Consider the following 57,026-nt stretch of genomic DNA (forward strand, 5'->3'; position numbering starts at 1 on the left):
CGATCTTTCAGCGACAGAGCGTCAGCCGGCTGACCGTCGACCCAGCTGTCCATCAGCCGGCGAACCGACGGAACGCCAACGTGCCGTTGGTGCCACCAAACCCGAAGGAGTTGGACAGTACGACATCGATGTCCATGTTGCGCGCCGTGTGCGGCACGAAATCGAGATCGCAGCCCTCGTCCGGCTCGTCGAGGTTGATGGTTGGCGGGGCCACCTGGCTGTTGATTGCCAGCACACTGAAGATCGCCTCGACCGCGCCCGCCGCACCCAGCAGGTGACCGGTCATGGACTTGGTGGAGCTGACCGCCAGGTTGTAGGCGTGCTCGCCGAACACGGTCTTGATCGCATTGGCTTCGGCAAGGTCGCCGGCCGGGGTCGAGGTACCGTGGGCGTTGATGTACTGCACCTGGTCGATGTTGATTTTCGCATCGCGCAGGGCATTGGTGATGCAGCGCGCTGCACCAGCGCCATCAGCGGGTGGCGAAGTCATGTGGAACGCATCGCCACTGGTGCCGAAGCCGATCAGCTCGGCATAAATGGTCGCGCCGCGAGCCTTGGCGTGCTCGAGCTCTTCGAGCACCAGCGCACCGGCACCGTCGGACAGCACGAAGCCATCACGGCCCTTGTCCCATGGACGACTGGCGCGGGTCGGCTCGTCGTTGCGGGTCGACAGCGCACGGGACGCGCCGAAGCCGCCCATGCCCAGACCGCACGCGGCCATCTCGGCACCGCCGGCGATCATCACGTCGGCTTCGTCGTACATGATGTTGCGCGCCGCCATGCCAATGCAGTGCGTTCCGGTGGTACAGGCAGTGGAAATGGCGTAGTTCGGTCCCTGCGCACCCAGGTGGATGGACAGAAAACCGGAAATCATATTGATGATCGAGCCTGGCACGAAGAATGGCGAGATTCGACGCGGGCCCGTCTCATGCAGGGTACGACTGGTTTCTTCGATGTTGGTCAGACCGCCGATGCCCGAGCCCATGGCCACGCCAATGCGCTCACGATTGGCGTCGGTGACTTCCAGACCAGCATTGCGAACAGCCTGAAAACCCGCGGCCAGACCGTACTGAATGAACAGGTCGAGCTTGCGTGCTTCTTTGACCGACAGGTATTCCTCGACATTGAAGCCCTTTACCGAGCCGCCAAAACGGGTGGAATAGGCAGAAAGGTCGGTGTGTTCGATCAGACCAATGCCACTGCGGCCAGCCAGAATGCCCTGCCAACTGCTCGGCACATCCGTGCCCAGTGGCGACAACATACCCATACCGGTGACTACGACGCGTCTACGCGACACAGCACTCTCCTTTTTCAAATGACGACTTTGCATCAGGCCTAAAGAAAAAACCGCACGCCATGATGGCAGTGCGGTTTTTCCATGACAGCAGACAACGATTACAAACTATTACGCCTGGTGGCTAGTAACGTAGTCGATTGCAGCTTGTACAGTAGTGATCTTCTCAGCTTCTTCGTCAGGGATTTCGGTCTCGAATTCCTCTTCCAGAGCCATCACCAGCTCAACGGTGTCAAGGGAGTCGGCACCCAGGTCTTCAACGAAGGAAGCAGTGTTGACCACTTCTTCTTCTTTAACACCCAGTTGCTCGGCAACGATTTTCTTGACGCGCTCTTCGATGGTGCTCATACCTTGTTTTCACTCCTAATGGACAAATTCAGGCAGCTGGCCAGTGGGTAAGTGTATAGAAAGGCTTTTCAGCTTTTCAACTGAAAGCTTCACTCCTCAAACCCTGCGGCCCTCTGCCTATAAATAGATTGCAGCTTTATAACGGATTTTAGACAGCTCGTATGACATTTTTTTGAAGCAATCCGTCACATTTTACTTACATGTACATCCCACCGTTCACCGGGATTGTAGCCCCAGTGACGTATGCCGCACCGTCGGATGCAAGAAAAGCGACCACCGAAGCGATCTCTTGAGCTTGTCCCAGACGACCCAGCGGAATCTGCGTCTGCAAGGCTTCACGCTGTGCTTCCGGCAGTTCGCGGGTCATATCGGTGTCGATGAACCCTGGGGTTACCGAGTTGACCGTAATCGAACGCGAACCGACTTCACGCGCCATCGCACGGCTGAAACCTTCCAGACCGGCCTTGGCGGCTGCATAGTTTACTTGGCCTGCGTTGCCCATGGCACCCACCACCGAGCCAATACTGATAATTCGGCCCCAGCGCGCTTTGGTCATGCCACGCAAAACGCCCTTGGACAGGCGATACAGACTGTTCAGGTTGGTATCGATCACGTCGTACCATTCATCGTCTTTCATGCGCATCATCAGATTATCGCGGGTGATGCCAGCATTATTGACCAGAATTGCCGGCGCACCGAACTGCTCCTGAATGCTCGCCAGCACCGCGCTGACCGATTCGTCGCTGGTGACGTTCAGTTCCAGACCCGTGCCCTGGATACCATGCTCTTTCAGGGTGGCAGCAATGGCCTCGGCGCCTTTGGCGGAGGTCGCAGTGCCAACAACGATGGCGCCCTGACGACCCAGTTCCAGTGCGATGGCCTGGCCGATACCGCGGCTTGCACCGGTGACCAGTGCAACTTTACCTTGCAGACTCATGCAAGTTTCTCCTGATTCAGGCCAGCGCTGCACGGGCGGCAGCGAAAGCGTCTGGGGTATTGAGGTTGGAAGTCGAAACGCCTTCGGCGCAACGTTTGTTCAGACCGGCCAGGACTTTGCCCGGACCGCATTCGACCAGACTGGTGGCGCCTTTGGCGGCCAGGGTCTGGACCGATTCAACCCAGCGAACGGGCTTGTACAATTGCTCGAGCAGATCACGCTTGAGGGTTTCCAGATCGGCCGGCACTTGCGCGCTGACGTTCTGTACGACCGGGATCTGCGGTGCCTGCCAGTCGATGGCAGCGATGGATTCGGCAAAGCGCTCGGCCGCCGGACGCATCAGCTCGCAGTGCGACGGCACGCTCACCGGCAACGGCATGGCACGCTTGGCACCACGGGCCTTGCAACCTTCAATGGCACGCTCGACGGCAGCCTTGGCACCGGCAATCACCACCTGGCCCGGCGAGTTGAAGTTCACCGCGCTGACCACTTCACCTTGCGCCGCTTCGGCACAGGCGGCCAGCACATCAGCGTCTTCCAGACCGAGAATGGCGGCCATGCCACCCTGCCCGGCCGGAACGGCTTCCTGCATCAGCTGGCCACGGCGCTCAACGAGTTTCACCGCATCAGCCAGGCTCAGGCTGCCGGCAGCAACCAGCGCGCTGTATTCACCCAGGCTGTGACCGGCAACGAATGCCGGACGCGCGCCACCTTCAGCCAGCCACAGACGCCACAGGGCGATCGAGGCGGTCAGAATGGCCGGTTGGGTTTTATCGGTTTGATTGAGCAGCTCTTCCGGGCCTTGCTGGGTCAATGCCCACAGGTCATAGCCCAAAGCCTCAGAGGCTTCTTTGAAAGTTTCGAGGATCAGCGGATGTTCCGCGCCCAGCTCGGCCAGCATGCCGAGGGACTGCGAACCCTGTCCTGGAAAGACGAATGCGAGGGAAGCAGACATGTAACAAGCCCCTAATGATCTTGTCGTCGGAAAGTGACGCCCCACCGGGGGACGCAAGAAACTGACAGTTGGATGGCCCTTTGAACCGGGCGGTCACATTTAAGCATTGTCCGACGAAAACGCCTAAGACAACAAATCCTCCAGACGACCGTGGAGGCGCTCGGGCAGGTTCTCCTGAATCTCGATCAGCGCGCGCTGAATCGCGCTCTGAAAGCCCTGAACCCCGGCCGAACCGTGACTTTTCACCACGATGCCCTGCAAGCCGAGAAAACTTGCGCCGTTATGTCGCGCAGGCGCCAGATCCGCCTGCAGACGCTTCATCAATGGCAGGGCCAGAGCACCTACTACGCGGGAAGCGAAGCTTTGCTTGAACAAGGCCTCGATACGCGCAGCGATCATCGTCGCCAGGCCTTCGCTGGACTTGAGCAGGATATTGCCGACAAAACCGTCACAGACCACCACATCCGCCTCGCCGCGATACAGGCCATCGCCCTCGACAAAACCGATGTAGTTAATGCCGCGCGCCGCCTGCAACAAGGTCGCCGCCAGCTTGACCTGCTGATTGCCCTTGATGTCCTCGGTGCCGATATTCAGCAACGCGACACGCGGCCGGGCGATGCCCAGCGTCTGCGCCGCCACCGAGCCCATCACCGCGAACTGCAACAGATGCTCGGCGCTGCAATCGACGTTGGCGCCCAGATCGAGCAACTGGCAATAGCCCTTTTGCGTCGGAATCGCCGCCACCATCGCCGGCCGATCAATCCCCGGCAAGGTCTTGAGCACGAAACGCGACAGCGCCATCAACGCCCCGGTATTGCCCGCGCTGACACAGGCCTGGGCCTTGCCGTCACGCACCAGTTCAAGGGCGACACGCATCGACGAATCCGGCTTGCCACGTAAGGCCTGGGTCGGCTTTTCGTCCATGGTGATGACTTCAGACGCCGGGACAATCGTCAGGCGCGCGCGATCGGCAGCCGATTGGCCGTTGATCAGTTCTTCAAGAAGGGAGGGTTGACCGACGAGGGTCAGGTGCAGCGAGGGCGTAGCAGAAAGGCAAGCAAGGCTGGCCTGAACAATGCTGCGGGGACCGAAGTCCCCGCCCATTGCGTCAATCGCGATGACTTGAGCGGACAAGTGATTACTCGTCAGCGCCCTTGTCGATCACTTTACGGCCACGGTATACGCCTTCTGGCGATACGTGGTGACGCAGGTGAACTTCACCAGTGGTTTTTTCTACAGACAGGGTGCTAGCCTCGAGAGCGTCGTGCGAACGGCGCATGTCACGGGCAGAGCGGGATTTTTTGTTCTGCTGAACAGCCATAATTGATTAACTCCTAAACGTTTGGGTCACGCTTTAACTGCGCCAATACACTGAACGGGTTGGACCGCGTTACCTCGTCCTCGCTCGGTTCGGGCTCATCTGCTCCCGCCGGCTGCTGGCATTCTTCCGGATGATGAGCAGGCACAATGGGCAAGGCGAGCAGAAGCTCCTCCTCGATCAGTGACTGCAGATCCAATGGATCTTCGCCCAGTTCCAGCACGTCATAACCTTTCGGTAACGACTGGGTATTCGCACCCTCCTTCACAACAGCGTAACTGCATTCGCTGTGGATCGGCAGGGTGACCAGCTCAAGACAACGCTGGCAAACCATTTTGACTTCGGTGTCGATAAAGCTGTGGATCACCACAGATTTACGTTCATCTCGCTCAAAAACGAATTTGGCCTGCACCGTACCGACATCGTCGGAAAGCGGGTCGCAGAGTCTCTTCAAATCGGCCAGCAGCAGTTCACCTTGAAGGGTGGTGCCACGGTCAGCCAATTTGCGCGGGTCAACGTGAGGTGGAATCGGGTCATTCAACATAGGCGCAGCATTATAGGGATGCACCCACCCATGTCAAAGGAAATTGTGCCCTGTCCGTCACTTGCGTGCCTCCGCTAGAATTCGCACCTGCCTCAGGAGACGCCCATGCTGCCTTTATTACTTGCTTCGAGCTCGACTTATCGCCGTGAATTGCTCGCCCGTCTGCACCTGCCGTTCGTCTGCAGCTCGCCGGATATCGACGAAAGCCACCAGCCGGGCGAATCCGCCATCGAACTGGTCAAGCGCCTCGCCGAACAGAAAGCCCGGGCACTGGCCGCCAGCCACCCCGCTCATCTGATTATCGGCTCAGACCAGGTTGCAGTGCTCGACGAACGGATCATCGGCAAGCCGCACACCTTCGACAAGGCTCGCGAGCAACTGCTGGCGGCCAGCGGCGCCAGCGTAACCTTCCTCACCGGCCTGGCCCTGCTCAACAGCCAGACCGGTCACTGCCAGGTCGACTGCGTGCCATTTACCGTACACATGCGCCAGCTCGACGAAGGACGCATCGAGCGCTACCTGCGCCTTGAGCAGCCCTACGACTGCGCCGGCAGCTTCAAAGCCGAAGGGTTGGGGGTGAGCCTGTTTCAGTCCACCGAGGGGCCTGACGCCACCAGCCTGATCGGCCTGCCACTGATTCGCCTGATCGACATGTTGCTGGCCGAAGGCGTGCAAGTCCCTTAAAGCAAAAGATCGCAGCCCGCGACAGCTCCTACATTGATCTCTGTAGGGGCTGCCGCAGGCTGCGATCTTTTGATCGTTACAACGAATCAGCGTAACGAAGGCCCGTGGAACCCCATCCACATCGCCAACTGCTCAGCCACACTGGCACCGAGCTTTTTCGAGAAGCGGTCGAACGGCGATTCCTGAACCGTGAAGTCCACCAGCTCTTTCTCGCCAATCACGTCCCGCGCCACCGAACTGGCATTCCCCAAACCATCGATCAGGCCCAGCGGCAGCGCCTGCTCGCCAGACCAGACCAGCCCGGAGAACAGCTCCGGATGCTCTTTATCCTTCAGGCGATCGCCACGCCCCTGTTTGACGCTATTGATGAACTGCTTGTGCGTGGTGTCGAGCACGGTCTGCCAGAAAGCAGTCTCATCAGGCTTCTGCGGCTGGAACGGATCCAGAAACGACTTGTGCTCGCCCGACGTATAAGTGCGACGCTCAACGCCCAGCTTGTCCATGGTGCCGACAAAACCGTAACCGGCCGCCGTTACACCGATGGAGCCGACCAGACTGGCTTTGTCGGCATAGATCTGATCCGCCGCACTGGCGATGTAATAGGCACCGGACGCACCGAGATCGGAAATCACCGCATACACCTTGGTATCCGGATGCAGGCCGCGCAGACGCTTGATCTCGTCATACACATAACCCGATTGCACCGGACTGCCGCCAGGGCTGTTGATCCGCAGGATCACGCCTTTGACCTTCTTGTCCTCAAAGGCTGCACGCAGACTGCCGACGATGTTGTCGGCACTGGCAGGCTCCTTGTCGGCAATCATGCCGGTGACGTCGATCAGCGCAGTGTAGTTCGGGCCACGGGTGGCGCTCTTCTCCATGTCCATCAGCGGCGTGAACAGGATCAGCGCAACAAACAGGTAAACAAATGTCAGCAGCTTGAAGAAAATCCCCCAACGCCGCGAGCGACGCTGCTCCTGCACACTGGCCAGCAAAGTCTTTTCCAGCAGCTTCCAGCTTTTCTCGTCACCGTCGTCGGCACTTGCCTTGGCCGGTGCTTTCCATTCGTCGGTCATGCGCTGTACCCCAGCAAAAACGTATTAAGCCTGCTGCCCCAGCCAGGCGTGCAATTCACTAAAACGGTCGATCGACAGGCGCGGCTCGAACTGCTGCAGCGACTCGATCGACTGCGCGCCGTAGCTGACCGCCACCGACGCCATGCCCGCGTTGCGCGCCATCAGCAGATCGAAGGACGAATCCCCGACCATCAGCGCCTGCTCGGGCCGCACGTCGCAATGCGCGAGAATTTGCTCAAGCATCAACGGATGCGGCTTGCTCGCGGTCTCGTCGGCGGCGCGGGTGATATCGAAATAATCTTCCCAGCCATTGGCCTTGAGCACCCGGTCCAGTCCACGACGATTCTTGCCGGTCGCGACCGCCAGGTGATAGCCCTGCTCGCGAAACGACGCCATCGACTCGACCACACCCTCGAACAGCGGCGAAGGCACGGCTTCTGCCGCGATGTAGTGGTCGGCGTAATACTCGCGAAACAGGGTCATTTCGGCATCGCTGATGTCCGGGTACAAGGTGCGGATCGCCTCGGGCAAGCCCAGACCGATGATGCCCTTGACGGCAAAATCATCGCGCAACTCGAAACCGGAGCGCGTGGACGCCGAATGCATCGCCTCGACAATCCGACCAATGGAATCGGCGAGGGTGCCGTCCCAATCAAAAATCAGCAGCTTGTAATCAGATGGGCGCACTCAATCGCTCCACGGTCTTGGCCCACATTTCATCGACTGGGGCTTGCAGCTTGAGTTCACCGCCATCGGGCAGCGGCACGGTCAACATGTAGGCGTGCAGGAACAGGCGCTTGCCGCCCAGATCACGGATTTCCTTGCTGAAACCGTCATCGCCGTACTTGGTGTCGCCGGCAATGCAATGCCCGGCGTGCAAGGTGTGGACGCGGATCTGGTGGGTGCGCCCGGTGATCGGCTTGGCTTCGACCAGGGTGGCAAAGTCGCCAAAGCGGCGCAGGACCTTGAACACGGTCACCGACTCCTTGCCCTCCTCCTCGTCGACCTCGACCATCCGTTCGCCGGAGCGCAGGTTGCTCTTGCCCAGCGCCGCACGGACTTGCTTGATCGAGGTCGCCCAGTTGCCGCGAACCAGAGCCATGTAACGCTTGTCGACACCGTCACCGCGCAATGCCGCGTGCAAGTGACGCAACATGCTGCGCTTCTTGGCGATCATCAGCAGGCCGGAAGTGTCACGGTCGAGACGGTGAACCAGCTCCAGCTCCTTGGCATCGGGACGCAACTGACGAAAGGCTTCGATCACCCCGTAATTCAAGCCGCTGCCGCCGTGAACCGCAATGCCGGCGGGCTTGTTGATCACGATCAGGGCTTTGTCTTCGTAGACAATCGAGGCTTCCAGACGCTGCAACAGACCTTGAGCCAATGGCACCGGCTCGTCGCGCTCAGGCACGCGAACCGGCGGCACTCGCACGATATCGCCGGCCTGCAGCTTGTATTCGGGCTTGATCCGCCCCTTGTTCACACGCACTTCGCCTTTACGCAAAATGCGGTAAATCAAGGTCTTGGGCACGCCTTTGAGCCGGGCAAGGAGGAAATTGTCGATTCGTTGGCCGGCATACTCCGGCGAGACTTCAAGCAGTTGAACGCCTAGAGTCGAAGGGGCAGTAGTTGTCATGCCGCGGATGATAACAATTTTTATGGAATTGAAGCACTTAATCATTGCTGCTATAGTCGCGAACGCCGCCAAAAGCGGCCTGGACAGCGGAACCACGGTCAAAAACCGGCCCTGACCAACGCAATTCACCAGGACGCGAGGCCGTCCTACGGGGCTTTCGCTACGTAACGGTGGAGTTTGCAGTTGTAACAAGCGCAGGTGACATGAGGCCTGAATTACACCGTCGAGCAGAGTTTTCACTCGCCTGACAGGCACATATTCGAGGCCAGTTCACAAAGTGCAGTCAGCTGCAGATGACCCCGAGCGAAGGCTTCGGAAACATCGCCTGAATTAGCCATGATGCGTGACCTCCCCTTTCGGAGCTCACGGTAAATGCCAACCCGCTGCGGATTCTGCGCGCGGCAGCACCCGAATTATCAGGGATACGTGTAGGGTGGAGATGCACAACCGCCGGACTGTGTAGCAATAGGCTTTATCAAGACGCTTCATCTCGTCCACAGCCGCTGGTTGATTCCTCCTCCTGACTGAGTGCTTAAGTAGCCACAGCAAGCAGGACGCGTACGTCGCGATATCGGCCCAATTGGCCTGACATCGCTGGACACGGGAATGGCCAACCACTCCCGACGCACCTGACACCGACCGTGAGAAGTCGTGTGTGCCGAACGCCGTTTCCGGCAGCCCGGAAACCGACGGTACTACATGAAAAGAATGCTGATTAACGCAACTCAACCCGAAGAGTTGCGTGTTGCACTGGTAGATGGCCAACGCCTCTACGACCTGGACATCGAATCCGGTGCACGCGAGCAGAAGAAGGCCAACATCTACAAAGGCCGTATCACTCGCATCGAACCAAGCCTTGAGGCTGCCTTTGTCGATTTCGGCTCCGAGCGCCACGGCTTCCTGCCCCTCAAAGAAATCTCCCGCGAATACTTCAAGAAAGCCCCCGAAGGCCGCGTCAACATCAAGGACGTCCTGAGCGAAGGCCAGGAAGTCATCGTTCAGGTCGAAAAAGAAGAACGTGGCAACAAGGGCGCTGCCCTGACCACCTTCATCAGCCTGGCCGGTCGTTACCTCGTGCTGATGCCGAACAACCCGCGTGCCGGCGGTATCTCCCGTCGCATCGAAGGCGAAGAACGCAACGAACTGCGTGAAGCGCTGAACGGTCTGGTTGCACCGGCCGACATGGGCCTGATCGTGCGCACTGCCGGCCTGGGCCGCAGCAGCGAAGAAATGCAGTGGGATCTCGATTACCTGCTGCAACTGTGGACCGCCATCAAAGAAGCCTCGCTGGATCGCTCCGCGCCATTCCTGATCTACCAGGAAAGCAACGTGATCATCCGCGCCATCCGCGATTACCTGCGCCAGGACATCGGCGAAGTGCTGATCGACAGCGTTGAAGCCCAGGACGAAGCCCTGACCTTCATCCGCCAGGTGATGCCGCAGTACGCCAGCAAGATCAAGCTGTACGAAGACAGCGTGCCGCTGTTCAACCGTTTCCAGATCGAAAGCCAGATCGAGACCGCTTTCCAGCGCGTCGTCGAACTGCCTTCCGGCGGTTCCATCGTTATCGATCCGACCGAAGCCCTGGTGTCCATCGACATCAACTCGGCGCGCGCCACCAAAGGCAGCGACATCGAAGAAACCGCACTGCAGACCAACCTTGAAGCCGCCGAAGAAATCGCCCGTCAGTTGCGCCTGCGCGACATCGGCGGCCTGATCGTCATCGACTTCATCGACATGACCCCGGCCAAGAACCAGCGCGCCGTGGAAGAGAAAGTCCGCGAATGCCTGGAAGCCGACCGCGCTCGCGTGCAGATCGGTCGCATTTCGCGCTTCGGCCTGCTGGAAATGTCCCGTCAGCGCCTGCGTCCATCCCTGGGCGAAAGCAGCGGCATCGTCTGCCCGCGCTGCAACGGCACCGGCATCATCCGTGACGTCGAATCGCTGTCGCTGGCAATCCTGCGCCTGATCGAAGAAGAAGCCCTGAAAGACCGCACTGCCGAAGTGCGCGCTCAGGTGCCGATCCCGGTTGCCGCGTTCCTGCTCAACGAAAAACGCAACTCGATCACCAAGATCGAACTGCGCACCCGTGCCCGTATCGTCATTCTGCCGAACGACCACCTCGAAACCCCGCACTTCGAAGTTCAGCGTCTGCGTGACGACAGCCCGGAAGCCGCGACCAACCAGTCCAGCTACGAAATCGCTGCCGCCGCTGCCGAAGTCGAAGAAGTCCAGCCAGCCGCTGCGACCCGCACCCTGGTTCGCCAGGAAGCCGCGGTCAAGACTGCTCCGGCCCGCGCCAACGCGCCAGTGCCGACCGAAGTCGCCGCGCCCGCCGCTGCGCCGGCTCCGGTTGCCGCGCCAGAGCCAAGCCTGTTCAAAGGTCTGGTGAAATCGCTGGTCAGCCTGTTCGCTACCAAAGAAGAGCCAGCCGCACCGGTCGTCGTTGAAAAACCGGCCACCGAGCGTCCGGCCCGCAACGAAGAGCGTCGCAACGGTCGTCAGCAGAGCCGCAACCGTAACGGTCGCCGCGATGAAGAGCGCAAGCCGCGCGAAGAACGTGCACCGCGTGAAGAACGCGCCCCACGCGAGCCGCGTGAAGAGCGTCAGCCACGTGAAGCCCGTGAAGTCCGCGAGCCACGTGAAGCCCGTACCGAGGCGCCAGCCGCTCGCGAAGAACGTGCTCCACGCGCTCCGCGTGAAGAACGTGCGCCACGTGCTCCACGCGAAGACCGCAAGCCACGTGGCGAGCGTGAAGAGCGCGTGCGTGAACTGCGCGAGCCTCTGGACGCCGCTCCGGCTGCACCCGTAGCGGCTGCCACTGCCGCCGTGGTTGCAGAAGAGCGTCCGGCCCGTCAGCCACGCGAAGAACGCGCACCGCGTCCGCCGCGTGAAGAGCGTCAACCGCGCGCCGAGCAGGCCGCTGCTGCCGTCGCTGAAGAAGAAGTGAACACCAACGAAGAGCAACTGCCGGAAGACGGTCAGGACAACGCCGAAGGCGATCGTCCACGTCGTCGCTCCCGTGGTCAGCGTCGTCGCAGCAACCGTCGCGAGCGTCAGCGTGATGCCAACGGCAACGTGATCGAAGGTTCGGAAGAATCCGAGTCCGGCGAAAACGCCGCTGCTCCAAGCGCTGCCGATCTGGCTGCCGGCCTGGCCGTGACCGCCGCTGTTGCCAGCAGCGTGATCAGCGCTCCGGCCGAAGCACAGGCTCACGAGCAAGCTGAACGCGCTACCGCCGCTGTTCAGGAAACCGCTCCAGTGGAAGCGCCGGTTGTTGAGGCCACTACCCCGGTGGAAGTGATTGCTGCTCCGGAAGTCGAAGTCGCGCCGGTTCGCGAAGCTCAGCCTCAAGCTGACGTCGCTGCCGAACCTGCTCCGGCGGTTGAAGCGCCAGTCGTGGCCGCAGAGCCGGTTGCTGAAACCGTCGCTGAAACCGTGACCGAAACCGTGCGTGAAGTTCGCGAAGAACAGACCGCGTTCAACTGGGTTGCCGAGCCTGCCGTCGCTGAAACGCCAGCGCCAGTCGTTGAAGCCCCAGTGGTTGAAGAAGCCAAGGCTGCCGCGCCAGTGGTCGAAGCCGCTGAACCTGCTCCAGTGCCAGTCGTTGAAGCACCTGTGGTGGCCGAAGAGCCTGCTCCAGTGGTTGAAGCCGCACCGGTCAGCGCCCTTACGCCAAACGGCCGTGCGCCAAACGACCCACGTGAAGTGCGTCGCCGCAAGCGTGAAGCCGAGCGCCTGCAGAAGGAAGCCGAACTGGCTGCCGCTGCTGCTCCGGCTGCTGAAGTGGTCGAGGTTGCTGCCGTGACTGAAGAAGCCGTGGTTGAATCGGTCATCGCCGAAGCACCACGCTCCGTTCAGGACGCGGTCGAGCATCACCAAGAGGCCGAGGAAAAAGAACACGAGCCTAAACCGCTCGTCTGATTCCGAAAGCCGATAAAAAGCCCCGCCGGGTGAAAACCTGGCGGGGCTTTTTTTATTCCATTTAGAAGATCAAAAGATCGCAGCCTTCGGCAGCTCCTACAGGAGACCTGTGTAGGAGCTGCCGAAGGCTGCGATCTTTTGATCTTGCTGTTATCTAAAAACCAACGCTTCTGGCACATCGATATCCCACACCACCCCGGGATCATCCACCGCCACTTCCACCACCCGCCCCTGCTTGAACAACGGCCTGGCACCGCGATCACCGGTCAGCGCCTGCAACCCCGCTCCGTATGAACGCCCGAAACCCACCGGATGGCCAAACTCGCCGTCCTGCACCGGTACGCTCACAGCGTCGTCAGCCATCGCCGCCACCACCCGCTCAATACTCGATGGCAAGATAAACGGCATATCCCCCAGCACGATCAGCCAGCCATCGGCGTCCGGGCAAGCCGCAACGCCTGCCGCAATGCTGTCACCCATTCCGGTCGATTCAATCGAGACCACATCGCAGCCATAAGCCTGCGCCATGCGCATCGCCTGCGGCCGTGCTTCAGTGGTCACCAACACCCGCTTGTCGAGATTGGCCGGCAGACTCAGCAGCACCTGCTCGATCACCGAACGCACCGCACCGTCGCGTCCGGTGCAATCGGCCAGCAGCTTGTCCTTGTCGGCACCGGCAACTTCACGAAAGCGACTGCCCTCGCCCGCTGCCAATACGATCACTGCAATGGATTGACTCATGGCTTGTCCCTAACGTTTTTCTGTTTCAACTCGACGCCGTTCTTGATCGCCACAATCTCCGCCAACAACGACAGGGCAATCTCCGCCGGTGAATGGCTGCCGATGTGCAGACCGATCGGCCCATGCAATCGCGCAATGGCTGATTCTGACAAGCCTAACTGAGCCAGATTGTCCCGGCGCTTCTGGCTGTTGACCCGCGAACCGAGTGCGCCGACATAGAAGGCCGGCGAATCGAGCGCCGTAAGCAACGCCATATCATCCAGACGTGGGTCGTGGGTCAGCGCGACGATGGCTGTGCGTTCGTCCGTCTGAATGCTTAGTACAGCGTCATCCGGCATGCCCGGAACAAAGCGCCCGTGATGCTCTTCCCAACCGTAGACGAACTCGGTACGCGGATCGCAAATCAGCACTTCGAAATCCAGCAGCCGGGCCATGTCCGCCACGTAGCGCGACAGCTGCCCGGCGCCAATCAACAGCAGACGCCAGCGCGGGCCATAAATGGCGCGCAGGGTCTTGCCGTCGAATGCCAGCACATCGGATTTGCTCGCCGCTGATAGCACCACTTCACCGGTTTCGATGTTCAGCTCACGGGCGACAATTTCATGCGCTTCACACCGCGCGAGCAATTCGGCGACCCACGCCGGATCAGCGACCCGCTCTTCGGTCAGACGCAACGTGCCGCCACAGGGCAAGCCAAAGCGCGCAGCCTCCTCGCGGGTGACGCCATAGGTAATCAGTTGCACCGGTGGCCCGTCACTGGCGATGCGCCCGTCGTGCAGACGGGCGATCAAGTCATCCTCGACACAACCGCCCGACACCGAGCCAATCACCACGCCGTCCTCGCGCAACGCGAGCATCGCACCCGGCGCCCGGGGCGCGGTGCCCCAGGTTTGCACCACGCTGAACAGCACCACTCGCTGCCCGGCGCGGCGCCATTCGAGCACGCTGCGCAGAACGTTGAGATCGGCGCCGTCCATCACGCTTGCGCCTTCTGCCAGCCCTGCAGTTGATAACGCACCGGCAAGTTGCGGATGCGCTGGCCGGTGGCAGCGAAGATCGCATTGCACAGTGCCGGCGCAATTGGCGGCACGCCCGGCTCACCGACTCCGCCCAACGGCACGTCACCCGGCGGCGTCACCAGATGCACCGCAACTTCTTTCGGCGCCAGCGACATGCGCGCCACTTCGTACATGTGGAAGTTGTCCTGCTGGACCTTGCCGTCCTTGAAGCTGATTTCACCCAGCACCGCGTTGCCCAGGCCCATCACACAAGCGCCTTCGAACTGCGAGCGGATGCGTTCCGGGTTGATCTGCGGCCCGCAATCGACGGCGATGTCAGCCTTGTGCACGATCAGCGTACCGTCGTCCTTGACCTCGACTTCGATCACCGCTGCCACATAGGTGACGAAGCTGTAATGCACCGCCAGACCCAGACCACGGCCCTTGGGCAACTGACGCCCCCAACCGGCAGCCTTGGCCGCAGTTTCCAGTACCGTGCGCATGCGTCCGGTGTCGATCGGGTAGCGCTCGGGGGATTCGCCGTAGTTCCACTCCTCGCTCAGGGTGCGCGGGTCAATCTGCCGATCCGGGCCGAGCAACTTGATCTGATACTTCAGCGGATCAACACCGGCCTTGTGCGCCAGTTCATCGACAAAACTCTGAATCGCAAACCCGTGAGGAATGTTCGACACCGAGCGATACCAGCCGACGCGGGTATGCACCGTGGCTTCGGGGTTTTCCAGACGCACGTTGGGAATCGCGTAGGCCATGTTGGTAAAGCCCATGCCCAGCTCGAACGCCGCTTCATGGTTCATGCCCGGAGCAAACAGCGCGGTAATGCTTGGTGCGACGGTACGGTGCAACCAGCCGGACGGCATGCCGTCCTTGCCGACAGCCGCCTTCAAATACTCGGCGGACACTGTGTGGAAATACGAGTTATGGATGTCATCTTCGCGGGTCCATTGCACTCGCACGGCTTTACCGGGGAACTCCTTGGCAAGGATCGCCGCTTCGACGACGAAATCCGGCTTGGATTTACGGCCGAAACCACCACCGAGCAGCGTGACGTTGAAGGTGACATTGTCGAACGGCAGCCCCAGACGCTCGGCGATGCGCTCGCGAGTCACCTGCGGCGCCTGGCTCGGCGCCCACGCTTCACACACACCTTTGTCGTAGCGAGCGATGGCGACCATCGGCTCCATCGGTGCCTGGGCCAGATGCGGCAAATAATAGGAGGCTTCGAGGCTACTGGCAGCGCCGCTCAACGCCTTGTCGATATCACCGGTATTGCGCACCACTTTGCCGGGTTTGCGCGACGCCGCTTCCAGCGCTTTGCGGTAAGCGATCGAGTCATAACTGGCGTTGGGCCCGTCGTCCCATTCGATCTTCAGCGCCTCGCGGCCCTTGATCGCCGCCCAGGTATTGCTGGCAATCACCGCAACGCCGCCCAGCGGCTGGAATTCCGAAGGCAGTGGACGGCTCTCGATCTGCATGACCTTCAGCACACCCGGAACCTTCAGCGCGGCGCTGTCATCCAGCGACTTGACCTTGCCGCCATACACCGCCGGACGGGCGATGGTCGCGTAGAGCATGCCGTCGAAATGCACGTCGGCGCCATACACCGCGCGTCCGTTGACGATGTCGGCACCGTCAATGGCTTTGGTGCCTTCCTTGCCGATGTAGCGAAACTCCGACGGCTGCTTGAGGCGCAAGCTGTCACGGGCTGGCACCGCCAGCGCACTGGCTGCGGCGGCAAGTTCGCCGTAACCCAGCTCGCGGCCGGACGGTGTGTGCAGCACTTTGTGCAACTGCGCATGGCACTCGCGTACGGGTACCTGCCACTGCGCGGCAGCTGCCTGTTCCAGCATGGTCCGGGCCGCCGCGCCGCAACGGCGCATCGGTTCATACCAGTGCCGCATGCTGCGTGAACCGTCAGTGTCCTGATTGCCGAACCGCACTTCATCGCCCGGCGCCTGCTGCACTTTGACCTTGGCCCAATCGGCGTCCAGTTCGTCGGCAACCACCATGGTCAGGCTGGTGCGCACGCCCTGGCCCATTTCCGAGCGGTTGCAGACCACGGTGACCGTGCCGTCTGCGGCAATGCTCACGTAAACCTTGGGATCGTCAATCCAGCCGTTGGGCATGCCATCAGCGCCAAACTTCTTCGGCGCTTCTTCAGCCAATGCCTCCTGCCAGCCCCAGCTCGCGGCCAGCACCAATGCGCCCGTGGCGCCGACGCCTTTGAGAAAACCGCGGCGGCTGAGATTGCTCAGGGCGAAATCATTCGGCAAGCGGCTCATGCCTTGGCCTCCTTCAAGTGAGTCGAGGCCTGACGGATCGCGGTCTTGATCCGGTTATACGTGCCGCACCGGCAAATGTTGCCGACCATCGCTTCTTCGATCTGCTCGTCGCTCGGATCCGGATTGGTTTTAAGCAACGCCGTGGCAGACATGATCTGCCCGCCCTGACAGAAACCACATTGCGCCACAGCGCTGTCGAGCCAGGCTTGCTGAACGACTTGTCCAACCGGATCGGCGTGCAGATTGTCGATGGTGGTGACGTTTTGCCCGACCACCGAGCCGATCGGCGTGATACAACTGCGCGCCGGTAAGCCGTCGATGTGAATGGTGCAGGCGCCACACAGGCCCATGCCGCAGCCGAATTTGGTGCCGTTGTAACCGGCGACATCACGAATAGCCCACAACAGCGGCATGTCTTCCGTGACATCGAGGGAATGGTCTTGACCGTTTAGTTTCAGGGTAATCATGGGCACGCCCGCATATTAGTGGTTATGGGGTCGAGCAGAACTGGCGGTGGTTCACGCAGATCGACTCAGGCTAATGGGCCAATACACATCAGTGAAGCCGAACACTGAACCTGTGGCGAGGGAGCTTGCTCCCGCTGGGGCGCGTAGCGGCCCGGTTTTCAGGCAGGGTCTGCTACGCAGTCCAGCGGGAGCAAGCTCGCTCGCCACAGAGATCACTGTTTACTGATCTGTATTAACCATGGCTCTCTTGTGCCGACGCGAACGTCTGCACCGGGCCTTGGGTGGAGCAAATGACGGTTATCGTTAGCTGGCTAAGTTAACCCACCGTTAACAAAAAAGCCCTGCACTTTTGCTCAGTGCAGGGCTTTGGATACCGACTTGAAGCGTAGCCTCAATAACGGTTCGGCTCCATTTCCAGTTCGACATTGAAACGTTCGGCAATATCTTTCTGGATGCTTTGCGCCAGCTCCAGCAATTGCAGGCCGGTGGCGGTGCCGTAGTTGACCAGCACCAGCGCCTGCAATTTATGCACGCCGGCATCAGCCTCGCGAAAACCTTTCCACCCGGCGCGCTCAATCAGCCAACCGGCCGCCAGTTTCACCTGCCCGTCCGGCTGTGCATAGGCCACCAGATCCGGGTGTTGCGCCTTGATCTGCTCGACCAGTGCAGCCGATACCAGTGGATTCTTGAAAAAACTGCCGGCATTGCCGAGCACCGCCGGATCCGGCAGTTTTTCGCTGCGGATACTGCAGATTGCGCGGCTGACGTCGCTCGGCGTTGGTTGCTCAATGCCCTGCTCGGTCAGGCGCTGGCGCACCGGGCCGTATTCCAAATGCAGATGCGCGACACGATCAAGCTTGAAGCGCACCCGCAGGATCAGCCAACGCCCCGGCTGCTGCTTGAACAGGCTGTCGCGGTAGGCGAAGTTGCATTCTTCCAGGCTGAAGTCGCGCAGTTCGCCGGTCTGGCGGTCCAGCGCGGTCAACCCGGCGAACACATCCTTGATCTCGACCCCGTAGGCGCCGATGTTCTGCATCGGCGCAGCACCCACGGTGCCGGGGATCAGGCTGAGGTTTTCCAGACCGGAAAAACCGTGCGCCAGGGTGTGCTGCACGAACGGATGCCACGGCTCGCCGGCTTCGGCTTCGATCACTACGCGGTTGCCGTCGTCGCTAATCAGCCGAATGCCTCGGGTCGCCATGCGCAGCACCAGCGCCGGAATGTCTGCGGTCAGCAGCAGGTTGCTGCCGCCGCCGATCACCAGCAACGGCACGTCATGGGCAGACGCATAGGCCAGGGCTTCGCGAACATCGGCGTCGCTGTGGGCCTCGGCAAACAACTGCGCGCGAACATCGACGCCAAAACTGTTGAACGGTTTCAGCGAAACCTGTGATTGAAGCTGCAAACTCATAACCGGCCCTTCACTTCGATCAACAGTTGGTCACACGCCGCTTCGATCAGGTCCAGTACCTGCTCGAAGCCCTGATCGCCGTCGTAGTACGGATCCGGCACTTCATCGACCACACCGGCGTAACGCCGCAAAAACAGATCGAGTTCAGCCTTGCCAGTGGACGGCTGGAGGGCCTTGAGGTTGCGCAGGTTGCTGTGGTCCATGGCCAGAATCAGGTCGTAACTGGCGAAATCGGCACGGCTGACCTGCTGCGCGCGTTGCGCTGACAGGTCATAACCTCGCACTTTGGCTGCGGCCTGGCTGCGTTTGTCCGGCGGATTGCCGACGTGCCAGTCACCGGTGCCGGCGGAGGCCACTTCGACCTGATCCGCCAGCCCCGCTGCGCGCAGTTTGTGGCGCAACACGCCTTCAGCGGTGGGCGACCGGCAGATGTTGCCCAGGCACACGAACAGAACGCGCATCAGGCCTCCAGCAGGCGACGAACGCGCTCGAGGTCTTCAACGGTGTCGACCCCGGTTGGCGGCGCGATCAACGCATCGGCCACATGAATCCGTACGCCATGCCACAGAGCACGCAGCTGTTCCAGCGATTCGGTGTTTTCCAGCCAGCACGGGCCCCAGCTCACAAAGTCCTGAAGGAAGCCGGCGCGGTAGGCATAAATGCCGATGTGGCGACGATACGGCACGCCTTCGGGCAACACGTCGCGGCTCTTGGCGAAAGCATCGCGGGCCCACGGCAAGGTGGCGCGACTGAAGGTCAGCGCCAGACCGTTAATGTCGCTGACGACCTTGACTACGTTGGGGTTGAACAGGGTTTCGACGTCTTCGATCGGCTCGGCCAGGGTGGCCATGCGCGCTTCGGTGTGGGCCGCGAGGTTGGCGGCGACCTGGTCGATCACGCTTGGCGGGATCAACGGTTCATCGCCTTGCACGTTGACCACGATCGCGTCCGGCGCAAGGCCCAGTTTGGCGGCGACTTCAGCCAGACGATCGGTGCCGGAATTGTGATCTTCACGGGTCAGCACCACTTCCGCGCCGAATGCCTCGCAGGCCTCGACGATGCGCGCATCGTCAGTCGCAACCACCACGCGGCTGGCGCTGCTTTTGCTCGCCTGTTCCCAGACGTGCTGGATCATCGGCTTGCCGGCGATATCCAGCAGCGGTTTGCCCGGCAGGCGGGTCGAGGCGTAGCGCGACGGGATGACAACGGTGAAGGCGGTGGTCATTTATCCAGACGCTCGTCAGTGGTCAGGGTGCGCGCTTCGCTTTCGAGCATCACCGGGATGCCGTCGCGGATCGGATAGGCCAGACCGGCGCCCTTGCTGATCAGTTCGGTCTTGTCGGCGCTGAGCTTGAGCGGGCCTTTGCAGATCGGGCACGCGAGGATATCGAGCAATTTGGTGTCCATGAACATTCCCTGGATAAAGAGTTAAGGCAAAAGACGATTGGGCAACAGGCGCATCAACTGGGTGTCGAACCAGGCCACGAAGGCCGGTGACGGCACGGCATCGACCGCCAGATACCACCAGTCGTCAGCCGCGAAGGCACGGCACTTCACCGCATCCTTCTCGGTCATCACCAACGGCAATGACGGTGTGAAATTCAAGGCCTGCACGCTGTACTCGGCGTGGTCGGCAAACGCATGGGGGATTGCCCGCCAGTCTAGCGCTTCGAGGGTATTGAAGAAACGTTGCGGATTGCCGATCCCGGCCACCGCGTGCACTGATTGACCGGGCGCAAAATGCGCCAGCGGCTGGCGCTCGCCGCTGCGCAGATTGACCAGCGACGTCGGCTGCAGGTGAAAGGCGAAACCCTCTTCACGATCCGCCGTGGCACCGTTGAACAGTACGCCATCGACGCTTTGCAGGCGCTCGATCGGCTCGCGCAACGGGCCTGCCGGCAGGCAGCGTTTGTTGCCCAAACCTCGGGCGGCGTCGATCAGTACCAGCTCCAGATCCCGCGCCAGACGGTAATGCTGCATGCCATCGTCGGAAAGGATCAGATCCAGCGGTTCACTGGCGAGCAAGGCTTTGACCGCTGCGCTGCGATCAGGGTCGATCATCAGCGGTACGCCGGTGCGCTGCACGATCAACAGCGGCTCGTCGCCGGCGATATCGGCGCCCTGCTCGGCGGTGACCCGCCACGGCAGTTGCGGCGGTTTGGCGCCGTAACCACGACTGACCACGCCGACGCGCAGGCCGGCACGGCGGCAATGCTCGATCAACCACAGGATCATCGGCGTCTTGCCGGTGCCGCCGACGGTGATGTTGCCGACCACGATCAACGGAACCGGTGGCTGATAGATCGGGCCTTCACCGTCGAGAAAGCGTTGGCGCTTGTTGACCACCACGCGGCGGTAGAGCATTTCCAGCGGCCGCAGCAGCGTCAGGGCCGGGTGCCCCTGATACCACGCGGCGAGCAAACGATCGGACAGGCTCATCAGGATTTGGGCGCCGCCTCGACCGTGGTCATGCGCAGATGGCTGAAACCGAGCTTGCCGGCCGCGTCCATGGCGGTGATCACCGATTGGTGCTGGGTCTTGCCGTCGGCACTGATCGACAACGGCATGTTGGTGTCACCGTTGGCTTCTTTCTGCATGGCTTCCATCAACGTCGCCAGGTCGTTCTTCGGCAGAATCTTGTTGTTCACCGAGAACACACCTTCGGCGCTGATCGCGACGTCCAGTTGCTTGAGCTGCTGATCCTCGGCGGGCGAGCCGCTGACCGATTCCGGCAGATCAACGCGTAATTGGGTCTCACGGGTGAAGGTGGTGGTCACGACGAAAAACAGCAACAGGATGAACACCACGTCGATCAGCGACGCGAGGTTGATGTCGATCGTTTCCCGGGGTTTGCGACGGAACTTCACGCTTTGTCCCCGGCCAGATCGACGTCACGGTCGCCCTGCACCACTTCGACCAGTTTGATCGCTTCCTGCTCCATGCCCACCACCAGTTCATCGATGCGGCGCTGCAGGAAACGGTGGAAGAACACCGATGGAATACCGACCATCAGGCCCGCTGCGGTGGTGATCAGTGCCTTGGAAATACCACCGGCCAACACAGAAGCGTTGGTGGCCATGCCGGAACCGGTGAAAGCGCTGAAAATATCGATCATGCCCAGTACCGTGCCCAGCAGGCCGAGCAACGGTGCCATGGCAGCAATGGTGCCCAGCGCGTTGACGTAGCGTTCGAGCTCGTGAATCACCCGCGCGGCGGCTTCTTCGATGCATTCCTTCATGATCTCGCGACCATGCTTGGAGTTGGCCAGGCCCGCGGCGAGGATTTCACCCAGCGGCGAGTTGGCGCGCAATTCCTTGAGCTTTTCTTTATTGAGCTGCTTGTCCTTGATCCAGACCCAGACCTGGCCCAGCAGATGCTCGGGGGTGACGCGGCTGGCGCGCAGGGTCCACAGGCGCTCGGCGACAATCGCCATGGCCGCGATGGAACTCAGAATGATCGGCAACATCATCCAGCCGCCGGATTTGACCAATTCCCACACAGTGACAGTCCCCTCGAAAAAGTGCGCCACTTTACCATACCGGTTCGCGATTAAGACCCGCCGCCCCGACGACCTGATGCCGCATTCGGCGATCCCGCGATCAATGGTGTTTCAACGCCAGAAACGCCGCTGTTGACGCATCAGCCACGGCGCCTGAAAGCCGCCCAGGCGCAGATGGATGGCGCCGTGCTGCGCGCTGTCGTAGATGCGCAACCCTTGCTGACGATAGCGCGCCAGCACCAGCGGGTGCGGATGCCCGAACGAATTGCCCTGCCCCCGGGAGATCAGCACCGAATGCGGCCTCAGTGCCCGAAGCAGCGCCATTGAAGACGAACTGCGACTGCCATGATGCGGCGCTTGCAGCCAGTGCGTCGGTAGCGCCAACGGACTCTCCAGCAGAGCCCGTTCGGCAGCCGTGTCGATATCGCCGGTCAGCAACAGACGCTCGCCATTGGCCTCGATCTGCAACACGCAGGAGCGCTGATTGCTGTCATGGGCCGCCGACCACTGCCACAGCTGAAACCGGACCCCGTCCCACTGCCATTGACGTCCGCTTTCACAGGCTTCGGCCCGCAGGATGGCGGGCAGCCCCGGAGGATCGCCGCTGATCACCCGTGTCACTTTCAAGCCGCGTGATACCGCCAGCGCACCACCGGCATGGTCGGCATCGGCATGACTGAGCAGCATCAGGTCGATGCGCTCAACCCCCAGTTTGTGCAGCGCCGGCAGCACCACTCGCTGCCCCAGATCGAAATCGCCGAAACGTGGACCGGTGTCGTAGAGCAATGTGTGATGACGCGTGCGGATCAGGATCGCCAGGCCCTGACCGACATCAAGTTGCCAGATATCAGCCAGTCCCTCGGCCACCCGCTCGCGAGGCGGCGCCAGCAAAATCAACAGCAACGGCCAGCCCAATGGTCGCAAGGGCACACCGCGCGGCAACAGCAACAATACGGCCCCGAGACTGCCAATCAACAAGGTCCACCACGGCAGCGACGGTGAGATCCATGCCGGCCAGATCCCGGCGATCACCGACAAGCCGCGAAACAGCCAGTCGATCAAACCACCGGCCAGCCACAACAAGCCTGCACCGACGTAAGGCACCGGCAACAATAGCGTGCCCAGCAGCGCTGGTGGCAGCACCAGCAGACTGACCCACGGCACCGCCAGCAGATTCGCCAGGGGGCCGCTGAGGCTGATCGGCAGGTTCAGCGCCAGCAACAGCGGGCACAGGCCCAGCGCAATCAGCCATTGCGCGCGAGTCCAGGTCTGCCACCAATTCCACGCGCCGAGGCGCCCGCCGAAGGTGAAAATCAAAATCCCCACGGCGGCGAACGACAGCCAAAAACCGGGACGCAAACTGGCCAACGGATCGAATAACAGCAGCACATTGAAGGCCAGCAACAGCGGCCACCACGCGCCGAGATGGCGAAAGCGCAGGCGCCACAACAACACCAGCCCGACCATCACGCAGGCGCGTTGCACCGGCACATCAAACCCGGCGAGCAAGCCGTAGCCGAGCGCTGCGGCAAACGCCAGCCCACAGGCCCATGGCAGCCAGGGCCAACGCAGCGGCCACCAGCCGTAGCGCGCCAGCCCGGCGACCAGCAGATACATGACCGCCGCCAACATCCCGATGTGTTGACCGGAAATCACCAGCAGATGCACGGTGCCGGTGTCCTGCAGGATCTGCCAATCCTCGCGACTGAGCCCGGAGCCATCGCCGAGCACCAGCGCCGCCAATGCACCGCCCCGGCCCTGCGTGTCCACTTCGAGCAAGCGCTGCCGAATGCTGTCGCGCCACGCCCAACCCGCCTCGGTCAGTCGCTGACCGTCCTTGATCGTGCCGGTCGCGCCGATGCGTTGCGCCAACAGCCAGGCTTCGTAATCGAAGGCGTCTGGATTGAGCAAACCACCGGGGCGTTTGAGCTTTACCGCTAGGCGCCAGCGCTCGCCGCTGTTGAGCGGCGGCCCGGCGTACCACGCCAGACGCATCAACGACGGCAATTTTTCGTGTCGCGAGCGGGCATCGGCCAACTCGAACCGCACCACGCCCTCGCTGGTTTGCGGCAAACCGACCACCCGCCCTTCGACCCAACGGGTTTCGCCGTCAAGCGCTGCCGGCAGGCGATCATTCAACGCCCACAGTGCACTGACGCACGCCCAGGTGAAACCGAACAGCAGAAACGCCAGCGGATAGCTGCGAAACGGCAGCAACATCAGCCCCACCAGCGGCAACAACATCATCAACCCGACCGGCGGTAAAACCGGCAAAAAAACCGGCACCAGCAGACCGACTGCCAGCGCCATCATCCCTGTGCGCATAAGCCTGTCCTTGAGGGTTCCTGCGTTAGGCATAGCTGCTGCGAAGGCGGGGCGTCGTCAACAATTGTCACAAAGTCTGAATGGGCGCTTCGTAGAATCCAGACATACTTGCCGCCTTAACCGACCGAGAAGCCTTATGCCCCGGCGCTTATTCAAACGTTACATGCCCGACCCGACGAGCATCAGGGAACACAAATCCTTACGCTTTCTCGGCAAGTTGCTGCATGACCCGAACCTCTGGCACCTCAATCGTCACTCGGTGGCCCGGGCGATGGCCGTCGGCCTGTTCGCCGCGTTCCTGCCGATTCCGGCGCAGATGCTGGTGGCGGCCGCACTGGCGATCACCGTGCGCGGCAACATGCCGATTGCCGTCAGCCTCGTGTGGCTGACCAACCCGATCACCATGCCAGCGGTTTTTTTCTGTACTTATCAGGCCGGAGCCTGGTTGATGAATGTGCCCGCCCGCACCCTGCCCGACTCCTTGACCTGGGAATGGATCAGCGGAGAGCTCTCGACCATGTGGCAGCCGTTTTTGCTGGGGTCGGTGGTATGCGGACTGCTTCTGGGCATCCTCGCCTACTTCACGGTGATGCTGTACTGGCGCTGGTGGGTGGCGCGGCAATGGGCGCGGCGCAAAAAGAACCGCGTGCATTGAATGCAAAACGGCCTCCGCAGTGGGAGGCCGTTTATTTTTGTGTTGTCTGCATTCGCGAGCAAGCTCGCTCCCACATTGGATCAGGTCCGCATTCCGCGCCCACTCACCAGCAACCGCGCACAACCGAGGTACAACACCACAGTCGCCACCAGCATGAAGGTGATCGCGATACCGATGCGGATATCCGACACCCCGAGAATGCCGTAGCGGAAAGCGTTGACCATGTGCAGCACCGGGTTGGCCAGCGACACGGTCTGCCAGAACGGCGGCAGCAAGGTGATCGAGTAGAACACGCCACCGAGGTAGGTCAGCGGCGTCAGCACAAACGTCGGGATGATCGAAATATCATCGAAGTTGCGCGCAAACACCGCGTTGATGAAGCCCAGCAGCGAGAAGATCGTCGCGGTCAGAATCACCACCAACAAGGTCACGCCGAGGTGATGCACCTGCAGATGGGTGAAGAACAGCGACAGGATGGTCACGATCACCCCGACCATCAGACCACGCAGCACGCCGCCGATGGTGTAGCCGATCAGAATGGTGTGCGGCGACACCGGCGAGACCATCAGTTCCTCGATGGAACGCTGGAACTTGCTGCCGAAGAAGCTCGAGACCACGTTGCCGTAGGAGTTGGTAATCACCGACATCATGATCAGCCCCGGCACGATGTACTCCATGTAACTGAAGCCACCCATGCCGCCGATCTGCTTGCCGATCAGGTTACCGAAGATCACGAAATACAGAACCATGGTGATCGCCGGCGGCAGCAGGGTCTGCGGCCAGATCCGGGTAAAACGCCGGACTTCACGGTAAACAATGGTATTGAGGGCGACGAGGTTGGGGCGCAATTCGGAACTCATACCGCCACCTTCGACAGATTTTTCTCCACCAGGGACACGAACAGCTCCTCGAGGCGATTGGTTTTGTTACGCAGGCTCAGCACTTCGATGTTCTGTTGCGCCAACTGAGTGAACAGCGCGGTGATACCCATGGATTTGTCGACCTGGACCTCCAGGGTATGGCCGTCGAGCAACCGCGCGGGATAGCCGATCAATTGTGGCGCAGCGTGCAAGTCGTTTTTCAGATCCAGCAGGAAGGTCTCGACGTGCAATTGGCCCAGCAGCTGTTTCATGCTGGTGTTCTCGACGATGGTGCCGTGGTCGATGATGCCGATGTTGCGGCACAACTGCTCAGCCTCCTCCAGATAGTGCGTGGTGAGGATGATGGTGATGCCTTTCTGGTTCAGCTCGGTGAGGAATGTCCACATCGAACGACGCAGTTCAATGTCGACGCCTGCGGTCGGCTCATCGAGGATCAGCAGGCGCGGCTCATGCACCAAGGCGCGGGCAATCATCAGACGCCGCTTCATGCCGCCGGACAGCGAGCGCGACGGCACATCGCGCTTGTCCCACAGCCCCAGTTGCGTCAGGTACTGCTCGGCGCGCTCCTTGGCGACTTTCGCCGGAATGCCGTAGTAACCGGCCTGGGTCACGACGATGTCGAAAGTCTTTTCGAACTGGTTGAAGTTGAATTCCTGGGGCACCACGCCGATCGAGCGCTTGAGCGCGGCGGGGTTCTTGTCCAGGTCATGACCGAAGATATTCACCGTGCCGCTGGTCTTGTTGACCAGGGTCGAGAGAATGCCGATGGTCGTGGATTTGCCCGCGCCATTAGGGCCGAGCAAGGCGAAAAAGTCACCTTCGGCGACGTCCAGATCGATACCACTCAAGGCCTGGAACCCGTTGCCGTAGGTTTTGGTTAGCTGCCGGATGGACAGAGCGGAACTCATATCGGATTTACGCACCAAGAAGGGAAGAAAAGGAAAGATTGGGCCGGGCGGCGAACAAAACAACCACGGCGCGTGAACGCAATGGTGCTTGCCGCCGCCACACAAGTACAGTCAAGAGTGTCGATAGTTATTATCAAGTCAACGCGGTCATAACCGCTTTCTGATAGGCCGGACGCTGCTTCAACCGTGCGTACCAGGCCTCCAGATGCGGCTGCGCGGCGCGTTCGATGGGCATCTCGAACCAGGCATAAATGAAACTGCCGAGGGGAATATCGCCCATGCCGATTTCTCGGCCGGACAGGTATGGCTGGCCGGCGAGGGCCTGATCGGCCATGGCCAGCAGGGCCGCGCACTCCTTGATTGCGGCGTTGATCGCTGGCCAGTCCTGCTGGTCCGCTGGCGTACGCACCACACCCCAGAACACCGTGCGGAACGGCCCGGCAAAACTCGAGGTGGTCCAGTCCATCCATTTGTCGGCGATGGCCCGGGCTTGCAGGTCTGCCGGAAACCATTGGCTGTTCGGCGCATGTTTGGCCAGCAGGTAACGCACGATCGCATTCGATTCCCACAGCACGAAGCCGTCATCCTCGATCACCGGGACCCGGCCGTTCGGGTTCATCGCACGATACTCAGGTGTGTCGACCACCCCGAAAGCGCCACCCGCGTCAATCGCCTCATAGGCCAGGCCAAGCTCTTCGGCGGCCCACAGTGGCTTCCTGACATTCGATGAGTTTTTCCGTCCCCAGATCTTCAGCATGACCGCCTCTTTTTCAATGCGTGGGCAGGCAGCATACGCCGGATCATGTACGGCTCAAATCACTCTGCATATCGCCCAGCACCTTCGCCTGATGTTCGCCGAACAGGTGCGGGTAGCACTTTTCCAGATGTTCGAAGAAGAACTGTTCCGGCACATCGGCGAACTGCCCGTGATCGACCAGATACTCCATCAGCAACGCGCCGTCTCGGTTGTACGGGTGGAAAACGCTGTCATGGATCCCGTCAAAGTCCAACGGTGCGACGTTGAACAGTTCGCACAGTTGCTGGTTGAAGGCCGGCGTGGCCTTGACCCAACGGTCGTTAAGGAACAGCTCGGTATAGCCGTGCATGGCGAACACATCGCTACGCAGCAGTTCCAGCAATCGCGGGGTCGACAGGTGATTCCTGACGTCGGCCAGACCGATACGCGCCGGGATGCCGCAATGCCGCGCACACCCGGCCAGCAAGGTGGCCTTGGGCACGCAATAACTTTCTCCGGTCGCCAGCGCATGGCTGCCACACAGGGTCTGCGGGTCGAGGCTGAACGTGTACGGGTTGTAGCGCACCGCTTCACGTACGGCGTAATAGAGACCGAGCGCCTGCTCGAGCGGGTCACGACTGGCACCGCGGTGCTGTTCGGCGAACTCCACCACCGCCGGGTGGTCACTATCGATGAAGCGGCCGGGACTCAGATACTCGCGCATGACGATGTTCTCCTGGGGGAGCCCCGAGTCTAGCGACAGCTCAAGCACAGAGATAACGACGTTTCGGCCAAACATGCACGCGAAGACGCGGGAATGGCGAACGATTTCCCACGGGTGTTGCCCACCGAACCTACGAAAACCATCCGGGGTTTCCCACGAGTTCAATCACCATGTTCTGACCACCCGTTTTACAGATGCCGTCTAAGCTCTGGTGGGTCGGTTGGCCTTGGTTCACGGAGGATTACATATGCTGTTGTTGTGGATACTGGTTCTGATCGTCGGTGCGGCGTACCTCGCTCACCGCCGCATCGCCCCGCTGCCCGCGTTGGGCATCGTCGCCATTTACCTGCTGGCGATGGGTATTTTCAGCCACGCTCCGGGCTGGCTGCTGCTGGTGCTGTGGGTCGTGCTCGCGGTGGTTGCCGCGCCGTTGCTGCTGCCTGACCTGCGCCGCAAACACTTCACCGCGCCGCTGTTCAACTGGTTCCAGAAAACCCTGCCGCCGATGTCGCAGACCGAACGCGACGCGATCGATGCCGGTACCGTCTGGTGGGACGGCGAGCTGTTCAGCGGCCGTCCTGACTGGGACAAGCTGCTGTCCTACCCGAAAGCGCAACTGAGCGAAGAGGAACAGGCCTTTATCGACGGCCCGACCGAAGAACTCTGCGCGATGGTCACTGACTGGCAGATCGGTCAGTCGATGGACCTGCCGCCCGAAGCCTGGAGCCACATCAAGGAACACGGCTTCTTCGCCCTGATCATTCCCAAGGAATTCGGCGGCAAGGGCTTTTCCGCCTACGCTCACTCGCAAGTGGCGATGAAACTCGCCACCCGCAGCGGCGACCTCGCCTCCACCGTAATGGTGCCCAACTCCCTCGGCCCGGCCGAACTGCTGCTGCATTACGGCACCGATGAACAGCGCAATCACTACCTGCCGCGGCTGGCCCGTGGCGACGACATTCCGTGCTTCGCCCTCACCGGCCCGCTGGCCGGTTCCGATGCTGGCGCCATGCCGGACACCGGGGTCATCTGCAAAGGTGAATGGGAAGGCCAGGAAGTCATCGGTCTGCGCCTGAACTGGGAAAAACGCTACATCACCCTCGGTCCGGTGGCGACTCTGCTCGGTCTGGCCTTCAAAGCCTATGACCCGGAGCATCTGCTGGGCGACAAGGAAGATCTCGGCATCAGTCTGGCGCTGATTCCCACCGATACACCGGGCGTGGAAATCGGCCGTCGTCACCTGCCACTGGGTGCTGCGTTCATGAACGGCCCGAACTCGGGCAAAGACGTATTCATCCCGCTGGACTTTCTCATCGGCGGTCAGGAAATGCTCGGCAAGGGCTGGATGATGCTGATGAACTGCCTGTCAGTCGGGCGTTCGATTTCGCTGCCAGCCGTCGGCACTGGCGCGGCCAAGTTCACCAGTCTGGTGACTGGGCAATATGCGCAGATTCGTGAGCAGTTCAACGTCCCGCTGTCGGCCTTCGAAGGCATTCAGGAAGCCATGGCGCGCATCGGTGGCAACGCCTGGATGATGGACGCCGCGCGGATGCTGACTGCCAACGCAGTGGATCTGGGCGAGAAACCGTCGGTGCTGTCGGCGATCCTCAAGTACCACCTGACCGAACGCGGCCGCGAGTGCATCACCCACGCCATGGACGTGCACGGCGGGAAAGCGATCATCATGGGGCCGAACAACTACCTCGGGCGCAGCTGGAACGGCGCGCCAATCTTCATCACCGTGGAAGGCGCCAACATCCTTTCGCGCAACCTGATGATCTTCGGTCAGGGCGCCATTCGCTGCCATCCGTTCGTCCTCAAGGAAATGGCCCTCGCCGGCCGTGAGGACAAGGATCAGGCACTGAAAGAATTCGACGGCCTGCTGCTCAAGCACATCGGTTTTGCCGTCGGCAACGCCGCCAGTACCCTGGTGCTGAACCTGGGCTTTGGCCACTTCGAACATGCGCCAGGGGACAGGATCAGCCAAGGTTATTTCCGCGCACTCAATCGGCAGGCAGCGGCTTTCGCCATGCTCGCCGACTTCAGCATGATGTTGCTGGGTGGCGAACTGAAGCGGCGCGAACGCCTGTCGGCGCGTCTCGGCGATGTATTGAGCAACCTGTACCTGGCCTCCGCCGCGCTCAAGCGTTATCACGACCTGGATTCGCCGGCGCATATGGAGCCGCTGTTCCGTTGGGCGATGGAAGAAAGCCTCGGTCAGTCGGAACGGGCACTGGATGAGCTGCTGAGCAACTTCCCGAACAAAGTGTTTGGCTGCCTGCTGCGGGTGATCGTGTTCCCGTTCGGCCGTCGCCACAAAGGCCCGTCGGACAAGCTCGGCGCCGAAGTGGCAGCGGTGATCGGTCGTGCCAAAGGCGATCCGACCCTCGAAGAACTGCTCGCCGGCTGCTATCGCCCGCAGTCCGTCGACGATGCCGTCGGTGCCCTGCAACACGCCAGCGATCTGCTGGGTGCCGCGCAACCCCTGCACAAGAAACTGCACACTGCGCTGAAAAGCGGCCAGGTCAAACCGGCGGCGGGCGAACACGCTATCGACGCCGCGCTGGAGGCCGGGGTGTTGCAAGCGGCGGAGGCGCAGACCCTGCGCGATGCTGAAGCGGCTCGGCGCAAGGTGATTGATGTCGATGATTTCGACAAGGAAGAACTGAAACAGGCAGAAGGCAAAGTCCGCTGATGCTGACGACCGTGTAGCTGTTTATTTGTGAAAAACGGGCGCGAGAGCTTTATACTCCCGCGCCCGTTTTGCTCTTGAGGACTTATCTCGTGTCCAACGTCGTTGCCGATCATCTGGTTTTGCTCGACCACCTGCGCAGTATCCTGGTCGCCGTAGGTGAGGCCGATCAGGTTCCCGAAGAAAGCCATGCCTTGTTCCTGGAGCGCTTTGACGAACTGCTGGCATCCCTGCCGATCGATCCGATCGAAAGCCAGTACCTGGGCCAGGACATCCTGACCCAAGTGATTACCCGCTATCCGCAAATTGCCCACCTGATCCCGCGGGATCTGCTGTGGTTCTTCGCTGGCGACTGCCTGCACTACCTGTCCGATGAAGAAATCGACCTGTATCAGGCACTGGAAGAACGTCGCTACGAAGCCGAACAGAACGACGAACCGTTCGACTGGAATCAGGAAAAGCAGTTGCTGGCGATGTCTGCTCAAGACAGCAAGCACTAAGTTTCCAAAGATCAAAAGATCGCAGCCTTCGGCAGCTCCTACAGGGAATCATGTGATTCATGTAGGAGCTGCCGAAGGCTGCGATCTTTTGCTTTTAAAGCAGCCCCTCGCTCTCCGGCAATTCATACGCAAGCGCCAGATTATTCGGCGCCCCCGCCTTGCCCGNTCATGTGATTCATGTAGGAGCTGCCGAAGGCTGCGATCTTTTGCTTTTAAAGCAGCCCCTCGCTCTCCGGCAATTCATACGCAAGCGCCAGATTATTCGGCGCCCCCGCCTTGCCCGGCTTGCTCAACGTCGGCTCTTTCTCCAGACATTCCACCAAATAATCGATGAACACCCGCAGCTTCGGCGGCAGATAACGCGTCGGTGAATGCAGCAGCCACAGCCCACCGTGATAGGACGCGAGGAATGTCCACTCCGGCAGCACCTGCACAATCAGTTTCTGCTCCAGCGCATAACGCGCGGTGAAGTACGGCAAGCTGCCGATACCAATGTGCTGCAACACGGCTCCGAGCCGCACGCCGGTATGGTTGGCGGCATAGCGGCCACGCACGCCGACCGTCACCGCTTTACTGCCCTTCTTGAATTTCCAGCGGGCATCGCTCGGGGTTTCTCCCAGATAGATACAACTGTGATTGAGCAGATCATGCGGATGCGTCGGTGTGCCGTGGTCGGCCAGGTATTGCGGGGTGGCGCAGAGCAAATGGTCGATGGTCAGCAACTGTCGCCCGACCAGCCCGGCCGGCGGACGGTCCGTAATTCGAATCGCCAGGTCGACATGATCGTCAATCAAATCAACCTGGCGGTCTTCCAGCAGCAACTCGACATCGACCTTTGGATAACGCCGCAGAAACTCGGGCATGTGCGGATGAATCACGAAGCGTCCGACCGCTTTCGGCACGCTGACCCGCACCAGCCCTTCCGCTTCGTGGGTGAACTGCCCGCTGATCTCCATCACCGACTTGGCGGCACTGACCATCTCCTGACAGCGCTTGAACACTTCTTCACCACCATCACTCAGACGCAATTTACGCGTCGTGCGCTGCAGCAAACGCGTGGCCAGAGCCTTTTCCAGTCGGGAAATGCTGCGACTGATCGCCGACGGCGAGGAACCCAGCTGGCGGGCGGCTTCGGAGAAACTGCCGGTCTCCACGACCTTGACGAAGATCGCCATTTCACCGAGCAGCGGCAGCGGAAGATTGATGCTCACAGCGCACAAGTCCTTTGATGTTTGAACGGATTATCACGTTATTGCACGATTCATATAATAAAAAAAGACACTTTAATAAGGGCATGGAATATGACGCTTCGCCTCTTTTTCCATAGTGATGACCTCAAGGCTAATGTGGAAGTCCTCGACTGCACGCCCCACGAGAACGAATTTGCCGTGGTGTTGCGCGCCACGCTGTTTCATCCGCAAGGCGGTGGGCAGCCTTGCGATACCGGCATGATCGGCGAAAGCCAGGTGCTGCGCGTGATCCAGGAGCCGGATCGGATCGTGCATTACGTCGACCGTCCGGTGAAACTCGGCATGACCTGCATCCACGTCGATGAACAACGTCGCCGCTACAACACCCGCATGCATTCAGCCGGGCACCTGATCGGGCATTTCGTGCAAGCGATGGGCTGGACGCCGGTCAAGGCGCACCACTGGCCAGACGAAGGTCGGGTGCAGTTCAAACCGGGCGATGCTGCTCAGGAAGTCGACGCACCAACCGTTCAGTACGGTATTCGTGAGTGGATCGAACACGACCTGCCCCGCCTGACCTCGCTGCGCGAAGGCGCGCGGGAAATCGGTTTTGGCGAGCTCCCGGCCTACGGTTGTGGTGGCACCCATGTACGCAGCCTGAAGGATTTGGGCACAGTCACGATCGCTTCCCTTTCGCAGAAGAAAGGCACGTTATCCGTCCACTACAGCGTGGATTAAGCATCTCGGGCGCTGCCTCGCGCAGCGTCCGGCGCCGGGGGAACCGCACTCGCCGGTTCCGTTGACTATCGATAGATGGACCTAAAACAATGATGCTAGACGTCGAGCGTCTCGATGAGACGTGCATAAAAAAACTGGCCAACGAAGAAGTCCTCGCCATTCGCGTCAAAGGCTTTCTGCCGGAGCCGCTGGCGGTTCAGCTTGGCGACAAGATTCTTGCTCCGGGCTTTGAAGGCTACATCAACGCGCCGAGCATCGGCCGCATCGGCATGGCGTTTTACGAGGCGGAAAACCAGCCGCTGCTGATCGAGGACTACTTCGAACGCGCCACCCGCAACATCGCTGAACTGCGCGAACGTTGCGCCCCCTACTCCTCGCCGGTCGATACCCTGCGCTGCATGCTCGACGAGTCCTGGCCGGCCGGCGCTCATCTGGAAAACCTCTATGGCCGCAAGATGTATGTCGGCCTGTCACGGGTGGTCAAACCCGGTGTGTGTTTCCTCGCTCATCACGACATTTTCGCCAAGGACGCCCCGGACAGCTTTCAGGCCCGCAGCCTGGAGGCGCAGTTCGCCTGCAACGTGTACCTGAACATGCCGACCGAGGGCGGTGCGCTGCAGATGTGGGACGACGATATCAGCCCGGACCGGTTCGACGAGATGCGCGGCAACAGCTACGGCATCGACCCGGCGCTGCTCGGCCCACCGACCCTGGAAGTGCGGCCGGAGCCGGGCGATTTCATCATGTTCAATTCGCGCTGCATGCACTCGGTGACGCCGGGCGTAGCGGATCCGCGACTGAGCCTTTCATTCTTTGTCGGCTATCGCGGCAATGCTTCACCCCTGACCTTCTGGAGCTGAGATGTTATCGAACTACCTGGGCGAGTTTCTGGCACTGGCCACCATTCACTTTCTGGCCGTGGTCGCTCCCGGCCCGGACTTCGCCGTGACCATCCGCCAGAGCGTACGCTTCGGCCGACTGGTGGGCATCTGCACCGCACTGGGCATCGGCGCCGGTATTTCGGTGCACGTTCTCTATACTTTGCTCGGTGTAGGCGCGCTCATGCACACCACGCCGTGGTTGCTGACCGTGGCCAAGGTGATCGGTGGCGCGTACATCTTTTACCTCGGCATCAGCCTGATTCGCAGTAAACCGAAGTCCACGCTCGAGGGTGAAAACAATACCGACGAGCCGCTGGTCGCGCAGTCACTGTTCAAGGCGTTCAGCACCGGCTTTCTGACCAATGCCACCAACCCCAAGGCCACGCTGTTTTTCCTGGCGATCTTCACCACGATCATCAGCGCCACTACCCCGTTGAACATCCAGGCGCTGTACGGGGTGTGGATGTGCTTCGTCAACGCGCTGTGGTTCGTGATCGTCGCACTGTTTTTTTCCAGCAGCCGGGTGCGGTCCCTGTTCATGCGCATGGGCCATTGGTTCGAACGCAGCATGGGCGTGATCCTGATTCTGTTCGCCGGCAGGCTGGTGCTGTCGATGTAAACGCTGCGCCAAAACAAAAGGCCTGATCCGTTCAACACCGATCGGGCCTTTTTCGTTTGTGCGCCGCTTTTGCATTTCTGTGCGACGGATCCCACTTCAGGGACTCCCCTTCAACACCTTCGTGGTGTTAGTTTGGAAAAGATTTGTTTCAACTTTCAAACACTTCCCCTGTAAATGCCTGCAAAGGAATGCCCACTGCAATGAATTTTTCCCTCAAGCGTCTGGCTGCCACCAGCCTGGTTCTGGCCAGTCTTTCGTCGTTCACCCTGCCGGCCCAAGCCAACATCAGCCCCGAGCAAAGTGCTGCGATCCTCAAGGCGTTCAGCAATACGACGGTCAGCGATTTTCGTCAGTTTCTCGGTGCGGTAGCGAGCAGCAATCCGGGCAAGACCGACAACCTCGCCCCGGCGATCAATGGTTTTCTCGACAACAAGACCCTGACCGCCGAGCAGCAGAACGAGATCAATCGCCTGCTGGGCATCTACACCCGCGCCAAGTACGGCAAAGCCGCCCTGGAAACGCTGCGCGAACTGGTGGAAATCCCGACCTTCCGCAAAGAAGGCGTGGCTCAGCACGACAATCCCGAGTTCATCAAAATCGCCGAAAAGATCAAGAACCTCGCCGAATCGTTCAACCTGAAATTCCGCAACGTCGACAACCGCGTCTATGAAATTTCCCTCGACGGCAGCGGCGATGACGTCGTGGGCATTCACGCCCATGCCGACGTGGTCCCGGTCACCCCGGAAAACTGGGTGCTGAAGGACGGCACCAGACTCGATCCATTCAAAGTGACGTTGATCGGCGACCGCATGTATGGCCGTGGCACCGAAGACGACAAGAACGGCATCGTCGTCGCCATGTACGCCATGAAAGTGATCAAGGAAGAAAAGCTGCCACTGGCACGCAACTTCAAACTGCTGGTGGACACCACTGAAGAAACCACGGGTGACGCGATTCCCTACTACTTCGAGCACAACCCGACACCGAACTACAACATGGCACTGGATGGCGGCTACCCGGTGGTCATCGCCGAGAAAGGCTACGGTACGGTCATGGCCAATTTCCCGCTGCGCAAGGCTGAAGGCAGTGGCGCCGAAATCACTTCGATGACCGGCGGCCTGGCGACCAACCAGATCCCGTCGGTTTCGGTCGCTACCCTCGTCACCGACAAACCGGAGCAATTGGCGGCGAGCCTGCAGAAGGCCGGCAACGAGTACGCGAAAAAACACGGTGGCGACTTCAAAGTGGCGGCCAAGGTTGACGGCAAAGACGTCAAGCTGAGCGTCACCGGTGTGTCCGCGCACTCCTCCGAACCCGAGTCCGGCGTCAACCCGGTCGCGCGGATGCTCGACTTCATCAACGGTCTCGACGGCAAGGTGGCGCTCAAGCACAACCAGATCACCGACGCTGCCCGCTATGCGTCCAACAACTGGGGCCTGGATTATCTGGGGAAAAAACTTGGCGTCGGCTTCTCCGATTCGTTCATGGGCCCGCTGACTGCTTCGCTGACCTACGTCGGTGTGGACGACAAGGCCTTCAAACTGGCTGTCAACCTGCGCGTACCGAAGGGTAAATCGCCAGAAGTGCTGCAGAAGGAAATCGCTGACAAACTCGCCGCCTGGAGCAAGAAAACCCACGTCGCCGCGGACTTCACCTACTCGATCGACGAACCGATGTATCGCAACCCGGAAGGCGAATGGGTCAAAGCACTGTTGGCGGTGGCCACTGAGAACCTGGGCATGAAGCATGAGTTCGGCACCTCGGCCGGGGCGACCTCGGTGCATGACTTGCCGAACGGCGTGCAATTCGGCCTGGCCCGTCCTGAAGTCAAATACACCGGCCATACCGACGGTGAGTTCAAGACGGTTGACCAGTTCCTGCTGGACCTGCAGATCGTCACTGAGATGATGGGTCGTGTCGGCCAGCTGCCGAAGCTCTGACAAGACACAGGCCCGTGATTCAGCGGGCCTGACGTGAAAACAGAAAAGGACCCGAAGGTCCTTTTTTGTTGCGTGCAAAATGCTGCACAAACAAAAACGCCGATCATCACTGATCGGCGTTTTTGTGAAATTGGAGCGGGAAACGAGTCATGCACTAGAGCGCTAAGTCTCTGTTTCCCAATCAATTTCTCCGCTGTGGTGAGCAGCGAAGGCCTGAATTCTAGCCTTGTTTTTTTTCCTCGTCAACAAAGTTCATCCACCAACTTCCATCAACGTCCAAGGACTGCCATTCCATTCTCTCGCCACGGACGCAGAACACGTCGCTACCAGAGGCCCACCACTGCCGCGCCGTTGGCACAACCTGGTCTCCTTGCGTCAGAAATGGCAACAGCATCGAGAGTTGAGACCGCGCTTGGGTGGATGCCGTGTGGACCACAGCTCAAGGTTGCTCGTGGCGAAGGTCACGCGGCGAGCGAGGAGAGATGGGGGCGTATGTTCACATCGCCTGGTCGGCTGACGACCGAGTCGGAGCGACGCACAACAGCCTCAAACTAGCCACAGCGCATCTTCGCTCGATGCTATGTCGATATATCAGGATGCCGAAACGAGCATGACATGCGCGGATTTCTCTACGTCCCTCTGGACGTGGAGCAGCGGATGCAATCCCCTGCGCCTTGTGAAACCGTGGGGATATCAGACCATATCGAATCGGTCTTGATGTGCTTGACGCACCCCATGACGCTGGCACCGTGAGCGCAATTGTCGAGCGTGCTTCTTCCTTTATTACTCGACGGGCCGGCAACTGGTCAATTCTTGCATATCGAGCAAGAGAGAACCACCTGTGACGGGTGCCATGATCTCTTCCGTCCATGTTCCAGGGCATCGCCCCAGGCATCAGCCACAGGCATAACGAAAAAACAGCCCCTTGGTGGGGCAAGAAAGGAGCCGGTGATGTAGCGCTTCCGAAAGGAGACGAAAACATGCACAAGGAGCCACCACTATCAAAGGTGTTCTATCGTCCCATCGAAGCTGCCATACGGTGGGCTGGGTTGTTGCGGTACGAAGCGATGATCGTCGCATCGATCGCATCACCGCGTTGTCTGCCGCAGATGTTGGACTGCCCGCGATGGAACGAGTGTCGGCTGTACTCGGAACGCATCTACGACGGTATCCTCAACGCCGAACTGCCCTTCGGCAAGAACGGGATCACACTTAATGACCCAGATCTGGTGAGTTCACTCGATCTGACCGTCCGCCATGTCGATCTGAAGCGGTGGATGCGCACCCACTATCCCGAGCATCGGCCGGGATTTCTGTTCAGTCGCGGCGAGCGCATGGTGCATCCCTTCATCACCATCGAGACAGGACAGGCAATCCTGCTGGAACGGCTGGCTCTGCAAGCCGCGCTGGACCATAGCCGACGCGAGATGCGCGAACTGCAACAGCAACACGAAGTCTTGCTCAAACAGTCCGCCGTACTGCTGGCTCCCAAGCAGAGCGTGATCAGTGATCGAGCGGAAACCACATACCTCAACATCATCGGCGGCATGCTGACGCTGATGCTGAGCCAATCCCCATCCGGCGTGCCGTACTCCAGCTTCAAGACACAGGAGGCCATCGTCACCGCATTGCTCGCCCACTATGGCGGCACCATGGGCATCACGGAGCGAACCTTGAACGGCAAGTTCGCCAATGCCAGGAAGAATGTCCGTAGCGCAGCCGCGTGAATTCTTCCATCTTGTATGTGCAGTCGCGGAGATTGCATTTGCAATGTTTTTCCGCAGCCATGTCTATTGAATAGAGGTCACGCCAACAAACGCCACTAAGCGTTCAGGAGTGACCGCCATGTCGCAAGTACCTGTACTGCCACCGCACGAGCGCCGCATCCTGCGGCTCGATGAAGTTGAAGCGAAGTCCGGCTTCAAACGCGCCCACATCTACAACCTGATGAAAAAGCGCCAGTTTCCACAGGCGCTGCGCCTCGGCGTGCGCGCCGTGGGCTGGGATTCGGTCGAGATCGACCAGTGGATCGCCGAACGCCTCAACAACCGGACCTGACCCGCTCCCCCCTCGATTTTCCCATCGCCAAACGGAGAGCGCCATGCAGGTCGTATCCATCATTTCAACGAAAGGTGGCGTCGGCAAGACGACCACGGCCGCCAACCTCGGCGGCCTCGCCGCGGACGCAGGGCTGCGTGTGCTGCTGCTCGATCTCGACGTGCAGCCGACCTTGTCCTCCTATTACGAACTGGCACACCGCGCTCCCGGCGGTATCTATGAGTTGCTGGCGTTCAACGAACGTGCCCTCGATCAGTTGGTGTCCCGCACCATCATCGCGGGCCTGGACCTGGTGCTCTCGAACGACCACCGGGGTGAACTGAACACGTTGCTACTGCACGCGCCAGACGGACGCCTGAGACTGCGGCACCTGCTGCCGGCGCTGGCGCCACTTTATGACCTGGTGCTGATCGACACCCAGGGTGCACGCTCGGTGCTGTTGGAGATGGCGGTGCTCGCCTCTGACTTGGCGCTGTCGCCCGTGACCCCGGAAATCCTCGCGGCCCGCGAGCTGCGGCGCGGCACCATGCAGTTGCTGGAAGACATCGCGCCATACCGACACCTCGGCATCGAGCCACCGCCGCTGCACCTGCTCATCAATCGCGTCCATCCCGTATCCGCCAATGCGCGGCTGATCCAGAAGGCTCTTCGGGACCTGTTCCAGGATCATGCCGGCATCCGCGTGCTCGACACTGACGTGCCGGCGATCGAGGCCTATCCGCGCGCCGCGACCCGTGGCCTGCCGGTGCATCGAGTCGAGCATCGCCAGCCACCGGGCAGAGTTGCGCCCGCAGCGCTCGACACCGTGCGCACGCTCGCTGGCGAATTGTTCCCTCAATGGCAAGACAAATTTGTCCACGTGTCCGGCCGTCCTCCACGTATTGACACCGGGAGGTCCCATGGCGAACGCACATGAATTGGCCCGTGGCCACAAGCGGCTGCGCGCCCTGATCGAGTTTGCTGTGAGCGAAGGCTGGCACGTGAAGCGCACAGGTGGCGGACACCTCAAGTTCACCAAGGCCGGCTGCGCCGCCATCTACACCAGCTCGACAGCGAGCGACCACCGGGCGGATCTCAACGCCCGTGCGCAAATTCGTCGAGCCGAGCGCATGGCCCGGGCCTCCAACGCCGAGGGATGCGGCCATGGCTGAGATGACCTCCCAGGACATGGCCGGCAAGCTGCTTGCCGCCGGGTTCGAGCGCAGCGGCCCATCGGCCACGGCCCTGAGTGACCCCATCGCCGACACGCCGATGGTCGTGACACTGGACCAGTTGCGGCCCTACGACCACGACCCCCGCAAAAAGCGCAACTCGGCCTACGATGAAATCAAGGCTTCAATTCGAGAGCGCGGCCTGGATGCGGCGCCAGCCATCACACGCCGTCCAGGCGACGCGCACTACATCATCCGCAACGGTGGCAACACCAGGCTGGCGATCCTGCGTGAACTCTGGGCGGAAACGAAGGACGAACGCTTTTTCCGCATATCGTGCCTGTTCCGGCCGTGGCCTGCGCGCGGAGAGATCGTCGCTCTGACCGGGCACCTCGCCGAGAACGAACTGCGCGGCGGCCTCACTTTCATCGAGCGCGCCCTGGGCGTCGAGAAGGCGCGCGAGTTCTATGAAGAAGAAAGCGGAACCACCCTGAGCCAGTCCGAGTTGGCCCGCCGCCTGGCCGCCGACGGCTTCCCGGTCCAGCAGTCGCACATCAGCCGCATGGCTGACGCGGTGCGCTACCTGCTGCCCGCGATCCCGACCGTCCTATATGGGGGCCTCGGCCGCCACCAGGTCGAGCGGCTGTCAGTCATGCGCAAGGCCAGCGAGCGCACGTGGGAGCACTATGCCAAGGGCCATTCCCTGTCGCTGGACTTCGACAGCTTCTTTCAGGAGGTGCTGTCGCAGTTCGACGCCCAGGCGGACGAGTTCTCACCGCAGCGTGTACAGGACGAGTTGATCGGTCAGATGTCCGAGCTGCTGGGCATTGACTACGATCTGCTCGCCCTGGACCTGACCGAATCCGAGAGCCGTCATCGCGCCCTGGTCAGCGACCCAACCCCGCCTTCGGCGCCGCCGGCATTGCCTGAGCCTGGGCGCATCGCACGGCCGCCGATCGAACCGGCACCGTCCCCCGCTACACCAGCACCTCCCGCAGGCCATTCCGAGGCCGTACCTGCAAGGCGCGAAAACAATGCGGCCCCGAGCGAGGCATCCACGGCGAGCCCTGCGGCAGCGGCTGGCGATCTGCTTGCCGAGCACATCATCTCCCCGGCACCCACGACGGAGCGGCTCCAGTCCATCCAGCGCATGGTCGCCGACCAGTTGGGCGATGCGCTGCCACCCGACTTCTCGGCCAACGTATTGCAGTCGATACCCGTGCAGGCTGGTGGCCTCTATCCCATCTCGGACATCTGGCATATCGACCCTGGCCTCGACACGCCTGACCGGTTGCGCATCCACATCGCGCAGTTCGCGCGCGAGATCGCGGGCGAGGCCGACCTGGACGAGTGCGTCGAGGATCGACCTGACGGCATCGGGTTCGCGTGTCGTGCCCCGACTCAGGCTTCGTCTCCACTGGGCCGCGCCGTGCTCGGGCTGCTGGTTTCCCTGGCCGGTCAGCAGCCAGCCAGCGTCGGCTTGGACAGCAGGCAACTCGCCGCCGACCTGCCAACGGTGTTGCACGGCCATGGCCAACGTCATGACGACGGGGCGCAGCGATTGAGCGACACCGCGCTGGTCAAGCTGTTCCGGCTGCTGCGACTGGCCCGGCGCCTGTTGGATCTGGAGCCCGGCGCTGTCGGTCCTGGGACCTGAGCGAGGGAGACCAGCATGTCCGCACCGAACCCACTCAACCAGGCCGTCATCGCGCAGGCGCTCTACGACCTGCGAAACGGGCAACTGCGTCGCTGCAAGGCGATGGGATTCGGCGAGGAAGAGTTGGATGCGCTCAAGCATCCGGCGCTGATCAGCGTACTGGCCAATGCCAACGTCTCCTGGTGCTCTGTCTCCGTGAACCGGGAGGTGCTCCGGCGATTGCTCAAACAGGCGCAGGACGTGGAGAAGGAGATCGCCACCGTCGATCGCATGCTGCGCCTGGGCGCCAGCACGGAAATGGTGAGCCGTTTCTATGGGTTGACGCATCAGGAAGTCGCGCTACGGCGCGAAGTTCTCGGCCTGCCCAAACGCAAGGGGCGCCATCCGGTTCTGGACGAGGAGCAGGACACCGAGCTGTGGCGGCGCTGGAAGGCCGTGACCAACAGCAGGAATGTCGAGCTGGAGGATGAGACCTCGGTTCTTGACGCAGCAATGGACCTCGCCGAAGGCATGGAACTGCCGCTGTCGGTGGTCTGGGCTGCGATCAAGAACTGGATCGATCAGGGATTGGGTTGAATCATGGCCGTGGACGACGCTGCACCACGATCACCACGTCAAGGCCCGGTCGCCCTCGCTGATCTGTTCGACAGCGCGCTGAAAGACCTTGCACCGAAACCTCGCCCACCCGCGCCGGCTCCCGCCTTCGCATCCGCGACGTCTCCTGTGTCTGCAACCGGCGACGGTTTCCTGTTCAGTGGAAATCGGCACGAGAGCGTGCCGCGACGGCTGTTCCTCGACCGACGCCTGACGCCGCTGGAACGCAATGCCTGGCAAGTCTTCCGGATGATGCTCAACGAGGATGGCGTCACGGCGTTTCCGACGTATGAGCAACTTCGCCCGTGGCTCGCGTCAATGCCCTGCGCCGGACAGGCCTCCCACGAGACCGTGGCACGGGCGCTGACGCTGTTGCGCCTGACGCGCTGGTTGAGTCTCGTGCGCCGCAGGCGCGACCCCAAGACCGGGCGCATCCTCGGCAACCTCTACGTCCTGCACGATGAGCCCCTGACCCCGTTCGAGGCGATGCAGCTTGACCCGGACTACCTGCAGCTCGTCAGCCAAGCCCTGGGCCATTCGGCCAGGGCCGTTCAGGTCGTGGGCTTGCACACGCTCAATGAGATCGCCGAAGACCCGCTGCTGTCTGGCCGCATGCTGCCCTCGCGGCTGCAGGTCCTTGCCGAACGCCTCGCAAGCCAAGGCATTGGGTCGCAGGAGAGTTATCCACAGGAGGACACGGTTCACGATTCCGAAGAAGGGGCGCCGAGCCTTCTTCGGAATTCTGATCGGCCCTCTTCGGATTCCGAAGTAGGGCCGAAACATGCAGCAGACGGCGCTCTTCGGAATCCGAAGCAGGACCGTACTGTACGTAGTAGTCGTATTAATGAAGTACGTACTACCGCGCGTGAGCGTGGGCAGGCGCGCGCGATGCCGGGAGTTCGTTTGCCTGATCGCTTTCTCGGCTTGAAAGATGAACAGCAGGCCGGCGCCATGGTGGCATTGCAGCAGGTCGATGCCCCGCTACGCCAGGCTGTGCTGGACGAATGGGCGGATCGCTGTCGTGGCAGCACCATCCGCAACCCGGCAGGCTACCTGTTCGGCATCATCCAACGTGCCATCCGTGGCGAGTTCAACGCATGGGCCAAGCAAGCTGGGTCAGCACCGCCACCTGCCCCTGCACGAGATGCACCGCCTGAGCCACCGCGCAATGTGGTTCCGCCCGAGGTAGCCCGGCAGCACATCGACCGGCTGCGCGACCTTCTGCGCAGTAGCTGAGCGCGACGAGCGACAAGGGCGTGAAGCAGACGCCCATGGCCGTCAGTAGAGCTATCCCCTGGGGATAGATGTGATGCAAGGCGTAACACCGACAGGCACAGGCTGGGTGCTTCTGTCCACGGAGCTGCAGTGGCGTCCGTTTCATGAGCGCCCCACCATCTGCGCGAGCAGCGCTCTGTGGCGTTTGATGGAGCTATCCCCTGGGGATAGCTCGCATTGCGGGCCGCCACCACGACGACAACCGGGGACCAGTTCATTTCGGTTTGTTGACTGACTGCCTTCCGCTGCGTGCCGATCCTGACCGCTCCTTTTCCCAAGCGAGCGGACACCATGGCAACCAACGAACCTCTGCAACTCAATCTCGGCTCTTTGCGCAGCGCGATGTCGCTGACGCTTCACACCCACCACGCCTCGCGCATCTGGCATGGCCGCGCCGCCGCCGAGGGGCGACCCGGCATCGTCGGCCTGAACGGCTACATCGCCGTGATGAACAAGATGAAGCGCGGCTCGGAACAGGACGACCCGTACAGCGACTGGTGGATGTTGCGCATCGAGGAAAAGCTCGACCAGGCCAAGACCACGTTGCAATCGCTGCGCGAGCAGGTGGACCAGGCATTGGCCGGCGTGCCTGCGGCGTTGAGCCTGGGCGAGAACCTCAACGTGCAACCGGTGAAGCTCCCCTTGTTCGTGAACGCGCAGCTCGGCTTTGCCGCGGTCTATCTCCTGGCCGACTATGACGACATCGCCCGCAAGCTGATCCTCGCCCATCACACCGCACTGATCGATCGCTCGACATTGGAGCGCTGGCTCAACGAAGGCGCTCACACGCTGCGCAGCCTGTTCAGCCTGGCCCAGCAGTACCGCTACTCGGGATGCACCCGCGACGACTTCGCGGCCAAGAACGCCGCAGCGCGGGCGGCGCTGGAGAAGTTCGGCGACCTGCCGCAGGACGTGCTCGAAGGCGCTCGCCGCTCGAAGTTTGCGCCGCCCGTCGTGCGCCGCGGCCTGCAACAGCGCAGTGATAGCGCTGCCGCAGCCGCACCTCCCAGCGACGAAGGCACTGCCGCCGATCCGGCCGAGGCCAGCACTGGCGAGGACGAACAGGCATGAGCGACCCGAACCGCGAACCTCGCTACTTCCGTGGTCTGGAACAGCCAGCCTTCATGCGGCTGGAACACGCGGCCTCTCTAAAAGGCCTTTTAAAGCCTTTTAAAGGTAAAGGGGACTTCGAGGCCTGGGCCAGCCAGTGCTTCGCCATGCGCGACGAGTTGATTGCCCTGGCGCAGCGACAGGTGCTGCCACAGGCGTGCGGGCATCCCTTCCACCTGCTTCCCGTCGAGCTGGCCCAGCAGACCACTGGCGCAGGCACGACCTTTCTTCGCTGGCGCAGACACGACCGATCGGCCATGGGCGTGGCCCTGTGGCAGGAGCTGGTCGCCAGCACTAGCACGCCGGTCAACCTGCTGACCGATCTGCACGTGATCGAGTTGCAGCGCATCACGCTGAACATGCAGATCAGCCTGCTGCACACCTTGGGCAGGCAGGCGCAGGAATGCGCCAGCAAGGCGGCCGAGGCGGACGACGCCTACCTGCGCCGGCTCAAGTCCACCCCACCCGCAATGCGTGATCGGTGATTGCGCCAGACATCCCAGCACGCGCCCGGCGCCGACGAGGCACGGGTATTTCAACCACCACGGAGATATCAACATGAGCACACAATTCATCGGCGAGGGCAACATCGGCTCGCCTCCCGAGTACCGCGAATTCCCCAACGGCAACGACGATCCTCGCCGGCTGCTCCGGCTGAACGTGTACTTCGACAACCCCGTTCCCACCAAAGGCGGCGAGTTCGAGGACCGTGGCGGCTTCTGGGCGCCGGTGGAACTCTGGCACCACGACGCCGACCGCTGGCAGCAGCTCTACCAGAAGGGTATGCGGGTGCTGGTCGTCGGCCGCATGGAGCGCGACCCCTGGACGGACAACGAAGATCAGCCGCGTGAGACTTGGCAGGTCAACGCGCGCAGTGTCGGCATCCTGCCGTACCGCATCGAGTCCGTGACCCTCAGCCCGAAGCCACAGGAGGCAGAGCCGAAGCCCCAGGCCACCCAGGAACCAGCGGCACCGAAGGAAACGAAGCGCAGGAAGTGACCCTACATGGAGGGCGGCTGCTGCAGTGCTTCGCCGCCCTCCATGCGCTGCGAACTATCCCCAGGGGATAGCTCCACCAACGTCCACCGACTTCCAGGCGCTCCCGGAAATCGTGGCTATCGGCCCGCACACGTCCGGCCACGCGCCTTCCTCCGCACACGCCATTTCATCCCGTGAAAGCGGTCGCCACCGCATGCGGCTTGTTTGCTGCTGCCCTCAGTGGTGCTTGGCATCCTCGATCCCAGCAACTCCATGAACCACGGGAATCGGATGAACGGACATGCGGCTGTTCTTGTGCGAGAAGCCCTCCCAGGGCAAAGACATTGGCCGGATTCTAGGCGCCACACAACGCGGTGAAGGCTGCCTCAACGGTTCCGGCGTCACGGTCACCTGGTGCATTGGCCATCTCGTAGAGGCGGCAGCGCCGGAAGCCTACGACGAGCAACTCAAGCGCTGGTCCATCGAGCAGTTGCCCATCATTCCCCAGCATTGGCGGGTCGAGGTCAAACCGAAGACCGCCACGCAATTCAAGGTCGTCAAAGCGCTCCTGGCGAAGGCGACCCAACTGGTCATCGCCACCGATGCCGACCGGGAGGGCGAGTTGATCGCTCGCGAAATCATCGACCTGTGCGGCTATCGCGGGCCCATTGAGCGCCTCTGGCTGTCAGCCCTCAACGATGCGTCGATCCGCGCCGCCCTCGGCAAGCTACGGCCCTCAGCCGAGACGCTGCCGATGTACCACTCGGCGCTGGCGCGATCCCGTGCGGATTGGCTGGTGGGCATGAACCTCAGTAGGTTGTTCACGGTGCTGGGGCGGCAGGCCGGCTACGACGGCGTGCTGTCGGTCGGCCGCGTCCAGACCCCGACGCTCAAGCTCGTCGTGGACCGCGACCGCGAGATCGCAGCCTTCGTGTCCGTGCCGTACTGGGCCATCGTCGTGTCCCTGTCCGCAGGTGTCCAGGCTTTCACCGCGCACTGGGTTCCACCCGATGCCTGCACCGACGACGCAGGCCGCTGCCTGCAGCAGCCGGTCGCACAGCAGGCCATGCAGCAGATCCGCGCTGCGGGCAGCGCCCACGTAGTGTCGGTTGAGACCGAGCGCGTGCGCGAAGGCCCGCCGCTGCCGTTCGACCTGGGCACCTTGCAGGAGGTGTGTTCAAAGCAGCTCGGGCTGGACGTGCAGGAAACCTTGGAGATCGCCCAGGCCCTGTACGAGACGCACAAGGCCACGACATACCCCCGCTCGGATTCCGGCTACCTGCCCGAGAGCATGTTTGCCGAAGTGACCACCGTTCTCGACAGCCTGCTCAAGACCGATCCCTCGCTGCGCTCGATCATGGGCCAGCTCGACCGTTTGCAGCGCTCGCGCGCCTGGAACGATGGCAAGGTCACGGCCCACCACGGCATCATCCCGACGCTCGAACCGGCGAACCTCTCCGCCATGAGCGAGAAGGAACTGGCCGTGTACAGGCTCATCCGGGCGCACTACCTAGCGCAGTTCCTCCCTCACCACGAGTTCGACCGTACTGTGGCCAAGCTTTCGTGCGGTGGGCAGAACCTTGCGGCCACCGGCAAGCAGGTTGTCACGCCGGGCTGGCGCCAGGTGCTGGCCGAGCCGCAGTCCGAGGACGGCGATGGCGATGGCGACGGCGACACCGCAGCCCGCGCCCAGGTGCTACCGGCGCTGCACGAAGGTCTGGCATGTCAGGTGGCCGACATCGATCTGAAGGCACTCAAGACGCTGCCGCCCAAACCGTACACGCAAGGCGAGTTGGTCAAGTCTATGAAAGGCGTCGCCAAGCTGGTGTCCGACCCCCGCCTGAAGCAGAAGCTCAAGGATACGGTCGGCATCGGCACCGAAGCGACGCGGGCCAACATCATCGGCGGCCTGATCGCCCGCGGCTACCTCGTAAAGAAAGGGCGCGCCATCCGCGCCTCGGATGCGGCTTTCACCTTGATCGATGCCGTGCCTGCGGCGATTGCCGACCCCGGCACCACCGCCGTCTGGGAACAAGCGCTCGACATGATCGAAGCCGGCCAGCTCACGCTGGATGTGTTCATCGGCAAGCAGGCCGCATGGATTTCGCAGTTGATCGCGCAGTACGGCAACGCGTCCCTGTCTATCAAGGTTCCCCAAGGGCCGACATGCCCGCAGTGCGGCGCACCCACGCGCCAGCGCAGCAGCAAGAGCGGCCCGTTTTGGTCGTGCAGTCGCTTCCCGGACTGCAAAGGCACGCTGCCGGTCGAATCCGGCAGCTCCAAGCGCGCCGCCTCGCGCCCACGCCGTAGCGGCCGCAAAGGCTCCTGACCGATCCCGTTCCCCGTGAGCTGTGCCCGCCTTCGGCGGCGTGGCCCGTGTCCCGCATGCCCTGCGGGACGCCCAGCGCGCAACGCCTTCTTGATTTGTGCGCGCGTCCCGCCCAGCCGTCCCCGGCCGCGGGACCTGAAGGTAGCTTCTCTGCGAGCCGCACCACGCGCGTTCTGTTGATCTGCGTTTCTTCCACCCTCTGCGAAGGGTCTCCCGGTGGCTTGCCAGCGTGCACGAGCCACCGGGAGACCCTTCGTGGTCAGCGGTAATCGGTGCCGGTGCCCGCCGGTGCAAAAACGGGCTCCCTTTGTGCGCGGATGTGCGCCAGACGATGCCGGCCCCAGCCACGACATGGGCCGGGTGTGATTGCTGAGAGCAGACGGTTCTAGCGACGACCGGGCCTGCCAATCAGCCCACGGGTGGCTCCTCTTTCCTCCCGAGCCGAAGGCCGCAGGGCCTTCGGCGCCTTTTTCCTGCCCATCAACGTCCCGGTCCGGCCATTGGCCTGGGCCACACGAACAGGAGAGATGACATGCACCCTCAACCTTGCGCGCAACTGCTGTACGGCAGTGTGTGCAGCGGCATCGATCCAGCTTCTCCTACCCGTCCTGACAGCCCCGCACTTGCTGCGGGGCTTTCTTTTTCCACGTTCGCCAATCGGGGCTGTAGCAGGTGCCGATTTCCGGCTGACGTGGCTCGACTCGCGCACGAAGCTGCCTGCATGTGTCGCTGATCCGTCAGCACCATGCCAGCAGCCAGGGTTTCCAGGCTGCCGCGGATTCTCTCCGCGCCACCCGCCAGTCCGCCATCGCATCGAGTCTGCGGACGCGCGTCCTCGTGACGCCGATGCTTTTTCTCAACCGCATGCGGGAGCTGCCATCCCGTGAGGGACAAGGCCCTCGCTTCTCCAAGGAGCCCATCCATGTCCCAGCAAGCCTCTTTCGGCCAGTTGGCCTTGATCCATTGCGGCAAGTTCCTGCCGCTCGAAGTCCTGCATAGCGCCGCCGGCCACTACATCGGCACGCGCGATACCGAAGGTCCCGTTTCGCGGGAATCCAGCGAGTACTTCCGCAGCTATGTCGCGGCTCAACGTGCCCTAGAAAGAGGCGGCTGGTCCCAGCTCGCCACGCCCTGATCCAACTGGAGGAATCACGTCATGAACCAGCTTTTGCCACAGGAAGTCGTCGATCAGATCATGCGGGAAGAGCAGCATTTCGCCGCCGCGCCCCAAGCCTTCTTCGAGGCCTGGAAGCGCGGTGTAGAGATCGCTGGCCCGCAATGGTTTGGCGACGGCACACGCGAAGGCCTGAACCAGGCCAAGAGCAAGTGGGATCTGCGTCCCGACATGCTGCGTGCCAACGACGCTCTCGGCGTCCTGAGCAGCGGAGAACGCATGTTCCTGTCCGCCATGTTCAGCTTCTACAACGCGCGCGAGGGCGGTGCCATGCTCAAGCGCTGCCACTTCCAAGGACTGTCGGACTTCGACGGTCTCGATCTGCAACGCCGCAAGGTCATCGCCGACCTGCTGGTGAACTACAGCGGTTGGTGAGCCAGCTTCCGGAATATCACCACCTTGTCGTTCGCCACCCCATGAGGGACATGCGCCCACCAGGCCATGTCCCTCAATTTTCCCTCCGTCAGCCAGCGCCGATTGGCCCAAAGCCATCGATCAGTGCCGCCTGACGCTTTTTCGACTTTCAACCCACCGGGGTCCAGTTCCCGGTGGCGGGGATTGGCTCCATTATTCAATCTGGAGAAATCCTATGACCCAGAATCCCAACCCCTTTGTACGCGGCTACTGGAATCTGAAAATCGTCCGAACGCTGTGCATCAGCTACGAGGACGGAAGCCCGCATGTGTGGCGAAACATCCACGCAAGCCAACAGCACCTCTCCGACGAGGAGCTGGTTTCTTCCCCCTGCATCGTCACCAGCGACTTCGCGGTGGTCAGGAATGGCATTGAGCCTGTCAGTGCCGAACTGATGGCCGAATGCGATGCCATTGAAGGCGTCAGCGGCGAAGGCGTGGTGGGTGCCGTGGTTTATGCCATCCATGGCGACGACCTGGACGGTCGCCCGATCCACGTCGGTGATACCTATTCGGCCGAGGCCGCGCGAGACGTGGTGCAGCGGTTGAGTTTCGAGACCGGCTATTACAGCCGATGCTGGGAAATCAGCAGCGCGCACATCAGCCAGGAAACCGGCCAGTACCTGGCCAGCCTAGCTGACCTTGCGACACCGGAGGCCTTTCTGTTCATCGCCTTCCGGGTTCCATACAGCCCGGCGATTGGCGTCAAGCTGATTTCCACGCCCTGGACAGACAAGAACCTGGAGTATGCCGAGGGCATCAGTGCGGAGCAGCTTCAGCAGGAGCACCGAGACAAGGGCATGCCTGACGACCTGGCGAACATCCTTGAATTGGCCGGCCAGGCCGATGTGCGCATCCTCATCCTAGATGCTGACGCACCCGCGCTACTGGGCCTGCCACTGGCCGAGATCTAGCAGACGCGCGACGCGCAAGCCTTCCCCTTTATCCCCCACATGCCAGCCCGCCTCCCACCAGGAGCTGGGCCGGTTCAATTCCATAGGAGCAATCTCATGTTCCCCGATCTCATCTCGCCTACGCCTGACTTCGAGAATCAGCTTGGAGCCTGCGTTAACGCCATGAGCCAGAACGACGCCATCGGCCAGATTCTGGTGTTCGAGCGCATGAGCGGCACGCTGCACGTGCGCCATATCGACAGCGCCGATCTGATGGACACCGACATTGACGACTACGAAATGGTCGTGTTTGACGGTGGCAATACAACCGGCGACACGTGGAAACACGTGTTTTTCCCACGTCAGCGCGAACACTATTTCGTGTACGAAGCCTGACATCTCCAGCCCCTTTCGAGGGGCTTTTTCTTGCCCACAGCGCTGGAAAGCGGGTGCGATGAGGTGCCGTTTCCTGCGGGCGGGCCGCTCACTCCGAGGCCATTCTTGCTCCATGTTCGTCGGCGTTGCCGACACATGCCCAGGCAGCCGAGACCTTCAAGGCTGCAGGTGCGGGAAACCGTGCTGGTCGATGCTTTCCACGGACGTACCGCGTCCATCCACACCACCCACAAGGGACCTCTCCCTTGCGGGTGGGGAATCCCTTGTTTCTTCCTCAAGGAGATTCCCTATGGACCGTTCCCTCATCAAATCCATGATGCCTTCGCTTGTCGCAGGCCACGTGCCCCGCAACGTGCGGTCGTTCAAGTACCGCGTGTTCGACGATCAGCCGCAGTCTTCGACATTGGGCTTCGCCATCGACCCCCAGCCCTTCGACGGGAAGGTAATCGCCATCACCGACGACGCCATCGTCGTCAAGCTCAAACCCAGCGAATTCGCTGTGCTCGATTCCAAGCTGGTGACTACCGTCCCCGACGAAGGCGCCAAGGTGCATGTCCAACCCTACGCACGGCACCGTTTCGATGGGCTGCGCGCGGACACCCCGGAAGAGCGCACCGAGATGACGTCCGACGGGGTTCCCTACACCGTCAAGACGCACATCCTCGGCTCTGCGCCGGCCAAGCTGCCCATCCCCGAGCCGCAGTGCATGGAACTGGGCCAGCTCATCCAGCAGTTGGAGGAAATGCCGGCGCCCGATGGCTTCCGGCGGATCACCCACATGCTGGTCGATGCGGGTGCCCGGGACTTCACCTGGGTCGATCCCAAGCCTTCCAAGATCATCGAGACACCTCCTGCGATCAGCTTCACGGTCTCGACCGCGAAGTTCGAGGGACGGGTGACGGTGCTGTACGACCGAGGCGGCGACACCTATGTGGTGGAGCTACACCGCGACGGCGATTTGGTCGACCGGCATGACGAGGTGTATTTCGACATGCTCGGCGAAGTGCTGGAGCGACTCGTCGACGACGGACGTTGGCGCCTGATCGATGTGAGCGTGATCGACGCCAAGGCTACCCGGCAGCGCCAGGCGGTACCGGCATGACCCTGGGAACCGAATCCTGGGGGCTCTTCGGCTGACACGAGGCTCCCTCACGTCGTTTCAGCCCATTGACCATGTGCCCCACAGGCTCTCCATCCATCCGGGTGGAGGGCCTTTTCTCTATTCCACACAGGAGATTTCAACCATGTCACTGCGATTCAGAGGCTCCGACCTGCGCCCCGTGCTGACCGAGGCGATCGCTGGTCAATGCCGCGTCATCCTGGTCAAGGACCAGGGCGTGTACTTCCTCGCCGAGCAGGGAGAGCGCCGCCCGGATGGGCGTGTGAAGCTGCTGGCCTATGCCGTCGGCTGCAACCCGGATACCGACCCGTTCGACGACTGGTGGGAACTGGCGCGCGCCGAACTGGGCGGCGACGACTTCGCGGAGTACTTCGACCCGGAGGACGGCGTATTCACGCGCATTCTGCACACCGCAGACGACCTGATGCTGGCCGCCACAGCCACACATCTGTCACTGGAGGTAGTTCCTCCCGCATAGGGCGGCAACTGACGCTCGCCCCTAGCAGCCCCCGCACCGGGGGCTTTCTTTTGGTGCGCCAGGCATGGCGCGTTGCGCGCAAGCGCAACCAGCTTGGCTGTGGTGGCCACGCTGGTGACTGGGAGGTGAAAGTCCTCTACACACCCGGCAAGGGGAAGTGTTAGCCAGAGGCAAGGGTGTCGCGGGTGACTGCGAATCTGAAGGAAGCCCGAGGCAAAATGCTGGCCTGACGAACAGGAAGCGGATAGAGGCGGCGCAGCGGGGTAAGAAGGCCAAAATCTTCAAAGCCCAATACTTGCACGGAACGCTGTGACGTAGATCCGACAGGCATAAGCAGGAAGGTCGCGCGAATTACCCTGGGAGATCTGCACGTTTGCCAGTGTGCTACCGAGCGTCGAGAGGCGATGGGATGAGCGTGCAGAAGTCAGCCGAAGCCGTAGTAAGTGGCGAATAACCGCGCCACCAAGGGCCGAACAGGTTATGCCGCCAGTAGGCGTCAGAGTCTCGTTGAATACCGAAATGCAGAAATTTCTCCAAGAGAAGACTGTGACTCCGAGTCCCGGACAGAATCCGAGGATGACGGCTGACAGCGCAAAGGTATCGACGGCATCTGTGACGTGGACGAACGCGGAGCCGGACACGCTGATGGCGCGGGTGCTTGCACCGGCCAACCTCAGACGTGCGTATCAGCGCGTGGTCAGCAACAAGGGCGCGCCGGGTGCCGATGGCATGACGGTCGACGACTTGGCGGACTACGTGAATCAGTATTGGCCGATCCTCCAGAGGAGGTTGCTGGCCGGCGAATACCACCCGCAAGGTGTACGCGCCGTCGACATCCCCAAACCCAAAGGCGGCACCCGACAACTGGGCATTCCCTGCGTCGTGGATCGCCTGATCCAACAGGCACTGCTGCAACAGCTCACGCCGATCTTCGACCCGCTGTTTTCGGATTACAGCTACGGCTTCCGTCCGGGCAGAAGCGCCCACCAAGCCATCGAGACAGCCCGCGCCCATGTGGCGGCAGGGCATCGCTGGTGCGTGGAACTCGATCTTGAGAAATTCTTTGACCGGGTCAACCACGATCTCCTGATGGCGTACGTGGCGCGCCAAATCGTAGATAAACGCGTGCTCAGACTGATCCGGCGGTACCTCCAAGCCGGTGAGATGTCGGGTGGGATCGCCAGCCGACGGCAGGAAGGGACGCCGCAAGGCGGCCCGCTCTCGCCGTTGCTGTCGAACATCCTGCTCAACGAACTCGACCGCGAGCTGGAACGGCGGGGTCATCGCTTCGTGCGTTATGCCGACGATGCGAACATCTATGTGCGCAGCCCTCGTGCTGGCGAACGAGTGATGGCCAGTGTTGAGCGCTTCCTGAATCAGCGCCTGAAACTAACGCTGAATCGGGATAAGAGCCGAGTAGCCGGGTCTTGGATGTGTGATTACTTGGGTTACGGGATGAGCTGGCATCAGCAACCGAGACTGAGAGTGGCGACGACGAGCCTGGGTCGCTTGCGCGACCGGCTCAGAGAGCTGCTACGTAAAGCGCGGGGCCACAAGGTGGCGACTGTCATCGAGCGGATAAACCCCGTGCTGCGCGGATGGGCGGGCTACTTCAAGCTGAGCCAGAGCAGACGGCCACTTGAGGAATTGGACGGCTGGGTGCGTCACAAGCTTCGCTGTATCGTCTGGCGTCAATGGAAGCGGCCCTCTACGAGGGCGCGCAACTTGATACGCTTGGGACTTAATGCGGCGCGGGCGTGGAAATCGGCAGTCAATGGCCGAGGCCCATGGTGGAACTCGGGAGCGCCCCATATGAATCAGGCGTTGCCGAAGAAGCTGTGGGACCGCCTCGGGCTGGTCTCGATACTGGATACGATAAACCGACTTAACCGTATAACCTGAACCGCCGTATACGGAACCGTACGTACGGTGGTGTGAGAGGACGGCGGATGTGAATCCGCCTCCTACTCGATCGCTGAACCGGGCTGCGTGGACAAAGGGAAACTCCCGGATGCCAATTGATTGCTGCCGCGCGCACAAGGGCCGCCCATGCTGACCCCATGCCTGCTGACGTTGTCAGCGACATGCCAGGCAACCATCGGTCTTCGAGGTTGCGGCGCAGTTTCCACTGCGTGACCGAGCCAGCTCGCACCGCATCCATACGCGAGCGGCCACCAGTCTCTGGTGGTGGATGCTTTCGCCTTATCAACCCAGCGCGGGGTTACGCACCTTTCCCCGCATGCGTGGGCTCGGTGTGTCTCCGCTTTTCCCAATGGAGATTCACCATGAACACCACGTCCAACCAGAAATCGTATTTCGACCTCCACACATCGGGCATCGGCTACATCCAGCGTGTCCGTGAAGTGCCCGTCAGGGGCGGCCGCCGTGCGCAGCCCTTCCTGGCATGCACCATCGCCGCGCTGGTCGGCCCCGCCAGGGACCCCAGCTACCGCTACTTCGACGTCAAGGTCTCGGGTGCCGAGGCCAAGAAGCTCGTTCAGCGCTACATCGGCGTTGACGATTCCAAGCAGCGCCCGCTGGTGCGCTTCCGCCTCGGCGACCTTTGGGGCGATGCGTACATCCGCGACAAGGGCGAAAACCAGGGCAAGGCCGCCGCGTCCCTCAAGGCGCGACTGCTCAAAGCCGAGCTGATCGAGCGGGCCGAACTGGCTTCGATCGAGCAGCACGAACTGATTACCCGTGGCATCGGCTACCTCAACCGTGTCAAGGACGTCACCCCGAAAGCCGGTGACGCGTTCCTCTCTTGCACCGTCGCCGCGCTGGCCGGACCTGTCGATGAACCAGAATATCGGTACTTCGACACGATCGTCGTCACCCCTGAAGCCGAGCATCTGGTTCGCCGATGCGTGCAGGCCATCGAAGGGGATCGCAAGGTGCTGATCGCCTTCCGTCTCAACGACATGAAGATCGATCCGTACATCCGTACCAAGGGCGAGCACGCTGGGGAACCGGCCGCAAGCCTGGAATCGACGCTGATCCACATCGGTCTGATCAAAATCGATGGCACCCAGGTCTATCCGACGAGCCAGGGGCAAGCCGAGGCGCCAACGGTAGAGGACGCACCCGCGCCCGAAGCCGACAACGCTATCGATACTGCCGCCGACGCCGTTTCCGACCTACCTGTCGAGCCCGCCGAGCGCGAGCCCGAGGGCGAAGTCGAGGAGCAGGAGCCGGCCTTGGTTGCTTCGTTCTGATCCGGCATGGCCCCCCACGGGGCCTTGTCGCTTCTCCTCCCCCGCATCCGCCGCGTCCCCAAGACGCCGAAGGTGCTTGCGTCTTTTCATCCCCCGAGTCCCGCGTGGTCACACGACCGCGCGGTTATCGCATTTCTCAAAGGAGATTAGCCATGTCTCTGGCATCCCGTTTTGCTCCGCAATCCCCGATCTTGCGCTCCGATCACCCACTCTCGGACGACCGTATTCGTGCCGTTGTTCCCTCGATCTTTGCCGACGCTCCGCATGGGAGCCGGTCCGATCGGTATGCCTACATACCGACCTCGGTCGTGCTGACCAGGTTGCGCCAGGAGGGTTTCGAGCCCTTCATGGTGTGCCAGACGCGCGTGCGCAACGAGGATCGGCGCGAGTACACCAAGCATCTCATCCGACTTCGCCATGCAAGCCAGATCAACGGCGACGAGGCGAACGAGATCATCCTGCTCAACAGCCACGACGGCACGAGCAGCTACCAGATGCTTGCCGGCATGTTCCGGTTCGTCTGCCACAACGGCCTGGTCTGCGGTGACACCACCGCTGACATCCGCGTTCCTCACAAGGGCGACGTGGCAAGCCAGGTGATCGAAGGTGCCTACGAGGTTCTCGAAGGCTTCGAGCGCGTGCAGGACGCGCGCGATGCGATGCGCACCATCACCCTCGATGAGGGCGAAGCGGAAATCTTTGCGAACTCCGCGCTCGCACTCAAGTACGACGACCCGGCCAAGTCCACGCCTGTCACGGAGAGTCAACTTCTGGCGCCTAGGCGCTGGGACGACCGCAAGAACGACCTGTGGGCCGTCTTCAACCGCGTCCAGGAGAACCTCGTCAAAGGGGGACTGAATGGGCGCTCGGCCAACGGCCGCAATCAACGCACCCGCCCGGTGCAAGGAATCGACCAGAACCTGCGCCTGAACCGGGCGTTGTGGCTGCTGGCCGAAGGCATGCGCCAGCTCAAGGCGTGATGCCAAGCGGACCTCGCCCAGCTCGGACGAGGTCCATTTCCTCTCATCCACCGGGTGCCGTCGGCGGCCCGCTATTCATCATCAGGAGAACCAACATGGCAACCACATCGGCGCCCGAGCAATCGGTATCGCCCATCATTGTTCCGGGCCAGCTCACGCTGCGCACCATACGCGGCAAGAACGGCCCGTTCACCGTCGGCCGCCTTGTCACCCCCATTGGCAAGTTCGCGGTCAAGGATGCGGAGCTGGAGCAGTACCCCGAAGGAAAATACGACGGGGAATTC

The 57,026-nt window shown here is 61.5% G+C and carries 58 protein-coding genes (2 of these 58 cut by a window edge); 30 read left to right on the top strand and 28 right to left on the bottom strand.

Annotated elements, in window-relative coordinates:
- The 8 genes from pabC to HXW87_RS23575 all read right to left on the bottom strand — a co-directional run.
- Positions 1-53: the 5' portion of an aminodeoxychorismate lyase gene (pabC, locus tag HXW87_RS23540; RefSeq protein WP_131671682.1), read on the bottom strand. The gene continues 763 nt to the left of window position 1, outside the view; only the first 53 of its 816 coding nucleotides appear in the window; it begins with the start codon at positions 51-53; its stop codon lies beyond the left edge, outside the window.
- Positions 53-1,297, bottom strand: a complete 1,245-nt coding sequence (gene fabF / locus HXW87_RS23545; protein ID WP_027612357.1) for a beta-ketoacyl-ACP synthase II — start codon at positions 1,295-1,297, stop codon at positions 53-55. The genes pabC and fabF overlap by 1 nt, the downstream gene beginning before the upstream one ends.
- 108 nt (positions 1,298-1,405) lie before the next feature.
- A complete protein-coding gene (acpP, locus tag HXW87_RS23550) occupies positions 1,406-1,642 on the bottom strand; it encodes an acyl carrier protein (protein ID WP_003175607.1) in 237 nt (78 codons plus the stop codon).
- Between the two features lie 196 nt (positions 1,643-1,838).
- Positions 1,839-2,579 carry a 3-oxoacyl-ACP reductase FabG gene (fabG, locus tag HXW87_RS23555; RefSeq protein WP_007967600.1) on the bottom strand — a complete coding sequence of 247 codons (741 nt, stop codon included), beginning with the start codon at positions 2,577-2,579 and terminating at the stop codon, positions 1,839-1,841.
- A gap of 16 nt (positions 2,580-2,595) precedes the next feature.
- Entirely contained in the window at positions 2,596-3,534 is a 939-nt protein-coding gene (gene fabD / locus HXW87_RS23560; RefSeq protein ID WP_047295663.1) for an ACP S-malonyltransferase, read from the bottom strand.
- A gap of 123 nt (positions 3,535-3,657) precedes the next feature.
- A complete protein-coding gene (plsX, locus tag HXW87_RS23565; protein ID WP_222019372.1) occupies positions 3,658-4,638 on the bottom strand; it encodes a phosphate acyltransferase PlsX in 981 nt (326 codons plus the stop codon).
- 34 nt (positions 4,639-4,672) lie between these two features.
- Positions 4,673-4,855, bottom strand: coding sequence for a 50S ribosomal protein L32 (gene rpmF, locus HXW87_RS23570; protein WP_003179396.1), 183 nt, complete (start codon positions 4,853-4,855; stop codon positions 4,673-4,675).
- 13 nt (positions 4,856-4,868) lie between these two features.
- On the bottom strand, positions 4,869-5,396 hold the full coding sequence (locus HXW87_RS23575; RefSeq protein ID WP_003204262.1) for a YceD family protein: 528 nt from the start codon (positions 5,394-5,396) through the stop codon (positions 4,869-4,871).
- A 105-nt stretch (positions 5,397-5,501) separates the two neighbouring features.
- On the opposite strand from HXW87_RS23575, the gene HXW87_RS23580 reads away from it, so the two are divergent.
- Complete coding sequence (locus HXW87_RS23580) at positions 5,502-6,080, top strand: nucleoside triphosphate pyrophosphatase (RefSeq protein WP_182402004.1); 579 nt, start codon at positions 5,502-5,504, stop codon at positions 6,078-6,080.
- 86 nt (positions 6,081-6,166) lie between these two features.
- Here HXW87_RS23580 and sppA read toward each other — a convergent pair whose 3' ends face one another.
- Genes sppA through rluC form a run of 3 tightly spaced genes read right to left on the bottom strand, consistent with a single transcriptional unit; the run spans position 6,167 to position 8,792 of the window.
- Positions 6,167-7,156, bottom strand: a complete 990-nt coding sequence (sppA, locus tag HXW87_RS23585) for a signal peptide peptidase SppA (protein ID WP_027612352.1) — start codon at positions 7,154-7,156, stop codon at positions 6,167-6,169.
- A 24-nt stretch (positions 7,157-7,180) separates the two neighbouring features.
- Positions 7,181-7,843, bottom strand: coding sequence for an HAD-IA family hydrolase (locus HXW87_RS23590; RefSeq protein ID WP_239777874.1), 663 nt, complete (start codon positions 7,841-7,843; stop codon positions 7,181-7,183).
- Entirely contained in the window at positions 7,830-8,792 is a 963-nt protein-coding gene (gene rluC, locus HXW87_RS23595) for a 23S rRNA pseudouridine(955/2504/2580) synthase RluC (protein WP_239777875.1), read from the bottom strand. The genes HXW87_RS23590 and rluC overlap by 14 nt, the downstream gene beginning before the upstream one ends.
- 699 nt (positions 8,793-9,491) lie before the next feature.
- On the opposite strand from rluC, the gene rne reads away from it, so the two are divergent.
- Positions 9,492-12,716, top strand: coding sequence for a ribonuclease E (gene rne, locus HXW87_RS23600; RefSeq protein ID WP_239777876.1), 3,225 nt, complete (start codon positions 9,492-9,494; stop codon positions 12,714-12,716).
- Positions 12,717-12,866: 150 nt separating this feature from the next.
- Here the strand turns inward: rne and HXW87_RS23605 are convergent, their stop codons facing one another.
- From HXW87_RS23605 to HXW87_RS23660, 12 genes are all read right to left on the bottom strand, one after another.
- On the bottom strand, positions 12,867-13,457 hold the full coding sequence (locus tag HXW87_RS23605) for a nucleotidyltransferase family protein (protein WP_239777877.1): 591 nt from the start codon (positions 13,455-13,457) through the stop codon (positions 12,867-12,869).
- Complete coding sequence (locus HXW87_RS23610; RefSeq protein WP_239777878.1) at positions 13,454-14,434, bottom strand: XdhC family protein; 981 nt, start codon at positions 14,432-14,434, stop codon at positions 13,454-13,456. Before HXW87_RS23610 ends, HXW87_RS23605 begins: the two co-directional genes overlap by 4 nt.
- On the bottom strand, positions 14,434-16,755 hold the full coding sequence (locus tag HXW87_RS23615; protein WP_239777879.1) for a xanthine dehydrogenase family protein molybdopterin-binding subunit: 2,322 nt from the start codon (positions 16,753-16,755) through the stop codon (positions 14,434-14,436). The genes HXW87_RS23610 and HXW87_RS23615 overlap by 1 nt, the downstream gene beginning before the upstream one ends.
- Positions 16,752-17,222, bottom strand: a complete 471-nt coding sequence (locus HXW87_RS23620; protein ID WP_096794874.1) for a (2Fe-2S)-binding protein — start codon at positions 17,220-17,222, stop codon at positions 16,752-16,754. Before HXW87_RS23620 ends, HXW87_RS23615 begins: the two co-directional genes overlap by 4 nt.
- A gap of 391 nt (positions 17,223-17,613) precedes the next feature.
- Positions 17,614-18,633: a UDP-N-acetylmuramate dehydrogenase gene (gene murB, locus HXW87_RS23625; RefSeq protein ID WP_239777880.1), complete on the bottom strand. Its 1,020-nt coding sequence runs from the start codon at positions 18,631-18,633 to the stop codon at positions 17,614-17,616.
- The gene (locus HXW87_RS23630; protein ID WP_041069125.1) at positions 18,630-19,094 is read right to left on the bottom strand and encodes a low molecular weight protein-tyrosine-phosphatase; all 465 of its coding nucleotides are present in this window, start codon (positions 19,092-19,094) and stop codon (positions 18,630-18,632) included. The genes murB and HXW87_RS23630 overlap by 4 nt, the downstream gene beginning before the upstream one ends.
- Positions 19,094-19,858: a 3-deoxy-manno-octulosonate cytidylyltransferase gene (gene kdsB / locus HXW87_RS23635; RefSeq protein WP_239777881.1), complete on the bottom strand. Its 765-nt coding sequence runs from the start codon at positions 19,856-19,858 to the stop codon at positions 19,094-19,096. Before kdsB ends, HXW87_RS23630 begins: the two co-directional genes overlap by 1 nt.
- The gene (locus tag HXW87_RS23640) at positions 19,855-20,040 is read right to left on the bottom strand and encodes a Trm112 family protein (RefSeq protein WP_003174668.1); all 186 of its coding nucleotides are present in this window, start codon (positions 20,038-20,040) and stop codon (positions 19,855-19,857) included. The genes kdsB and HXW87_RS23640 overlap by 4 nt, the downstream gene beginning before the upstream one ends.
- A gap of 21 nt (positions 20,041-20,061) precedes the next feature.
- Positions 20,062-21,072: a tetraacyldisaccharide 4'-kinase gene (gene lpxK / locus HXW87_RS23645; protein ID WP_222018641.1), complete on the bottom strand. Its 1,011-nt coding sequence runs from the start codon at positions 21,070-21,072 to the stop codon at positions 20,062-20,064.
- Positions 21,072-21,500, bottom strand: a complete 429-nt coding sequence (locus HXW87_RS23650; RefSeq protein WP_027612340.1) for a biopolymer transporter ExbD — start codon at positions 21,498-21,500, stop codon at positions 21,072-21,074. The genes lpxK and HXW87_RS23650 overlap by 1 nt, the downstream gene beginning before the upstream one ends.
- A complete protein-coding gene (locus HXW87_RS23655) occupies positions 21,497-22,132 on the bottom strand; it encodes a MotA/TolQ/ExbB proton channel family protein (protein WP_047295693.1) in 636 nt (211 codons plus the stop codon). The genes HXW87_RS23650 and HXW87_RS23655 overlap by 4 nt, the downstream gene beginning before the upstream one ends.
- Before the next feature lie 111 nt (positions 22,133-22,243).
- Positions 22,244-24,457 carry a DNA internalization-related competence protein ComEC/Rec2 gene (locus HXW87_RS23660; protein WP_239777882.1) on the bottom strand — a complete coding sequence of 738 codons (2,214 nt, stop codon included), beginning with the start codon at positions 24,455-24,457 and terminating at the stop codon, positions 22,244-22,246.
- Positions 24,458-24,593: 136 nt separating this feature from the next.
- Here HXW87_RS23660 and HXW87_RS23665 point away from each other — a divergent pair, with 136 nt between their 5' ends.
- Positions 24,594-25,112 carry a DUF2062 domain-containing protein gene (locus HXW87_RS23665; protein WP_047295696.1) on the top strand — a complete coding sequence of 173 codons (519 nt, stop codon included), beginning with the start codon at positions 24,594-24,596 and terminating at the stop codon, positions 25,110-25,112.
- 80 nt (positions 25,113-25,192) lie between these two features.
- On the opposite strand, the gene HXW87_RS23670 is transcribed toward HXW87_RS23665, so the two are convergent.
- The 4 genes from HXW87_RS23670 to HXW87_RS23685 all read right to left on the bottom strand — a co-directional run bounded on the left by HXW87_RS23670 (position 25,193) and on the right by HXW87_RS23685 (position 28,361).
- Positions 25,193-25,972 (bottom strand): ABC transporter permease, encoded by a 780-nt coding sequence (locus tag HXW87_RS23670; protein WP_041069097.1) that lies wholly within the window; start codon positions 25,970-25,972, stop codon positions 25,193-25,195.
- Complete coding sequence (locus HXW87_RS23675) at positions 25,969-26,901, bottom strand: ABC transporter ATP-binding protein (protein ID WP_041069096.1); 933 nt, start codon at positions 26,899-26,901, stop codon at positions 25,969-25,971. The genes HXW87_RS23670 and HXW87_RS23675 overlap by 4 nt, the downstream gene beginning before the upstream one ends.
- 133 nt (positions 26,902-27,034) lie before the next feature.
- Positions 27,035-27,658, bottom strand: coding sequence for a glutathione S-transferase (locus tag HXW87_RS23680; RefSeq protein ID WP_239777883.1), 624 nt, complete (start codon positions 27,656-27,658; stop codon positions 27,035-27,037).
- Positions 27,659-27,701: 43 nt separating this feature from the next.
- Entirely contained in the window at positions 27,702-28,361 is a 660-nt protein-coding gene (locus HXW87_RS23685) for a transglutaminase family protein (protein ID WP_047295700.1), read from the bottom strand.
- 247 nt (positions 28,362-28,608) lie between these two features.
- Between HXW87_RS23685 and HXW87_RS23690 the strand changes: the two genes are divergently transcribed.
- Both HXW87_RS23690 and HXW87_RS23695 read left to right on the top strand, forming a co-directional pair.
- Positions 28,609-31,056, top strand: coding sequence for an acyl-CoA dehydrogenase (locus tag HXW87_RS23690; RefSeq protein ID WP_239777884.1), 2,448 nt, complete (start codon positions 28,609-28,611; stop codon positions 31,054-31,056).
- Positions 31,057-31,145: 89 nt separating this feature from the next.
- Positions 31,146-31,553, top strand: coding sequence for a PA2817 family protein (locus tag HXW87_RS23695; protein WP_041069086.1), 408 nt, complete (start codon positions 31,146-31,148; stop codon positions 31,551-31,553).
- 212 nt (positions 31,554-31,765) lie between these two features.
- Here HXW87_RS23695 and HXW87_RS23700 read toward each other — a convergent pair whose 3' ends face one another.
- The gene (locus tag HXW87_RS23700; RefSeq protein WP_239777885.1) at positions 31,766-32,764 is read right to left on the bottom strand and encodes a LysR family transcriptional regulator; all 999 of its coding nucleotides are present in this window, start codon (positions 32,762-32,764) and stop codon (positions 31,766-31,768) included.
- Positions 32,765-32,854: 90 nt separating this feature from the next.
- Here HXW87_RS23700 and HXW87_RS23705 point away from each other — a divergent pair, with 90 nt between their 5' ends.
- The 25 genes from HXW87_RS23705 to HXW87_RS23825 all read left to right on the top strand — a co-directional run.
- The gene (locus HXW87_RS23705; RefSeq protein WP_047295705.1) at positions 32,855-33,481 is read left to right on the top strand and encodes a serine-tRNA(Ala) deacylase AlaX; all 627 of its coding nucleotides are present in this window, start codon (positions 32,855-32,857) and stop codon (positions 33,479-33,481) included.
- Positions 33,482-33,570: 89 nt separating this feature from the next.
- Positions 33,571-34,341, top strand: coding sequence for a 2OG-Fe(II) oxygenase (locus HXW87_RS23710; RefSeq protein ID WP_239777886.1), 771 nt, complete (start codon positions 33,571-33,573; stop codon positions 34,339-34,341).
- Between the two features lies 1 nt (position 34,342).
- Positions 34,343-34,981 carry a LysE family translocator gene (locus tag HXW87_RS23715; protein WP_047295709.1) on the top strand — a complete coding sequence of 213 codons (639 nt, stop codon included), beginning with the start codon at positions 34,343-34,345 and terminating at the stop codon, positions 34,979-34,981.
- A gap of 200 nt (positions 34,982-35,181) precedes the next feature.
- Positions 35,182-36,921, top strand: a complete 1,740-nt coding sequence (locus HXW87_RS23720; protein WP_182402023.1) for a dipeptidase — start codon at positions 35,182-35,184, stop codon at positions 36,919-36,921.
- A 980-nt stretch (positions 36,922-37,901) separates the two neighbouring features.
- Positions 37,902-38,648, top strand: coding sequence for a hypothetical protein (locus HXW87_RS23725; RefSeq protein WP_100773594.1), 747 nt, complete (start codon positions 37,902-37,904; stop codon positions 38,646-38,648).
- 118 nt (positions 38,649-38,766) lie between these two features.
- On the top strand, positions 38,767-38,979 hold the full coding sequence (locus tag HXW87_RS23730; RefSeq protein ID WP_012112310.1) for an AlpA family transcriptional regulator: 213 nt from the start codon (positions 38,767-38,769) through the stop codon (positions 38,977-38,979).
- Between the two features lie 43 nt (positions 38,980-39,022).
- Positions 39,023-39,895 (top strand): ParA family protein, encoded by an 873-nt coding sequence (locus tag HXW87_RS23735; protein WP_023106363.1) that lies wholly within the window; start codon positions 39,023-39,025, stop codon positions 39,893-39,895.
- Positions 39,879-40,130, top strand: a complete 252-nt coding sequence (locus tag HXW87_RS23740; protein ID WP_023106362.1) for a hypothetical protein — start codon at positions 39,879-39,881, stop codon at positions 40,128-40,130. The genes HXW87_RS23735 and HXW87_RS23740 overlap by 17 nt, the downstream gene beginning before the upstream one ends.
- Positions 40,123-41,787, top strand: a complete 1,665-nt coding sequence (locus HXW87_RS23745) for a ParB family protein (RefSeq protein WP_023106361.1) — start codon at positions 40,123-40,125, stop codon at positions 41,785-41,787. Before HXW87_RS23740 ends, HXW87_RS23745 begins: the two co-directional genes overlap by 8 nt.
- A 15-nt stretch (positions 41,788-41,802) precedes the next feature.
- The gene (locus HXW87_RS23750) at positions 41,803-42,363 is read left to right on the top strand and encodes a DUF2857 domain-containing protein (RefSeq protein ID WP_023106360.1); all 561 of its coding nucleotides are present in this window, start codon (positions 41,803-41,805) and stop codon (positions 42,361-42,363) included.
- A gap of 3 nt (positions 42,364-42,366) precedes the next feature.
- Positions 42,367-43,617 carry an STY4528 family pathogenicity island replication protein gene (locus HXW87_RS23755; protein WP_100773595.1) on the top strand — a complete coding sequence of 417 codons (1,251 nt, stop codon included), beginning with the start codon at positions 42,367-42,369 and terminating at the stop codon, positions 43,615-43,617.
- 330 nt (positions 43,618-43,947) lie between these two features.
- The gene (locus HXW87_RS23760) at positions 43,948-44,727 is read left to right on the top strand and encodes a PFL_4669 family integrating conjugative element protein (protein WP_011871436.1); all 780 of its coding nucleotides are present in this window, start codon (positions 43,948-43,950) and stop codon (positions 44,725-44,727) included.
- The gene (locus tag HXW87_RS23765) at positions 44,724-45,251 is read left to right on the top strand and encodes a DUF3158 family protein (RefSeq protein WP_023106358.1); all 528 of its coding nucleotides are present in this window, start codon (positions 44,724-44,726) and stop codon (positions 45,249-45,251) included. The genes HXW87_RS23760 and HXW87_RS23765 overlap by 4 nt, the downstream gene beginning before the upstream one ends.
- A 73-nt stretch (positions 45,252-45,324) precedes the next feature.
- A complete protein-coding gene (locus HXW87_RS23770; RefSeq protein ID WP_023106357.1) occupies positions 45,325-45,765 on the top strand; it encodes a single-stranded DNA-binding protein in 441 nt (146 codons plus the stop codon).
- Between the two features lie 280 nt (positions 45,766-46,045).
- Entirely contained in the window at positions 46,046-48,073 is a 2,028-nt protein-coding gene (locus tag HXW87_RS23775; RefSeq protein WP_100773596.1) for a DNA topoisomerase III, read from the top strand.
- Positions 48,074-48,995: 922 nt separating this feature from the next.
- Complete coding sequence (locus HXW87_RS23780; RefSeq protein WP_009876578.1) at positions 48,996-49,208, top strand: hypothetical protein; 213 nt, start codon at positions 48,996-48,998, stop codon at positions 49,206-49,208.
- A 21-nt stretch (positions 49,209-49,229) separates the two neighbouring features.
- On the top strand, positions 49,230-49,622 hold the full coding sequence (locus tag HXW87_RS23785; protein ID WP_009876579.1) for a hypothetical protein: 393 nt from the start codon (positions 49,230-49,232) through the stop codon (positions 49,620-49,622).
- 214 nt (positions 49,623-49,836) lie between these two features.
- Positions 49,837-50,574, top strand: a complete 738-nt coding sequence (locus HXW87_RS23790) for a hypothetical protein (protein ID WP_023106355.1) — start codon at positions 49,837-49,839, stop codon at positions 50,572-50,574.
- Positions 50,575-50,670: 96 nt separating this feature from the next.
- The gene (locus HXW87_RS23795) at positions 50,671-50,949 is read left to right on the top strand and encodes a hypothetical protein (protein ID WP_023106354.1); all 279 of its coding nucleotides are present in this window, start codon (positions 50,671-50,673) and stop codon (positions 50,947-50,949) included.
- Positions 50,950-51,238: 289 nt separating this feature from the next.
- A complete protein-coding gene (locus HXW87_RS23800; RefSeq protein WP_023106353.1) occupies positions 51,239-52,051 on the top strand; it encodes a hypothetical protein in 813 nt (270 codons plus the stop codon).
- Positions 52,052-52,193: 142 nt separating this feature from the next.
- Positions 52,194-52,547, top strand: coding sequence for a DUF3085 domain-containing protein (locus HXW87_RS23805; RefSeq protein ID WP_023106352.1), 354 nt, complete (start codon positions 52,194-52,196; stop codon positions 52,545-52,547).
- A 480-nt stretch (positions 52,548-53,027) separates the two neighbouring features.
- Positions 53,028-54,449, top strand: a complete 1,422-nt coding sequence (gene ltrA, locus HXW87_RS23810) for a group II intron reverse transcriptase/maturase (RefSeq protein WP_198731406.1) — start codon at positions 53,028-53,030, stop codon at positions 54,447-54,449.
- A gap of 383 nt (positions 54,450-54,832) precedes the next feature.
- On the top strand, positions 54,833-55,762 hold the full coding sequence (locus HXW87_RS23815) for a DUF3577 domain-containing protein (protein WP_100773598.1): 930 nt from the start codon (positions 54,833-54,835) through the stop codon (positions 55,760-55,762).
- Positions 55,763-55,914: 152 nt separating this feature from the next.
- Positions 55,915-56,742 carry a DUF932 domain-containing protein gene (locus tag HXW87_RS23820; RefSeq protein WP_100773599.1) on the top strand — a complete coding sequence of 276 codons (828 nt, stop codon included), beginning with the start codon at positions 55,915-55,917 and terminating at the stop codon, positions 56,740-56,742.
- Positions 56,743-56,837: 95 nt separating this feature from the next.
- On the top strand, positions 56,838-57,026 hold the start of the coding sequence (locus HXW87_RS23825; RefSeq protein ID WP_100773600.1) for a DUF3275 family protein. Its footprint extends 501 nt past the window's final position; the window shows 189 of its 690 coding nt (coding positions 1-189); its start codon is at positions 56,838-56,840; its stop codon lies off the right edge, out of view.

Source organism: Pseudomonas sp. Y5-11, from assembly GCF_022368695.1.
Lineage (GTDB): Bacteria > Pseudomonadota > Gammaproteobacteria > Pseudomonadales > Pseudomonadaceae > Aquipseudomonas > Aquipseudomonas parakoreensis.

Coding starts and splice junctions, on each gene's coding strand:
- acpP (WP_003175607.1), bottom strand. CDS start 1,642: ATGAGCACCATCGAAGAGCGCGTCAAGAAAATCGTTGCCGAGCAACTG.
- fabG (WP_007967600.1), bottom strand. CDS start 2,579: ATGAGTCTGCAAGGTAAAGTTGCACTGGTCACCGGTGCAAGCCGCGGT.
- fabD (WP_047295663.1), bottom strand. CDS start 3,534: ATGTCTGCTTCCCTCGCATTCGTCTTTCCAGGACAGGGTTCGCAGTCC.
- plsX (WP_222019372.1), bottom strand. CDS start 4,638: ATGGGCGGGGACTTCGGTCCCCGCAGCATTGTTCAGGCCAGCCTTGCT.
- rpmF (WP_003179396.1), bottom strand. CDS start 4,855: ATGGCTGTTCAGCAGAACAAAAAATCCCGCTCTGCCCGTGACATGCGC.
- HXW87_RS23575 (WP_003204262.1), bottom strand. CDS start 5,396: ATGTTGAATGACCCGATTCCACCTCACGTTGACCCGCGCAAATTGGCT.
- HXW87_RS23580 (WP_182402004.1), top strand. CDS start 5,502: ATGCTGCCTTTATTACTTGCTTCGAGCTCGACTTATCGCCGTGAATTG.
- sppA (WP_027612352.1), bottom strand. CDS start 7,156: ATGACCGACGAATGGAAAGCACCGGCCAAGGCAAGTGCCGACGACGGT.
- rluC (WP_239777875.1), bottom strand. CDS start 8,792: ATGACAACTACTGCCCCTTCGACTCTAGGCGTTCAACTGCTTGAAGTC.
- rne (WP_239777876.1), top strand. CDS start 9,492: ATGAAAAGAATGCTGATTAACGCAACTCAACCCGAAGAGTTGCGTGTT.
- HXW87_RS23605 (WP_239777877.1), bottom strand. CDS start 13,457: ATGAGTCAATCCATTGCAGTGATCGTATTGGCAGCGGGCGAGGGCAGT.
- HXW87_RS23610 (WP_239777878.1), bottom strand. CDS start 14,434: ATGGACGGCGCCGATCTCAACGTTCTGCGCAGCGTGCTCGAATGGCGC.
- HXW87_RS23615 (WP_239777879.1), bottom strand. CDS start 16,755: ATGAGCCGCTTGCCGAATGATTTCGCCCTGAGCAATCTCAGCCGCCGC.
- HXW87_RS23620 (WP_096794874.1), bottom strand. CDS start 17,222: ATGATTACCCTGAAACTAAACGGTCAAGACCATTCCCTCGATGTCACG.
- murB (WP_239777880.1), bottom strand. CDS start 18,633: ATGAGTTTGCAGCTTCAATCACAGGTTTCGCTGAAACCGTTCAACAGT.
- HXW87_RS23630 (WP_041069125.1), bottom strand. CDS start 19,094: ATGCGCGTTCTGTTCGTGTGCCTGGGCAACATCTGCCGGTCGCCCACC.
- kdsB (WP_239777881.1), bottom strand. CDS start 19,858: ATGACCACCGCCTTCACCGTTGTCATCCCGTCGCGCTACGCCTCGACC.
- HXW87_RS23640 (WP_003174668.1), bottom strand. CDS start 20,040: ATGGACACCAAATTGCTCGATATCCTCGCGTGCCCGATCTGCAAAGGC.
- lpxK (WP_222018641.1), bottom strand. CDS start 21,072: ATGAGCCTGTCCGATCGTTTGCTCGCCGCGTGGTATCAGGGGCACCCG.
- HXW87_RS23660 (WP_239777882.1), bottom strand. CDS start 24,457: ATGCGCACAGGGATGATGGCGCTGGCAGTCGGTCTGCTGGTGCCGGTT.
- HXW87_RS23665 (WP_047295696.1), top strand. CDS start 24,594: ATGCCCCGGCGCTTATTCAAACGTTACATGCCCGACCCGACGAGCATC.
- HXW87_RS23670 (WP_041069097.1), bottom strand. CDS start 25,972: ATGAGTTCCGAATTGCGCCCCAACCTCGTCGCCCTCAATACCATTGTT.
- HXW87_RS23675 (WP_041069096.1), bottom strand. CDS start 26,901: ATGAGTTCCGCTCTGTCCATCCGGCAGCTAACCAAAACCTACGGCAAC.
- HXW87_RS23680 (WP_239777883.1), bottom strand. CDS start 27,658: ATGCTGAAGATCTGGGGACGGAAAAACTCATCGAATGTCAGGAAGCCA.
- HXW87_RS23685 (WP_047295700.1), bottom strand. CDS start 28,361: ATGCGCGAGTATCTGAGTCCCGGCCGCTTCATCGATAGTGACCACCCG.
- HXW87_RS23690 (WP_239777884.1), top strand. CDS start 28,609: ATGCTGTTGTTGTGGATACTGGTTCTGATCGTCGGTGCGGCGTACCTC.
- HXW87_RS23705 (WP_047295705.1), top strand. CDS start 32,855: ATGACGCTTCGCCTCTTTTTCCATAGTGATGACCTCAAGGCTAATGTG.
- HXW87_RS23710 (WP_239777886.1), top strand. CDS start 33,571: ATGATGCTAGACGTCGAGCGTCTCGATGAGACGTGCATAAAAAAACTG.
- HXW87_RS23715 (WP_047295709.1), top strand. CDS start 34,343: ATGTTATCGAACTACCTGGGCGAGTTTCTGGCACTGGCCACCATTCAC.
- HXW87_RS23720 (WP_182402023.1), top strand. CDS start 35,182: ATGAATTTTTCCCTCAAGCGTCTGGCTGCCACCAGCCTGGTTCTGGCC.
- HXW87_RS23725 (WP_100773594.1), top strand. CDS start 37,902: ATGCACAAGGAGCCACCACTATCAAAGGTGTTCTATCGTCCCATCGAA.
- HXW87_RS23730 (WP_012112310.1), top strand. CDS start 38,767: ATGTCGCAAGTACCTGTACTGCCACCGCACGAGCGCCGCATCCTGCGG.
- HXW87_RS23735 (WP_023106363.1), top strand. CDS start 39,023: ATGCAGGTCGTATCCATCATTTCAACGAAAGGTGGCGTCGGCAAGACG.
- HXW87_RS23740 (WP_023106362.1), top strand. CDS start 39,879: ATGGCGAACGCACATGAATTGGCCCGTGGCCACAAGCGGCTGCGCGCC.
- HXW87_RS23745 (WP_023106361.1), top strand. CDS start 40,123: ATGGCTGAGATGACCTCCCAGGACATGGCCGGCAAGCTGCTTGCCGCC.
- HXW87_RS23750 (WP_023106360.1), top strand. CDS start 41,803: ATGTCCGCACCGAACCCACTCAACCAGGCCGTCATCGCGCAGGCGCTC.
- HXW87_RS23755 (WP_100773595.1), top strand. CDS start 42,367: ATGGCCGTGGACGACGCTGCACCACGATCACCACGTCAAGGCCCGGTC.
- HXW87_RS23760 (WP_011871436.1), top strand. CDS start 43,948: ATGGCAACCAACGAACCTCTGCAACTCAATCTCGGCTCTTTGCGCAGC.
- HXW87_RS23765 (WP_023106358.1), top strand. CDS start 44,724: ATGAGCGACCCGAACCGCGAACCTCGCTACTTCCGTGGTCTGGAACAG.
- HXW87_RS23770 (WP_023106357.1), top strand. CDS start 45,325: ATGAGCACACAATTCATCGGCGAGGGCAACATCGGCTCGCCTCCCGAG.
- HXW87_RS23775 (WP_100773596.1), top strand. CDS start 46,046: ATGCGGCTGTTCTTGTGCGAGAAGCCCTCCCAGGGCAAAGACATTGGC.
- HXW87_RS23780 (WP_009876578.1), top strand. CDS start 48,996: ATGTCCCAGCAAGCCTCTTTCGGCCAGTTGGCCTTGATCCATTGCGGC.
- HXW87_RS23785 (WP_009876579.1), top strand. CDS start 49,230: ATGAACCAGCTTTTGCCACAGGAAGTCGTCGATCAGATCATGCGGGAA.
- HXW87_RS23790 (WP_023106355.1), top strand. CDS start 49,837: ATGACCCAGAATCCCAACCCCTTTGTACGCGGCTACTGGAATCTGAAA.
- HXW87_RS23795 (WP_023106354.1), top strand. CDS start 50,671: ATGTTCCCCGATCTCATCTCGCCTACGCCTGACTTCGAGAATCAGCTT.
- HXW87_RS23800 (WP_023106353.1), top strand. CDS start 51,239: ATGGACCGTTCCCTCATCAAATCCATGATGCCTTCGCTTGTCGCAGGC.
- HXW87_RS23805 (WP_023106352.1), top strand. CDS start 52,194: ATGTCACTGCGATTCAGAGGCTCCGACCTGCGCCCCGTGCTGACCGAG.
- ltrA (WP_198731406.1), top strand. CDS start 53,028: ATGCCGCCAGTAGGCGTCAGAGTCTCGTTGAATACCGAAATGCAGAAA.
- HXW87_RS23815 (WP_100773598.1), top strand. CDS start 54,833: ATGAACACCACGTCCAACCAGAAATCGTATTTCGACCTCCACACATCG.
- HXW87_RS23820 (WP_100773599.1), top strand. CDS start 55,915: ATGTCTCTGGCATCCCGTTTTGCTCCGCAATCCCCGATCTTGCGCTCC.